Raw genomic sequence first — 57671 nt, 5'->3', positions numbered from 1 at the left:
TGCTCAGCACCCTCGACCTCCTTCAGCAGCAGGGCAAGATCCGGTACACGGGTGTCTCGAACTTTTCAGGGTGGCAACTGATGAAGTCTCTCGGAATTGCTGACCGCCAACGCTATTCGCGGTACGTCGCGCACCAGGTCTACTACTCGCTGGTCGGGCGGGACTACGAATGGGAGCTGATGCCGCTCGCTGCCGAAGAAGGCGTCGGCGCCATCGTGTGGAGCCCACTCGGCTGGGGCAGACTGACCGGCCGTATCCGACGTGGCGAACCGCTACCGGAAGGAAGCCGGTTGCACGCGACCGCCGATGCGGGCCCGCCCATCGACGACGAGCTGCTCTTCGACGTCGTCGATGCGCTCGCTGACATCGCGTCCGAGACCGGGCACACGGTGGCGCAGGTGGCTCTCAACTGGTTGTTGCGCCGACCCACCGTCTCCTCGGTGATCGTCGGCGCCCGCAACGAGCAGCAGCTTCGCGACAACCTGGGTGCCGTGGGTTGGCGCCTCGACGCCGAACAGATCGCCCGGCTCGACGCGGTCAGTGTTCGCCAGGCGCCCTACCCCTACTTTCCCTATCACCGGCAGGAGGGGTTCGCCCGACTCAACCCGCCGATGGTCTGATTGCCGCAAGCTCTCCGATGATGTGGGGTTCTGGCGGTGCTCACCTGGCGGTTTCGTCGCCAGAACCGCACATCATCGGGTTCAGTTGGCGGGGATGAACATCCCGTGGCCCTGAGCTTCCTCGGCTCTGATCACGTGCATCACCGCATTGATCAACGCCAGGTGGGTGAAGGCCTGCGGGAAGTTGCCGAGCTGGCGGCCGGTGGTGGGCTCGATCTCTTCGGCGTAGAGCTTCAGCGGACTCGCAAACGACAACAGGCGCTCGCACAAGGCTTTTGCCCGCGGCAGCTCACCGATCTCCACCAGGGCGGACACCAGCCAGAAGGAACAGATGGTGAACGAGCCCTCTTCGCCGGACAAGCCGTCGTCTGTTTCCTCCACCCGGTACCGGAGCACCAGACCGTTCTCGCTCAGTTCGTCGGCGATCGCGAGCACGGTGTTGCGCACGCGCGGGTCCTCTGCGGGCAGGAACCTCAGCAACGGCACGAGCAGGAGAGATGCGTCCAATGCGTCGCTGCCGTAGCGCTGGGTGAAAACACCTCGATCGTTTACCCCGAACTCCAGGATGTCTTCTTTGATCTCCTGAGCCTTTTCGGCCCACGTCTTGGCGTAGGACGTCTCGCCGTGGATGGCAGCCAACTTCGCCCCCCGGTCGAGTGCGATCCAGCACATCACCTTCGACGAGGTGAAGTGCTGCGGTTCGCCACGTACCTCCCAGATCCCTCGGTCGGGGTGGCGCCAATGTTTGATGGCTTCTTCGACCTGCGCCTTCAACACCGGCCACAGTGTCTCCGAGACGGTTTCGGTGGTCTTGGTGTTCAGGTACACCGAGTCGAGCATCGTGCCCCAGATGTCGTGCTGTGACTGGTTGTAGGCGCCATTGCCGATTCGCACCGGGCGTGCCCCGTCATAACCGGACAGATGATTGAGCTCGGATTCCTCGAGAGTTCGCTCGCCGCCCACCCCGTACATGACCTGGAGGGGATGGTGCTCGCCGTTCGTTGCTCCCGACACATCGGCGATGAACGAGAAGAAATCGCCGGCCTCGCGGTCCAAGCCCAAGGTGTACAGGCCCCACAGGGCGAAGGTGGAGTCTCGAACCCACGCATAGCGGTAGTCCCAATTGCGTTCGCCCTTGGGGGTTTCCGGCAGTGAGGTGGTCGCGGCGGCCAGGAGCGCACCGGTCGGCGAGTAGGTGAGCCCTTTGAGGGTCAAAGCGCTGCGCTGCAGATGATTTCGCCAAGGATGGTCGGGGAAGCTGCCGACGTTGATCCACTGACGCCAGGATTCGGAGGTCTCCCACATCCTCTGGGCCGCATCTTCCCAGGTCTGCGGGGCGGGCGGGCTACCCCAGCTCAGGGCGACGAAGATCTCGCTTCCCTCGGTCATCCGGGTGCGGGCCCGGGCCTCACGACCTTCGAGGCCGATCTTGAGATTGGTGGTGAGTTTGAGTGCCGGGAAGTCACCAGTCACACCGGTCGCGGTGGCGATGGCCTCTCCATAGGCAGGCCCGGAGTACTCCCACTTCGTGCCACCTTTGTGGTAGTCGAATGCCGGCTCGCAGCTCATCGCCAACTCGACGGTGCCGTTCACGCACCGCACGGTTCGCAGCAAGATGTGTTCGGCATCCCAGTCGGTCGGTGTCCGCTTGTGGGTGCGGGAGCGGGCGTCGTTGTCGTGCCACGGTCCCATCACCAGTGCGTCGCGCACGATCAGCCAGCCCGTGTCCGTCTGCCAGGTGGTCTCCACCATCAGGCTTCCCGGGAGGTACCGCCGGTCGACGGGCACGTTGACGCCGTAGGGCGCGAGTTTGAAATGACCGGCACTACGGTCGAGCACCGCCCCGAACACACTGGGGGAGTCCGGCCGCGGAACGCACATCCACTCCACTGATCCGTTCCGCGCGATCAGACAGTTGGTTTCGCAATCGGACAAGAAGGCGTAGTCACCGATGGGTGGGAACGCAGATTGCGCCACTGGTGCGGACTGATGGGGCGCCGCGCCGCTGAGGGCGGAATGGCTCACATGCGGACGTGGGACCGCTGTGTTGCCGGTGAGGTCAGAGATGCTGCTGCCCTCGGTTGGGGTTGTCATCGCTCTATCATGCGGTTGCGCGATGCCCCATGCCACCGATGCAGCGATACTCGTAGGGGCGAGCCGCACAGCGTCCGACTCCACCGAACACCGTCCTGGCCGATTTTGAATCACGGTGAACAAAAGTCGTCGGGCTAGGCTGTTGTGGTGGATGCGATGACAACGTGGTGGGACGGCGTCGAGGAGTGGTTGACGTCGTTGTCGTTCGTCCCCCAGATACTTGTCTGCGCCGCGGTGGTCGTGCCGCTGGCCATCGGCCTGTCCTATCTGATGAATCTGCTGGTAGACACCTCGTTTCGGGTTGTCGACCGGCGCGAGTCCGCCGAATCCGATTCCGGAGAACACTGATGCCTCGCTCGAAGGTCACGATGGCCCTGATCGGTTTGATCCTGTTGGTAGTGGTGGCCTGGTTGTTGCTCGGCTGAGCAGGGGCTCATCCGACCCTCTTTTGGTGAGTTTGCCGACCAATTCATCCTGCTAGTCTTCGGCCTATGTCTGCAGCTGTCGGTTACCGCGTACGCCACACCCTGGCGTTGTTCGCGGTCGATTACCGCTGCGTTTTCGACGCGCTCTGTCGCTGAACACGTTTTCCTGGGCTTCGCCCTGCGCTGATTCGACTCGAACACATCCGACCTGAAACAAGGGGACACAACCGTGCTTTTCCGTCTCTCCCGCCGAACGAGTACGCGAAGGCGCGCTCGGAGATCGTCGGCCGGGATCCTCACCATGCTGACCGTGTCCGCGCTGGTGCTCTCGGCCTGCGGTGGCGGATCCACCGACGAGCCCGGCGGCCAGGACATCTCCAGCGGCTCACGGCACCTCAACCTCTTCGCGTACGCAGTGCCGAAGATCGGTTATGACGCGATCATCCCTGCCTTCCGCGACACCGAGGAGGGCAAGGGCATCGGCTTCTCGCAGTCGTACGGCGCGTCCGGCGACCAGTCACGTAAGGTCGCCCGCCGAGTCCCGGCCGATGTCGTCAACTTCTCCGTCGCACCCGACATCACCCGCCTGGTGAAAGAAGGGGTGGTGGACAAGGACTGGGCCGAGCAGTACCCCAATGGCAGTACACCGTTCGGTTCAGTGGTCGCGCTCGTGGTCCGCGAAGGCAACCCAAAGAACATCCGTACCTGGGACGACCTCCTGAAGCCTGGTGTCCAGGTGGTCACGCCGAACCCCGGTAGTTCGGGATCGGCCAAGTGGAATCTGCTGGCACCGTTCGCCGCGAAGAGCAACGGGGGTGTCAACGAGCAAGCCGGGCTGGACTACGTGGCCGAACTCGTCCGCGACCACACCCGGGTACAGCCCAAGTCCGGACGTGAGGCGACCACCGCATTCGAGCAGGGCCAGGGCGACGTGCTGATCAGCTACGAGAACGAGGCGATCTTCCTCAAGAATCAGAACCCCACCGCCAAGCCAGGGCAGCGTGTCGACTACGTCATCCCACCGGAGACGTTCAAGATCGAGAACCCGGTCGCCGTGGTGAATTTCAGCAAGGAGAAGGAGGCGGCCAACGCCTTCGTCAGCTATCTCTTCACCCCACCGGCGCAACGACTCTGGGCGCAGCAGGGTTTCCGTCCAGTCGACCCGGTAGTCGTCGAGGAGACCAAGGATTTGTTCCCCGGTGTGATCACAAAACTGTGGACGATCAGCGAATTGGGCAAGGTCCTCGGCGAGGGCACTGCCGAGCAGAACAAGGGCAAAGACCTCAAAGGCTGGCCGGCAGTGGACAAAGCGCTGTTCGGCACCTCCGGGGCAATCACGGAGATCTACGACGCGGGAGGCAAGGTATGACCGCCACAGTGACGCCGTTGAAGCCACCCGCTTCATCAGGTCCACCCAAGCGAGGATGGGGCAGCGTCGGGCCGCTCAGCATCGGTATCGCCGGTCTGTGGTTGAGCATCATCGTGCTCCTGCCGCTCGCCGCGATCACCAGTGAGGCATTCGACGACGGTTGGAGTGGATTCTGGGCCGCGGTCAGTGACGACGGCGCGGTCGACGCCCTGAAGGTGACGGTCCTCGTCTCACTGGTCGTGGCGCTGATCAACGTGGTGATGGGCACCATCGTGGCCTGGGTGCTGGTCCGTGACGAGTTCCCGGGTAAGCGAATCGTCAACTCGCTCATCGATCTACCGTTCGCGCTCCCCACCATCGTCGCCAGCCTTGTACTGCTCTCGCTGTACGGACCGAGCAGTCCGATCGACATCGAACTCAACGCGACCCGCCCGGCCCTGGTGATCGCGCTGACCTTCGTCACGTTGCCGTTTGTCGTTCGTCAGGTGCAGCCCGTGCTGATCGAGATCGACAAAGAGGTCGAAGAAGCAGCCGCGTCTCTGGGCGCAGGCAACTGGACCATCTGGTGGCGGATCATCTTCCCGTCACTGGCTCCGGCGGTGCTCTCGGGTGCAGGTCTGGCCTTCACCCGCGCCATCGGCGAGTTCGGTTCGGTTGTGTTGATCGGCGGCAACATCCCCGGCGACACCCAGGTGGCGTCGCAATACATCCAGCAGCAACTCGAGATCGACTCACCGGTTGATGCCGCCGCGGTATCAGTGGCCCTGCTGCTGATCGCCTTCGTCGTGCTGCTCGTCCTGCGAGTCCTCGGTCGCTGGACCTCGCGCCGTGAGGAGGCGAACTGATGAAGATCTCCACATTCCCGCGGCTCACCCTGCGGGTCATCGCGCTTCTGTATCTCTTTGTGCTGCTGGTGGTTCCGGTGGCACTGATCTTCTACCGGTCGTTCGAGCACGGGATCGTCCAGTTCTGGGACTGGATCACCACACCCGCCGCGATCTCCGCTCTGCAGCTGAGTCTGCTGATCGTTCTCATCGTGGTCCCGTTGAACGTGGTCTTCGGTGTCTTCACCGCGATGGCTCTGGTACGAGGACGTTTTCGCGGTCGAGGCGTCGTCGAGGCCATCGTCGACCTGCCGTTTGCCGTCTCGCCCATCGTCGTCGGTGTCGCCCTGATCCTGTTGTGGGGGTACGGCGGCTGGTTCGGCGGTGTCGAGAGCCTCGGCTTCCGGGTGATCTTCGGGCTGCCCGGCATGGTGCTCGCCACCATCTTCGTCACTTTGCCCTTCGTGGTCCGTGAGGTGGAACCGGTGCTGCGTGAGATCGGAACCGAGCAGGAGGAGGCTGCTGCGACGCTGGGGGCCAACGGCTGGCAGACCTTCTGGCGGATCACGTTGCCCGCCATCAGATGGGGACTCTCCTACGGTGTGGTCCTGACGATCGCGCGCTCGCTCGGCGAATACGGCGCGGTGATCATCGTGTCGTCGAATCTGCCCGGCATCTCGCAGACCCTCACGCTGCTGGTGTCGTCGCGGTACACCGACGACTACAACGAATACGGCGCTTACGCGGCGGCGACGCTGCTGATGATCATCGCCATCATCGTGCTGATGCTGATGACACTCGTGCAGCGGCGAACCGGAACCAATCAAATCGAGCGCCGACAGGCGAGCAACGAGTCAGACGCTGCCCCAGACCCGGCCGAGACAGCCCCGAAAACGCAGGAGAGTGAACTGGTATGACGATCTCGGTTATCGACGCGAACAAGCGTTATGGCGACTTCGCCGCCCTCGACAACGTGTCCATCGACATCCCGGTCGGTTCTCTGACAGCATTGCTCGGACCGTCCGGATCGGGCAAGTCGACGCTTCTGCGCGCCATTGCAGGACTCGATCAGCTCGACTCGGGGACCGTGCTCATCAACGGTGACGATGTCACCCGTATCTCCCCACAGCGACGCGACATCGGATTCGTGTTCCAGCACTACGCGGCCTTCAAGCACATGACGGTGCGGGACAACGTGGCGTTCGGGCTCAAGATCCGCAAGCGGCCCAAGAACGAGGTCAAGGCAAAGGTCGACGAGCTGCTCGAGGTGGTGGGCCTGGCTGGGTTCCAGACCCGTTATCCCGCACAGCTGTCGGGCGGACAGCGACAGCGCATGGCGCTGGCGCGCGCTCTGGCGGTGGACCCCAAGGTGTTGTTGCTCGACGAGCCGTTCGGCGCACTCGACGCCAAGGTCCGCGAGGATCTGCGGGCATGGCTGCGCAGGCTTCACGACGAGGTCCAGGTGACCACCGTGCTGGTGACCCACGACCAACAGGAGGCGCTCGACGTCGCCGACCGCATCGCGGTGCTGAACAAGGGACGCATCGAGCAGATCGGCTCACCGGCAGACCTTTACGACCGGCCGGACAACAAGTTCGTGATGTCGTTCCTCGGCTCGGTGGCAAAGCTGAACGGGGTACTCGTCCGGCCGCACGACATCCGCGTCGGCCGAACCCCCGACCTCGCACTGGCGTCCGCAGACAAGAACGCGGCGGAGACCGGGGTGCTCAAGGCGCGGGTCAAGCGCGTGGTGTACCTGGGATTCGAGGTGCGTGTCGAACTCGAGAACGCTGCCACGAACGAGGATTTCCACGCCCAGATCACCCGTGGTGATGCCGCGGCGCTGGGCCTGCGGGATGGCGACGACGTATACGTCAGGGCTACTCGGGTGCCCGACGCCGCGCTCGCCTGACCCTTTGACGTGAAGACGACCCAGCCGGCCGGCTGGGTCGTTTTCACGCGTGTACGGCTCGGGGTGAGAGTCAGGTGCTCACCAGGAACTCACCGATGAGCTCGGCGGTGCGCTGGGGCTGATCGAGCATGATCAGGACGTAGGCGTCGTCGACCTCGGCAAGGGTGCCCTTGGGGAACAGGTCGGTAAGCTGTTGCCCGTGCTCGCGCCGCATCACGTTGGTCTCAGGCGCCCAGATGATCAGCACGGGCCCCGCGAAGTCGCGCAGCTGCTCGGTTGCAGCGATGAGAGCTGCGCTGTCGAATCTCGTTCGGCAGTAGGCGAGTACGTCTCGGCGGACGTCGGCTGATGCCACCCCGGGATCGGTCCATCGCGCGATGATGTCGTCCGGGATGCGTTTTTTGGCCATCAGCCCGAGGACCATCGGAGTCCGGCGTAAGAAGCGGTTGCGAAACTGGCGCAGCGCGAACAGGATTCCGCCCGGTACCGAGACCGCGACCTTCATCACCTTGCCGGGGAACCCTGGTGGGAAGTTGTCGTACGCTTCGGCCGGGCAGACCACCAGGCGGGTGACCCGTTCACCGGACGTGAGCTCGGGCAGGAACAACGGGCCGCCCCAGTCGCTCAGGATCAGCGTCACCTGCTGCAGGTCCAGTGCCGCCAAGAACTCGGACAGGATGCCGACCATTCCGGGCATCGTCAGGTCGGCATCGGGATCCATCGGGATGCGATGACCGCCCAATGGCAGCACCGGCAACAGGTAGCGGAAACCGTCGGGCAGGAGTGGCAGCACCAGATCCCACTGGTGGTCGTTCATCAGCAATCCGTGGGTGAGCACCACGGGCGGGCCTTCCGGATCTCCCACCTCGCGATACTCGATGGTTCCTGCGCTCAGCTGCACTGCCTGCATGGTGACCTCCCCGGTACTAGAGCAATCGTTCTAGAACGATTGCTCTAGTATGGGACGCGGAGGTGCTGATGGCAAGAGGGACGCGCGAAACGATCTTGACCACGGCGGTCGAACTGATGCGGGTGCACGGGTATGCGGCACTGAGCATGAAGCAGATCGTCGCCGGTTCCGGCGCGCCGATCGGGTCCATCTACCATCACTTTCCCGAGGGCAAGGCGCAGATCGCCCGTGAGGCACTGGTGAACGCAGGCGTCGCCTACGCTGCGATCATCCCGGCGGTCTTCGCCGACCAGACCGACCTCGGCGACGGCATCAGAGCCGCGTTCGCCCTGGCTGCCGAGGACATCGAGCAGACCGGCTTTGCGAACATGTGTCCGGTGTCCACCGTTGCCGGTGAGGTCGCAAATGCCGACGAATCGCTTCGGTTGGCCGCAGCATCGGTGTTCGGTGACTGGATCACGTTGGGAACGGCATACTTCGAGAGCCGAGGCGTCCATCCGGACACGGCAAGGGAAGTCATCGTCGCGATCATCTGCGCATTGGAGGGGGCCTTCGTGATGACCCGGACACTGCGCGACACCGCGCCACTACTCGCCGCTGGGGCGGCCTTGGCAGGTACTTATGATGGGGTGCCGCTGACCGAGAAGGCGGCGACCAAGCGTTCTATCTGAACGCTGAGAACGGAGCCGGGGTGGCCCTCGTCGCGTCGCGGAAGCGGTCGCACACGACGTCGATCAGGTCGGGATGAGCCCCGATCGGGCCGGCGATCAACGACCCCGGCGCCAAGTGGTCCACGGCCGCATCGACGCGTTCGGCCAGCAAACCGGCGGACAGGAAGTACGGGCTGACAACAACACGCCGTGCACCGCCGCGACGCAGACTCCGTAGAGCCTGATGCAAATTGCTGTGATCCTGGCCCAGTCGGGTCGCGAAGACCGTCTGCACCAACGGTGTTCGGAGCCGGACGGCGAGTTCTCCGGCGCGGGCCCGAACGGCCTCGTCGGCAATGGGATCGCTGGATCCGACCGCGGTCAACACGACGCCATCGGTGGCGCGGATGCCCGCCTGGTCCAGCCGGCCGATCAGCGCGCTGACGATCCGGGAATCATCGCCGAGTGGCGGCAACTGCCAGACCTCGATGTCGGGGTTGGCGGCGCAGGCGTCGGAGACGATCGCCGGAAGATCGACCTTGCTGTGAAAAGCGTTGGACAGCAGCAGGGGAGCCACCATCACACGGCCAGTGCAGCCCGCGAGGACTTCGGCGACGCTCGGGGAATTGAGGTCGAGGTAGCCGAGGCGCACATCGACCCCGGGGAGCCGGGTGCGGACACCATGGGTGATCCGTTCCATGGTGGCCGCGAACCGGGGGTCGCGGCTGCCATGGGCGGCGAGCACAAGTGTTGTCACACAAGTTCTTTCAGGTGCAGCTGCGACAGGGCGTCGCCCACCAGTCCGGCACCGAGGGTGTTGCCGCCCTGCGGGTCGATCAACAGGAAACTGCCGGTCTCGCGGTTGGTGTTGTAATCATCGGCGCTGATCGGCTGTGCGGTCTGCACGGCGATCCGGCCGATCTGGTTCAGTTCCAGCGATTCGGGCTGATCGCGCAGTACCAGTTCCTGCTCGTCGAACAGCACCTCGAGTTCGCCGACGATGGCCTGGGTGGTGCGGGCGCCGTGCTTGAGCAGCAGTCGAGCACCGGGGCGCAGAGCCTTGTCGCCGAGCCAGCAGACCGTGGCACTGAACTGCGAAATGGGTTCTGGCGCATCGGCGACTGCGGCGATCACGTCACCGCGGGAGACGTCGACGTCGTCTGCGAGGAGCACGGTCACGCTGCGACCGGTGTGTGCGGACTGCAGTGAACCGTCCGCGGTGTCGATGCGTTCGACGGTGGTGCGAGTGCCCGAAGGCAGGACAACCACCTCGTCGCCGACGGTGACCCGCCCGGCGGCGACCTGACCGGCGTATCCCCGGTAGTCGGGGTACTCAGGTGTGCGGGGCCGGATCACGTACTGAACCGGGAAGCGGAAACCGACCGGCTTGCGGTCGTCTTCGACGGGCACGGACTCGAGGTGCTCGATCAGTGTCGGTCCGTCGTAGAAGGGCGTGTTGTCCGAACGCACGGCGACGTTGTCGCCGTGTAGCGCCGACACCGGGATCGAGACGACTCGATCGGCACTCCAACCGAGCGAGGTGGTCATGTCGGTGAACTGGGTCCGGATCTCGCCGAACACCCTTTCCGGGTCGTCGACCAGGTCGATCTTGTTGACTGCCAACACAAGTCGGGGCACACCCAGCAAGGCCATCACCGCGGCATGCCGACGGGTCTGCGAGATGACGCCCTTGCGGGCGTCAACGAGCAGGATGACCAGGCCCGCAGTGGACGCGCCGGACACCGTGTTGCGGGTGTACTGCACATGCCCTGGCGTGTCGGCCAGCACAAACGAACGCGTCGGTGTGGCGAAGTAGCGGTAGGCGACGTCGATGGTGATGCCCTGCTCGCGCTCGGCGCGCAGACCGTCGACGAGCAGCGACAGATCCGGTTGATCGAGGCCCTTGTCGACCGAGGCGCGGGTGACCGCGTCGATCTGGTCGGCCAGTACGGACTTGGTGTCGTACAGCAGCCGGCCGACGAGGGTCGACTTGCCGTCGTCCACACTGCCGGCAGTGGCCAGACGCAGCAGATCAGGTGAAGCACTCATCAGAAATATCCCTCGCGCTTACGGTCTTCCATCGCGGCCTCCGAGACCCGGTCGTCGCCGCGGGTGGCACCGCGTTCGGTCAGGCGCGAAGCCGCGACCTCGGCCAGGACGGCCTCGTTGTCGGACGCGTCGGACAACACGGCCCCGGTGGTCGATCCGTCGCCCACGGTCCGGTACCGGACCGAGAGCTTCTGGATCTGTTCGCCGTCGGCGGGTCCGCCCCAGGGGCCGGGCGTCATCCACATGCCGTCGCGTGAGTAGACCTCGCGCTCATGCGCGTAATAGATCGAGGGGAGGAGCACCTGCTCGCGGGCGATGTACCGCCACACGTCCAGTTCGGTCCAGTTCGACAACGGGAACACACGAACGTGCTCGCCGGGTGCGTGCTTGCCGTTGTAGAGGTTCCACAGTTCGGGCCGCTGGCGCTTGGGGTCCCACTGCCCGAAGGCGTTGCGGAGCGAGAAGATCCGCTCCTTGGCGCGCGAACGCTCCTCGTCCCGGCGGGCACCACCGAACACGGCATCGAACCGGTTCTCGGTGATCGCGTCGAGAAGGGGCACGGTCTGGAGCGGGTTTCGGATGCCGTCGGGGCGTTCGGTCAGCCTGCCATCGGCCAGGTAGTCCTCTACCTTGGCGACGTGCAGGCGCAGGCTGTGCCGCTCTACCACGTCGTCACGGAACTGCAGCACCTCGGGCAGATTGTGCCCGGTGTCGACGTGCAGCAGCGAAAACGGCAGTGGCGCCGGCCAGAACGCCTTGAGTGCGACGTGCAGCAGCACCGTCGAATCCTTGCCGCCGGAGAACAGGATCACCGGACGTTCGAACTCGCCTGCCACCTCCCGGAAGATGTGGATCGCCTCGGACTCGAGGGCGTCGAGAGTGCTGAACTCGTCCGCGGTCTCGACGGGCAGTACATCGGTGTTCTGGTCGATTGTCATGACGCGTGCAACCCGCATTCTGTCTTGGCCAGTCCGGCCCATCGGCCACTTCGGGGATCGGCGCCGTTGATCGGCTTGGTGGTGCAGGGAGCGCATCCGATCGACGGATATCCCTCGTCCACAAGGGGATTGACCAGCACGCCCTTGCGGTCGATGTAGTCCTGGAACTCGTCGTCGGTCCAGGCGGCGATCGGATTGATCTTCACCAATCCGAATGCTTCGTCGAAGGAGATCAGAGGCGCGTTGGCGCGGGTGGGGGACTCCACCCGGCGAATGCCGGTGACCCACGCGCGATAGCCCGACAACTCACGTTTGAGCGGCACAACCTTGCGCAACCGGCAGCACTCGCCGGGATTCGAGGCGAACAGATTGCGTCCCACGGCCGCATCCTGCTGCGCGACGCTCTGCTCGGCTTTGGCGTTCACGATCTCGACGCCGTAGACCTGTTCGACGGCGTCCCGGGTGCCGAGGGTCTCGGCGAAGTGGTAGCCGGTGTCGAGAAACAGCACCTTGAGTTTGCCGCCGTTCAACTGCTCGGGGGTGACGGCAGAGGCCGCAACGTCGACGAGCACCGCATCCTGCATGTTGGATGCGACGATGAAGTCGGTGCCGAAAGTGTCTGCGGTCCAGCGCATCAGGTCTTGTGCTGAGGCGTCCGGGCCCAGCAGTGCAGCACCTTCCGCCGCCAGATCGCGCAACTCCGTCTCACTACGAACTGCGGTACTCATCGCAAATCCTCCTCGTCGGCGCGAACCGCCCACTGGGCGAAACGCTCACCGTCACTGCGTTGCTTCACGAAATTGCGGACCACGCGGTCCATGTAGTCACCGATCTCGCCGGAGAGCACCTTGTGCTGACGGAGTTTGCGGCCGAATGCCGAATCCTGACCGAGGCTGCCGCCGAGGTGAACCTGGAAGCCTTCCACGGTGTTGCCGTCGGCGTCCTCGACGAGCATGCCCTTGAATCCGATGTCGGCGATCTGTGCTCGGGCGCACGAGTTGGGGCAGCCGTTGATGTTCACCGTGATCGGGACGTCGAGCTGGTCGTTGATGTCGGCGAGCCGCGACTCCAACTCGGGCACCAGCACCTGCGACCGTTTACGCGTCTCGGTGAACGACAACTTGCAGAACTCGATGCCCGAGCAGGCCATCAGGTTGCGCCGCCACGGCGACGGCCTGGCGATCAGCCCGAGAGGTGCGAGTTCGGAGATGAGCTGCTCGACCTTGTCGTCGGCGACGTCGAGCACAACCAGCTTCTGGTACGGGGTGAAGCGGATGCGGTCGGAGCCGACCCGGGCTGCGGCATCGGCGACAGCGGTGAGCTTGGAGCCCGACACGCGTCCGGCAATCGCGGCGAACCCGACGGAGTTGAGGCCGTTCTTCAGCTTCTGCACGCCCACGTGGTCGCGCGGTGCGGTGAGCGGGGCAGGCGCCGGTCCGTCGATCAGCTTGCGCCCCAGGTATTCGTCCTCGAGCACCTGGCGGAACTTCTCGATTCCCCAGTCTTTGAGCAGGTACTTCAGCCGGGCTTTGGTACGCAGACGTCGGTATCCGTAGTCGCGGAACAGCGAGACCACGCCCTCCCAGACGTCCGGGACATCGTCGAGTGCGACCCACGCACCGACCCGCTGCGCCAGCATCGGGTTGGTGGAGAGTCCGCCACCGACCCACAGGTCGAGGCCGGGCCCGTGCTCGGGATGGTTGACGCCGATGAAGGCGACGTCGTTGATCTCGTGGGCTACGTCCTGCAGGCCGGAGATTGCCGTCTTGAACTTGCGGGGGAGGTTCGAGTACTTCGGGTCGCCGATGTACCGGCGGACGATCTCGTCGATCGCGGGTGTGGGGTCGAGAATCTCGTCCACGGCCTCACCGGCGAGCGGGGAACCGAGGACCACACGGGGGCAATCCCCGCATGCCTCGGTGGTCTTGAGGCCGACGGCCTCGAGTCGTTGCCAGATCTCGGGGACGTTCTCGATCTCGATCCAGTGGTACTGGACGTTCTCACGATCGGAGAGATCCGCTGTATCGCGGGCGAATTCGGTGGAGATCTGACCGATTGTGCGCAATTGCTCGGCAGTCAGTGCGCCAGCGTCGCAGCGGACCCGCATCATGAAATGGCGGGCCTCGAGGATGTCGATGTTGTCGTCACCGGTCCAGGTACCGTCATAACCCTCGGCGCGCTGGGTGTAGAGACCCCACCAACGCAACCGGCCACGCAGATCCTGCTTGTCGATCGAATCGAAGCCCTGCTTGGAATAGATGTTCTCGACGCGGGCGCGGACGTTGAGCGGATTGTCGTCCTTCTTGGCCTGCTCGTTGGGGTTGAGAGGCTCCCGGTATCCGAGTTTCCATTGGCCCTCGGCGCGGCGCTTCGTCGGACGTGCCCGCCGCGCCGGTTTGCCGGGGGCGTCTGCGGTCGACGTCATTGATTCTCCTGTCTGGCGGACTCCGGGCAGCATGCAGATCAGGGCTCGAGGCACCCGGGAGTCCTGCAAAGGCTTGGTACAAGGGAAGAGCGTGGCGCGGGCTTGTCACCATCTACGGTCCGGGCTGGGGACCGTGGGTTGTGCCGCTTGTCAGTTAAGACAGTAAAGCGCTGCATACGCGCTTGAGATCGATGTGCCGTCGCATCGCGAGCCACACCCCTTGAGAAGTCACGTCGCCCATAGTGCCACGGCCTTCCTTGATGCGTCTACTTGGGCTTACTTTGGCTCACTCTGAGCCGAAGTCCGTCGGCGCGATCGACGCCGACGTATTCAGGTGTCAACACCGGATGGGTCGTGGTCATTCCTCCTCGCCAGATTCTTTCTTCTTTGTCCTGCTCCACTGGACGGCCGCGACGATGACCTTGATGCCCACGCCCACGACGATGAGGTTGAGGACCATCTGCACCGTCACGATCGCGCGGGTCAGATCGACGGCCGCGGTGATGTCTCCGAAGCCCACGGTCGCGAACACCGAGAGGGTGAAGTAGAGCGAGCTCATGCGGGACAGCGGCTCGCTGAACTGCGCAGGGTCACTCGCCGACAGCATGAAATATCCGAGTGCGAAGCCCAGCAGGTAGAGCGGGGCGATGATCGCGAGAGCCTCGATCGCCTGGACCGCGGGCGCTGGTGCCCGCAGGATCCGCCCGATCTGCCAGACGGCTGTCAGCGCCGCGACCACCAGGAACGCCGCCACCAGGATCACCGCCCCAAAGCCGTCGAGCACCGTCCACGGCACCGCGAAGTACGCCGCCAGATAGACCACGACCGTGCCGAAAGATCGCACCATCGCCCAGGCGATCAGGCTTTTCGGCAGATGGATGAAGTCGCCCGACCCACCGGGTCCCGTCATGGATTCGCCCCTCACCAGTTGCGCTGATTCTGATGTTTGCCGCCGGTACTGGGATGATCGAACCACGATGCCGAACACCTTCATCCCGAAGTCGCGATCCGAGACCCCTCTCGGGCTCTACATCCACGTCCCGTTCTGCGCGACGCGGTGTGGCTACTGCGACTTCAACACCTACACACCCGGCGAGCTGGGCAGCAGCTCATCACCGGAACAGTGGCTCTCCGCGCTCGACGGTGAACTGTCGATGGCCGCGGCCCACCTGGATCCATCCAGGCCCGTGTCGACGGTCTTTGTCGGCGGCGGGACCCCGTCCCTGCTGGGCGCGGAGGGTTTGGGGCGCGTCATGGCATCGGTGCGGACCCACTTCGACATCGCGCCGGGGGCCGAGATCACCACCGAATCGAATCCCGAATCGACGTCGCCCGAGTTCTTCGAGGGCATCCTCGCGGCCGGGTTCACCCGCGTGTCACTGGGGATGCAATCGGCGGCCGGTCACGTTCTCGCAGTGCTGGACCGCACGCACACCCCCGGCCGGGCCGTCACCGCCGCGCGTGAGGCCAGAGCAGCCGGGCTTGGACATGTGAACCTCGATCTGATCTACGGCACCCCCGGAGAGCGCGACGAGGATCTGGCCTCGTCCCTCGATGCGGTTCTCGATGCCGGTGTGGACCACGTGTCGGCATACGCGCTGATCGTCGAAGACGGCACCGCGCTGGCCCGCCGGGTACGTCGGGGAGAGCTGCCGGCTCCCGATGACGACGTGCTCGCGAGCCGGTACGAGATGATCGACGAACGCCTCTCGGCCGAGGGACTTCGGTGGTACGAGGTGTCCAACTGGGCGCGAAGCTCGGTGCCCGACGCGTTCTGTCGGCACAATCTCGGCTACTGGGACAGCGCCGACTGGTGGGGTGCCGGGCCCGGGGCGCACTCGCACGTCGCGGGGGTCCGCTGGTGGAACCACAAACACCCGGCCAGGTATGCCGCCGCGGTGGCGGCCGCAGAACTACCGGTCGCCGGCCACGAACAGCTGACTCCGGACGATCAGCACACCGAACGGGTGATGCTGTCGATCCGCCGTTCGGTCGGGCTCGCGTGGTCCGAGCTCCGTCCCGACGAGCAACAGCGGGCCGCGCGAACGATCTCCGACGGGCTCACCGAACGGGTCGGATCGTCCCTGGTTCTGACCAACCGTGGACGTCTGCTGGCTGATGGCGTGGTCCGTGACCTGTTGGCGGGCTGACACTCTCGACACCGGTACTCGGTTCGCGGGCGAGTTCGGACACGTTGTCCAGGTCGAGTAGTCGTGCATGGATGACGTGCCGGTTGCGCAACGCCGACCGGACTGCGCGATGTAGACCGTCTTCGAGGTAGATGTCGCCCTGCCAGCGCACGGCGTGTGCGAACAGGTCTCCGTAGAAGGTCGAGTCCTCCGAGAGCAGCTTGTCCAGCGCGAGCACCGTGGTGACGGTGATGAGCTGATCGAGCCGCAACTGGCGCGGGGGGATCTTGGCCCAATCGCGGATGGACAACTGATGGTCCGGGTACGGCTTCCCGTCGCGGACGCCCTTGAAAATCACCGGTTCACCGTATCGGTTCTCCGTCGCCGTAGACTTGATGAATGCTGTGAAGTGCCCATTGTCCAAAGCCGAGGGCTGGAGGTGAACTGCTCATGTCGAGCACCGATGAACGTCGTTTCGAAGTACTTCGCGCCATCGTCACCGACTATGTCGCGACGCAGGAGCCGATCGGCTCCAAGGCACTGGTCGATCGCCACCACCTCGGTGTGTCCAGCGCCACCGTCCGCAACGACATGGCCGTCCTGGAGGCCGAGGGGTACATCACCCAGCCGCACACCAGCTCCGGCCGCGTTCCGACGGACAAGGGGTACCGCCTGTTCGTCGACCGCATCAGCGAGGTGAAGCCGCTGTCACCGGTGGAGCGGCGCACCATCCTGAGCTTCCTCGATTCCGGGGTCGACCTCGACGACGTACTCCGGCGGTCGGTGCAGTTGCTGGCACAACTCACCCGGCAGGTCGCGGTGATCCAATACCCGGTGCTCTCGTCGTCCTCGGTCCGTCACCTCGAGGTGGTCGCATTGACCCCGGCCCGGTTGCTGCTGGTGGTGATCACCGACACCGGCCGTGTCGAACAGCGCATCGTCGACCTCGGCTCCGACCTGAACGACGACGACATCAGCCGGCTGCGCGACATGTTCGGTGCCGCGTTGAACGGTCAGCGGCTCGAGGTCGCCTCACATGCGGTCGCGGAGCTGGCCAACAAGGCGCCCGAAGACCTGCGTCAGCCGTTCATCCGGGTCGCGACCGTGTTGGTGGAGACACTGGTCGAGCGATCGGCCGATCGGCTGCTGATGGGTGGCACCTCCAATCTGACCCGGGCCGCCGCCGATTTCGCGCCGATGGCCGGCGCCATGGGATCGGTACTCGAAGCGCTCGAAGAGCAGGTGGTGGTCCTCAAACTGTTGGCCGCCACACAGAACACCGGCACCGTCACGGTGCAGATCGGCGAGGAGACCCGAGAAGAGAACCTGCGTGGCACCGCCGTGGTTTCCACCGGGTACGGTGCCTCGGGCACTGTGTTCGGTGGTCTCGGCGTGCTCGGACCGACCCGGATGGACTATCCGGGAACGATTGCGTCCGTCGCCGCCGTTGCCAGATACGTCGGCGAGGTACTCGCCGATCGATGACGTGCAACGCCGCACACTGACCTGAACAACCCATCCGGACGCGCCTGCTCGGTGCTCCCGGAGATGAATCAAAGAACGGAAAATGCATCGCCGTGGCACGTGACTACTACGGGATCCTTGGTGTGGACAGAGGCGCCAGCGACCAGGAAATCAAACGCGCGTACCGCAAGTTGGCGCGCGAATTGCACCCCGACGTCAACCCCGATGAGTCGGCCCAGAACCGCTTCCAGGACGTGACCGCCGCCTACGAGGTGCTGACCGACCCCGAGAAGCGGCGAATCGTGGATGCCGGCGGTGACCCGCTCGAATCGGCAGGCGCCGGCGGCTTCGGGGGCTTCGGCAACGGTGGGTTCACCGGTGGCCTCGGCGACGTCTTCGAGGCGTTCTTCGGTGGCGCGGGAGGCGGCGGCGGACGGGGTCCGCGTGGTCGCGTCCAAGCCGGTTCCGATGCGCTGCTGCGGATGCGACTCGACCTCGACGAGTGCGCGGCAGGTGTCAGCAAAGAGGTGACGGTCGACACAGCGATTCTCTGCGACGTGTGCACGGGGTCGGGCACAAACGGCAACAGCAAGCCGGTCGTGTGTGAAACCTGCCGTGGCGCAGGCGAAGTGCAGTCTGTGCAACGCTCGTTCCTCGGCCAGGTGATGACGTCGCGGCCGTGCCCGACCTGTGGTGGAGCCGGTGAGACCATTCCCGATCCGTGCCACAAATGCGGTGGTGACGGACGAGTGCGCTCGCGCCGCACCCTCACGGTCAAGATCCCTGCCGGTGTCGCCGATGGCATGCGGGTTCGTCTCGTCGGCCAGGGCGAGGTGGGACCCGGTGGCGGTCCTGCCGGCGACCTCTACGTGGAGGTCCAGGAAAAGCAACACAGCGTGTTCGTCCGCGACGGCGACGATCTGCACTGCACCGTTCGCGTCCCGATGGTCGACGCCGCCCTCGGTGGCGAGATCGACATCGACACGATCCTGGGCGGCTCCACCCGCGTGGTGATCGAACCCGGAACGCAGCCAGGGCAGATCGCCAAGATCCGTGGTCAGGGAATGCCGCACCTGCACACCGGGGTGCGCGGCACCCTGCATGTGCATCTCGACGTGGTGGTTCCGACGCGCCTCGATTCGCAACAGACCAAGCGTCTCAAGGAGTTCCGGAAACTGACACTCGAGGACCAGATCGAACTGGTGCACGCCGGGTCGTCGAACACCGGGGGACTGTTCTCTCGGCTGCGTAACGCCTTCGCCGGGCGCTGACGCAGGGCCGTGCCGAGAACGCCGTCATGAGTCCGCCGCTGTTCTGGGTCGGCAGCGTGCCGCCTGCCGGGGAGATCGCCACCGTGGACGGCGACGAGGGTCGCCATGCCGTCACCGTCACCCGGGTTTCGCCGGGCGAACGCATCATCGTGGCCGACGGTCTGGGGACCTCCGGGCTGGCCGAGGTGATCACGACCGAGGGCAAGGCGTCGCTTCAGGCGCGGGTACTCGATCACGTCGCCAGGTCCGCACCGCGACCGCGGGTGACCGTGGTGCAGGCCCTGCCCAAATCTGAACGATCCGAGCTCGCTGTCGACCTCGCCACCGAGGCTGGTGCCGACACGATCGTGCCGTGGCAGAGCGCGCGCTGCGTGGCGAAATGGGTTGGGCCCAAGGCAGACAAGGGTGTGGCGAAGTGGCGATCGGCCGCTCGGGCGGCGGCCAAGCAGAGCCGGCGGCCCTTCATCCCGGAGGTGGAAGACCTGGCGGCGACGCGGGACGTCGTGGTGCGCGCACAACAGGTCGTCGCGGCCGGCGGCATCGTCGCGGTCCTGCACGAGAGTGCCCGGGAAAGCCTTGCCAAGCTGAACCTGTCGAACGCTGCGGAGATCATGCTGATCGTGGGACCCGAAGGCGGACTGGACGATTCGGAAATCGATGCCCTCGTGTCGGTCGGTGCGGTCGCGGTCCTGCTCGGACCCGAGGTGCTGCGCACCTCCAGTGCCGCAGCGGTCGCGCTCGGTGCCATCGGCGCGCTGACCCCGCGTTGGGCGGTGGGCACTCCGTGGAGGTGAGGGTCAAAAGGGTGAAACTTGCCTACGGCGAGCGTAATTCGCAGTTCGGTCACGTCTACCTGCCGACATCGCCCGCCGAGAACGGTGTGCCGGTCATCGTCCTCGTGCACGGCGGCTACTGGAGCACCGAGTTCGGGCTCACCATCGAGACCGCCATCGCCCGCGATCTCGCCGCCCGCGGAGCTGTGGTCTGGAACATCGAGTACCGCCGCGTCGGGGAAGAAGGCGGCGGATGGCCACGCACGGGCAACGACGTCGTCGCCGCGATCTCCGCACTCGACGGCCCGGTCCGATACGCCTTGCCCGAGCACATCGCGTCCGCGGCCGACTGGTCGCGGGTCACCGTCATCGGACACTCGGCGGGCGGCCAGCTCGGGGTGTGGGCCGTGGCCCAGCTGGGCGCCGTGACCAAGAGAGCAGCGATCTCCACGGTGATCGCGCAAGCAGCACCGCTCGATCTGCAGTCGGGTGGACGCGCCGGACGCCCGTCACTGCGTGCGCTGATGGGGGCCTCGATCAAGCAGGCGCCGCAGCTCTACCGCGACGCCTCGCCGGTGGAGCAGGCTCCCTTTCCCGCCCACGTCGTGGCGATCCACGGCGAGCTCGATGAGTCCGTGCCGGTCGAGGTGAGCCGCGACTATGTGCACCGCGTGGTGCACGCCGGTCAGTCGGCGGAACTGATCGTGGTCCCCGGTGAGGGTCACGACGTGTTCGTCAATCCGCGCAGCAGGGGTCATCGGGAGACGGTCCGGGTACTCGGTATCTGACGGCGCGAGGTCCGCCTCCGGCGAGCAGGCGAAATATTGACGTGAAACCGGGCGTTTCATCGACGTAGAATCAATCGAACCCAGCGGCAGAGCAGGAGAAAAGAACTTCGTGAGAGATGACAACAGCGCGACCCGAACCAGCGACAACGCGGACGGGACATCGGCGCGTACAACGGTGACAACAACCCTCGAAGTGTCGCCGGATGTCATCTTCGGACTGCTGGGCGCTGGTGACAAGAATCTGAAGCAGCTCGAGTCCGATCTGACCGCCGACATCCACGTACGTGGCAACGCCGTGAAGTTGACCGGGGAACCCGCCGACGTGGCGATCGCCGAGCGCGTTCTCGCTGAACTGTCCTCGGTGGTGCGGCGCGGAACCCCGTTGACTCCGGACCTCGTCCGGCACAGCGTCGGCATGCTGACCGACGGGTCGGGGGCTTCGCCTGCGGAGGTGCTGAGTCTGGACATCATCTCCAGGCGCGGCAAGACCATCCGGCCCAAGACGCTCAACCAGAAGCACTACGTCGACGCCATCGACAAGAACACCATCGTCTTCGGGATGGGTCCGGCCGGTACGGGCAAGACCTACCTCGCGATGGCCAAGGCAGTGCAGTCGTTGCAGGCCAAAGAGGTGAGCCGGATCATCCTGACCCGTCCGGCGGTCGAAGCCGGCGAGCGTCTGGGGTTCCTGCCGGGCACCTTGCACGAGAAGATCGACCCCTATCTGCGGCCGCTGCACGACGCCCTCCACGACATGATGGATCCCGAGGCGATCCCGAAACTGATGGAAGCCGGGGTCATCGAGGTGGCACCGCTGGCCTACATGCGTGGGCGCACCCTGAACGACGCGTTCATCATTCTCGACGAGGCGCAGAACACCACTGCCGAACAGATGAAGATGTTCCTCACCCGGCTCGGCTTCGGCTCGAAGATCGTGGTGACGGGAGACGTGACCCAGGTGGACCTGCCGGGCAACTCAGAGAGTGGGCTGCGTGCGGCCAGCCGCATCCTCGAGAACATCGATGACATCTACTTCTCGCACCTCACCAGCGCCGACGTCGTACGCCATCGCCTGGTGTCCGACATCGTCGACGCCTATGGCCGAGATGAGGCGGCGGCAGACTTGCACGGCAATCGCGCACAGCGTCGTGCCGCGGCCGGCGGGCGTCACCGATGAACGCGGACTCACCCCGAACGACGGGCGGAGACCTGTGAGTATCGAGGTCTCCAACGAATCCGGCGTCGACGTACCGGAAGAAATGCTCATCGACGTCGCCACCTTCGCGCTCGGCCGCATGGATGTACATCCGGCGGCCGAGTTGTCGATGGTGCTGGTCGACAGCGAGACGATGGCAGAGCTGCACATGCGCTGGATGGACCTGCCCGGTCCCACCGACGTGATGAGTTTCCCGATGGACGAACTGGGTCCGGGCGGGCGCCCCGACACCGCAGGGCCGGGACCTTCGATGCTCGGTGACATCGTGCTGTGTCCGGAGTTCGCGGCGGAGCAGGCCGCGACTGCCCGGCACTCCACCGACCACGAATTGTCCATCCTCACCGTGCACGGCGTGCTGCACCTCCTCGGCTTCGACCACGCCGAGCCCGAGGAAGAGAAGGCGATGTTCGGTCTACAGGGCCAGATCATCGAAGACTGGTACGACGACCGGCGCGCTCGCGCCCGTGCCGCCCGGATGGCCCAGCGAGACGCGAAGCTGCTGCACAGCACCGGTTTCGACGACGACTCACCGACCTCCGAGGGAAGCTGATCACCAGTGCCCGCTGATATAGCCCCGCTGATCGCCGCAGTTGCGCTGGTCTCGATCGGCGGCGTCTTCGCGGCCATCGACAACGCACTCGTGACGGTGTCGCCCGCGCGGGTCGAGGATCTGGTCAAAGACGGCCGGCCTGGCGCTCGGCGACTGCGCGACGTGCTCACCGATCGGGCCAAGTACGTTGCGCTGACCGTGCTGCTGCGCATCGTCTGCGAAACTGCCGCAACGGTTTTCGCTGCCGGTTACGCCGTCGAGGTGCTCGGCACCCCCTGGGGTGTCGTGGTGGCCATCGGCGTGATGGCAGTGGTCAGTTACGTGGTGATCGGAGTGGGGCCACGCACCCTCGGCAGTCAGAACGCCTACTCGTTCGCGGTGAACTCCGCGGCTGTCCTGCAGATCATCGGGGTGCTGCTCACCCCGCTGACCCGGCTGCTGATCGCTCTCGGTAACGCGATCACCCCCGGAAAGGGCTTTCGCAACGGACCGTTCGCCACCGAGGTCGAGTTGCGTGAGGTGGTCGACATGGCCGAGCTCACCGGTGTCGTGGCCGCGGGCGAACGACGCATGATTCAGTCGGTGTTCGACCTCGGCGACACCAGTGCGCGCGAGGTGATGGTTCCCCGCGGTGAGATGGTGTGGATCGAGGCGACGAAGACCGCGGCCCAGGCCACGTCGCTGGCCGTACGCTCGGGACATTCCCGTCTGCCGGTGATCGGCGAGAACCCCGACGACGTGCTCGGGGTGGTGTATCTGAAAGACCTGGTGCAGCGCGGACTCCCACCGGCTCAGCCGACTGCGGTGGAAGTACGCGAACTGATGCGCGAAGCCGAGTTCATCCCCGATTCCAAGCCCTTGGACAAGGTGCTCGCCGACATGCAGCGCAGTCGCAACCACATGGCGCTGTTGGTCGACGAGTACGGCGGTATCGCCGGTCTGGTGACCATCGAGGATGTGCTCGAGGAGATCGTCGGCGAGATCAACGACGAATACGACACCGACGAGACCCCGCCCATCGAGGCTCTCGACGACGGCACGGACGGATATCGGGTGTCGTCGCGACTGCCGGTCCAAGACCTCGCGGAGTTGTTCGACGTGGAGTTCGACGAAGACGACGTGGAGACGGTCGGTGGACTGTTCGGACTTGTCCTCGGCCGGGTGCCGCTGCCCGGAGCGGTCGTGGAACTGCATGGGCTCGAGTTGATCGCCGAGGGTGGGCCGAATCGGCAGGGGCGCGTACGGATCACGTCGGTTGTGGTGCACCGGGTTCCAGAGAAAGAACTCGAGAAGAAGAAGAAGCGGAAAAAGAAGCGCGACGTCGCAGAAGCCGAGACCGTCGACACGGCTGACCACCAGCCGGACACCGCCGAACGCACCACCCAGCTACACGAGGAGGCGTCATGAGCCGACCAGCGGCTTCCGGACTCGATGACGAGGACAGCAAACTGTTGACGTTGGCGCGGGGTGCGATGGCTCGATCCGGCGGCGACACCGGCGCGGCGGTACGGGACACCGATGGCAGGACGTATGCCGCCGGTCCCGTCGCTCTCACCTCGCTCAGGCTGTCTGCGCTACAGGTGGCAGTGGCGATGGCGGTGGCCAGCGGCGCCGAGGGATTCGAGGCGGCGGTCATCGCGTCCGGTGCCGATGTGGGCGATGATCCGGGTCTGGCACCGTTGACCGAGGTCAGCGCCGACGCGTACGCGCTGGCAGTGGACCCCGCGGGCGACGTCCGGCATCTGGCGGTACCAGCGTGAGCGTTTCAGAGAGCGACTCCGACTTCCGGTCGGGTTTTGTCTGTTTTGTCGGCCGGCCGAACACCGGTAAGTCGACGTTGACCAACGCGCTGGTGGGGGAGAAGATCGCCATCACCTCCAGCCGGCCGCAGACCACCCGGCACACCATCCGGGGCATCGTGAACCGCGAGGACACCCAGCTCATCCTGGTGGACACCCCAGGTTTGCACCGGCCCCGCACCCTTCTCGGTAAACGTCTGAACGACCTTGTGCGCGACACTTATTCGGAAGTCGACGCGATCGGATTCTGCGTCCCTGCCGACGAGAAGATCGGGCCAGGCGATCGCTGGATCGCTCAGCAGCTCAAAGAGATGGCCCCGAAGACGCCCGTGGTCGGCCTGGTCACGAAGATCGACAAGGTCAAACCCGACCGCGTCCCTCAGCAGCTGATGGCGTTGTCCGAACTACTCGGACCCGACAGCGAGGTGGTGCCCATCTCCGCTGCCAAGGGCAAACAACTGGACGTGCTCGTAAACGTCCTGCGCGGATTGATGGAGCCGGGCCCGGCGTACTACCCCGACGGCGAATTGACCGACGAACCCGAGACCACGTTGATGGCCGAGTTCATCCGAGAGGCCGCGCTCGAGGGAATCCACGACGAGCTGCCCCATTCCCTCGCCGTGGTGATCGAGGAGATCATCGAACGGGAGGCTCCAGAAGGGCAGATCCCGATGGTCGACGTGCATGCGAATCTGTTCGTGGAGCGCGACAGTCAGAAGGGCATCATCATCGGTAAGAAGGGTGCTCGCCTCAAAGAGGTCGGCACGGTGGCCCGCGTTCAGATCGAGAAAGTGCTGGGTGCCAAGGTGTACTTGGACCTTCATGTGAAGGTGGCCAAGGACTGGCAGCGCGACCCCAAACAGTTGGGACGACTCGGCTTCTGACGGGCGCGCGACAACGACGATCGAGGGAGCAGCCCGATGGATCCGGACGTAGCGCGCAAAATCCGTTCACCGTGGCTCTGGCTCGTTCCCGTCGGCGCGGTGGTGGTGTTGATGTCGTTGCTGGCCGCGACGTACGTGGGTTCGGTTGCGGACCCGCAGAAACACCTCGAGAAGTTCCCGGTGCTCCTGGTGAACGAGGACGATGGGGGTCGATTGCCCGCGCCGGACGGCGGCGAGGGACCGGAGCAGAACTTCGGCGCCCAGATCGTGTCCGGGCTCGAGAAAGGCTCGGACACAGAGAAATTCGATCTCGAGGTGGTCGATTCGGACACGGCGTTCCGTCGTCTGGACAACGCCGAGGCCTATGGGGCGATTGTCATCCCGCGGAACTTCACCTCGGCCTCGATCGAGTTCGCCGGATCGGCTGTGGGTTTCACCCAGGTCGATCGCCCGGTGATCCAGGTGTGGACCAATCCGGGTGCCGGCGCACTCGCGTCCTCGATAGTCACCGCCTACGCGGACACCGCTCTCACCGAGGCCAACACCACGTTCGGCAAGCAGTTGGCGGCCGGGGTCATCGATCAGGCCAAACAGGCCGGATTGACCGTGAGCGGAGCGTCCCTGCTCGGGTTGGCCGCTCCCATCGACGTCCGGATCGACCCTGCTGATCCACTCCCGGGCAACGCCGGGAACGGACTGACAGCGTTCTATTTTGCGTTGCTGCTGGTGCTCGCCGGGTTCACGGGGTCGGTGATCGTGCAGACCCTCGTCGACGGCATGCTCGGCTTCGGTCCGATGGAGGTCGGACCCCTGTATCGACTGATGGCTCCGCTCAAGATCTCGCGGTGGGGAACCCTGGTGATCAAGTGGTGGATCATGTTCGTGATCGCTCTGGTTCTGGCGTCGGTGTATCTGCTGGTGTGCCGAGTGGTCGGGATGGATCTCTCCAATGCCTTCGCTCTCTGGATGTTCGGGGTTCTGGTGATCACGGCGGTCGGGGTGACGTGCATGTCGGTGGCCGCGGCCCTCGGATCCTTCGGTCTGCTGGTGAACATGGTGGTGTTCGTGGTGCTGGGACTGCCGTCCTCGGGAGGCACCGTCCCGCTGGAGGCCACTCCCTCGGTGTTCCATTGGCTCGCGTGGTTCGAACCGATGCATCAGGTGTATCTGGGCACACGAGCGATCCTGTACTTCGACGTCAACTTCTCTGCCGGGCTCGGTCGGGCGCTGGTGATGACCGGCGTGGGCCTGATCATCGGATTGGTTCTGGGCGCCGTGGTGACCCAGGTGTACGACCGCAAGGGATGGGTTCGTGCACCCGGGGGATTCGGCCCTCGTCACCGTGCGGAATCGTCGAACTCAGCCATCTGAATACGCGTGGTATCAAATACCGGCGATTAAATGACGTTTGATCGGTCGCCTTGTGGGGAATAACACGTTCAATCCGTGACGGCGGCGAGTGAGTCGGGGCATGCGCCGCAGCGGTAGGGACATCGGCTGATGCCGGTGACGCGGTGTCCAATCAGCGGCACGGCAATTCCACGTGTTCGAACGCTGAAAGGCCATGCCGCGATGACGAATGACCTGACCCCTTTCTACGACGACGTCCAAGCTCATTACGACTTGTCTGACGAGTTCTTCGAGCTTTTCCTCGACCCGACCAGGACATATAGCTGCGCATATTTTGAACGCGATGACATGACGCTCGAAGAGGCGCAGCGCGCCAAAGTCGATCTTGCGCTGGGAAAATGCGATCTGCAGGCCGGTATGACGCTGCTCGATGTCGGTTGTGGCTGGGGTTCGACGATGCTGCGAGCGCTGGACCAGTACGACGTCAACGTCATCGGCCTGACGTTGAGCCAGAATCAGCATGACCGCGTGGCATCGCTGCTCGAGCAGCGAGAGAACACCGGTCGCAGTGCCGAAGTGCGACTGCAGGGTTGGGAAGATTTCGATCAGCCGGTCGACCGGATCGTCAGTATCGGCGCGTTCGAACATTTTCGGCGTGAGCGCTATGACGCATTCTTCGACAAGTGTCGGAACATTCTTCCCGCGGACGGTCGGATGTTGCTGCACACCATCACGCAATACAATCGTCACGACATACGTGAGCGCGGCCTCCCGATCAACAGGGAAGTGCTGGAGTTCGCTCAATTCATCCAGAACGAGATCTTCCCCGGAGGCCAGTTGCCCGAACCCAAGTGGGTTGTCGACGGCGCCGAGGCCGCAGGTTTCGCCGTCGAACGAATCCACCCTCTGCAGCAGCACTACGCGCGGACATTGGAGATCTGGTCGGCCACGCTGCAAGAGAAGAAAGACCAGGCGATCGCCATCGCTTCACCCGAGGTGTACAACACCTACGTCAAATACCTCAGTGGATGTGTGGACTATTTCCGGAAAGGCTACATCGACGTCATGCAGTTCAGTTTGTCCAAGCAGCAGCCTCATTCAGCGCAGCAATGAGCGTGCAGCAAGAAGCGGTTCCAACCGCAGACGTGGCAACCTCCCTCTTGGGTCGGCCCTACCGCCTGTCCGACACCTATGAGGTCGGGCGGGAGAAGATCCGGGAATTCGCCAGGGCAGTGCAAGACCATCACCTCGCGCACTACGACGTGCGGGTCGCGTGCGCTCTGGGACACGACGGGTTGGTGGCGCCGATCACCTTCACCGCGATCCTGGGCGGCATATCGCAGCGGTGTGTCTTCGAACAGTTCCTGCCCGGCTACGACTTGAGCCAGGTGTTGCAGACCGAACAGCGCATCCGCCAGCATCGGCCGTTGCGCGCGGGCGACGACATCACCTGCCGGATCACTCTCGATGCCTTCCGGGCCGGGCACGGACAGGACTCGTTTGTCCTGAGAACCGACATGTCGGATCAAACCGGCGCCCTTGTCCAGACCGGGTGGACCACTGCGGTCGCCCGCTCGGGCGGAGTTGTCGACGAGAACATCGCCCAGGCCGTGGAGGGTATCTTGATGCGCGCCGCCACCGAGGCCGGCGGCGAGATCGGCTCGTCGATCGTGCATCTCGTGGAGGACGACACGGGCGCGCTGGCAGTCGCCGACGCCGTTGCGCCGCAACCCAAGCGACGGTTCGCCGACGTCTCCGTCGGTGACGAGATCTCGGCCCGCACCGTGCAGGTCGCCCGCGGCGATCTGGTGAACTATGCGGGGGTGTCGGGTGATGAGAACCCGATCCACTGGAGCGAGCAGGTGGTCGATCTCGCCGGCCTCGACAACGTCGTCGCACACGGGATGCTCACCATGGCCTTCGGCGGCGGCTACTTGTCTGAATGGGTGGGCGACCCCGGGGCTGTGATCGAGTACGGCGTGCGTTTCACCCGGCCGGTGTTCGTCGAGGCGCACACGCCGGCAGAAGTGACCTACACCGGGAAGATCAAAGAGCTCGACGAGTCGACCCGGACCGCCACGATCGTGCTCAACGCCACCGCTCACGGAAGCCGCATCTTCGGTAAGGCGACGGCCATCGTGCAACTGGCGTGATCGCCGGACCCGATCGGGTGCCTGCTGAGGCATGTCGGATCGGACGCCGGTCGGTGCCCGGTGGAACAATGTCCGGGTGAGGTTGTATCGAGATGAGGCGGTGGTCGTCCGCCAGCACAAGCTGGGCGAGGCCGACCGCATCATCACGCTGCTCACCAAGGAGCATGGGCTGGTCCGTGCCGTCGCCAAAGGGGTGCGGCGTACCCGCTCGAAGTTCGGTGCCCGGCTCGAACCGTTTGCGCACGTCGATGTGTTGCTCCACCCGGGTCGCAACCTCGACATCGTCACCCAGGTCTACAGTCTCGACACGTTCGCCTCGGCCATCGTCTCCGACTACGGCCGGTACACCACGGCCTGTGCGATCTTGGAGACCGCGGAGCGTCTGGCCGGTGAGGAACGGGCCCCGGCGGCCCGCCTCCAGAGGTTGACGGTGGGTGCGTTGCGAGCGGTCGCGGCGGCGGATCGGCCCAAAGAGCTCGTACTCGACGCATTCCTGTTGCGCGCGATGGATTTCGCCGGCTGGATGCCGGCGCTGGAGAACTGTGCGCGCTGCGGTGATCCCGGGCCTCACCGTGCCTTTCACGTGGCGGCCGGCGGTGCGGTCTGTGTGCACTGTCGCCCACCCGGCTCGGCGACGCCTTCACCCGGGGTACTCGGCCTGATGGATGCGCTCTACCGTGGCCAGTGGGAACACACCACCGAGATCACCGAATCGGCTCGGCGGCAGGCCAGCGGTTTGACCGCAGCGCATCTGCAATGGCATCTCGAACGCCAGCTGCGCACACTGCCGCTGATCGAACGCGAGGCGCCACACCGGGGGCTCATCCCCGCCGGCGTGCCCATCGCCCCTGCCAGAAAGGACATCAGTGATCCAGCGACGACGCAGCGCGGCGCGGCAAGCTGAGGCACAGGCCGCAGCGGATGCGACATCACGGGTGATCCGTCCGCCCGACCCGCATCCGTCGGGCGCTCGGCCTCCCGAGATACCGGCCGAGTTCGTCCCCAAACACGTCGCCCTCGTCATGGACGGGAACGGCCGCTGGGCCACCGACCGCGGCCTTCCGCGCACCGAAGGCCACAAGCGCGGCGAGGCGGTGCTCATGGACACGGTCTGCGGGTGCATCGAGATGGGTGTCGGGTGGCTGTCCGCGTACGCGTTTTCCACCGAGAACTGGAGCCGTAGTCCGGACGAGGTCCGGTTCCTCATGGGTTTCAACCGCGACGTCATCAGGCGTCGGCGCGACGAGATGCACGAGATGGGTGTGCGTGTGCGCTGGGCCGGGCGACGACCACGGCTGTGGCGCAGCGTCATTCGGGAGCTCGAGGTCGCCGAGGAGCTGACCAAGGACAACACCACCATGACCTTGACGATGTGCGTCAACTACGGCGGCCGGGCAGAGATCGCGGATGCCGCCCGCGAGATCGCCCGTCGCGCGGCCGCCGGAACGCTGGACCCCGAACGCATCACCGAGGCCTCCTTCGCCCGTTATCTCGATGAACCCGACATGCCGGACGTGGATCTGTTTCTGCGCCCATCGGGGGAGCAGCGCATCTCCAATTTCCTGCTCTGGCAGTCGGCCTATGCCGAAATGGTGTATCAGCACAAGCTCTTCCCGGATTTCGATCGCCGGGATCTGTGGGATGCGTGCGTCGAATACGCAAGCCGCGACCGACGTTTCGGTGGCGTGCCGGGGTCTTCCGGTGCCTGAGGCCCAGGGCGAGGCCGGACTCATCGCGCGAACCGCCGAGGTGCTGGCGTCGGAGGTCTCGGTGCAGCCGGGCGAGGACGATTCGCTCACCGCGTATTTCCAGGGCACCGTGGTCTCGATGCGTGCCTTGTCTCTCGCGCCCGGACTCGACGTGCTGTCCCTGACCCAGGTGCTCGCGTGGGACCTACCGGTGACCGATCAATTGCGAGCCGACGTGGAGCAGGCGTCGGGATCGTCCAATTTCGGTACCGTCAAACTCGCGGTGCACGAAGTGACCGCAGATGTGTTGTTGCACTACACGTTTCCGGCCGGCACCCTGTCCGACGAAGCGTTGCGCACGATGCTGATGATGGTGCTCGGTGTAGGGGCCGAGGTGGGTGCGCGCATCCGGGGATGATCGGTGTCGCGGCTGTTTCGACGGTCCGGTTCAGGAGCAGGCGCCACAGCGGCCGAACACCTCGACCGTGTGACTGATGTCGACGAACCCGTGTTGTGCCGCGACCTCGGTGGCCCACTGTTCGACTACGTCGGCCTGCACCTCTACGGTGGTGCCGCACTCGCGACAGACCAGGTGGTGATGGTGATCGCCCGACGAGCAATGCCGGTACACCGATTCGCCCGAATCGGTCCGCAGCACGTCGACCTGACCGGCGTCGGCCAAGGCCTGTAGATTGCGGTACACCGTTGTCAGTCCGATGGATTGTCCGGAGGCCTTGAGCTGATCGTGAAGGTCCTGAGCGGACCGGAATTCTTCGCTGCCCGAGAGCAGTTCGGCGATGGCGCTGCGCTGCCTGGTGGATCGGACGCCGGTGACCGGACGCTGTTCGGTACCTGAACTCATGGCCGGGCCTCGCCGTTCGTGGACTCCTCGGTCGCATGCGCGATCGCATCGGTGACGATGTGTGCGAGGTGGTCGTCGACGAGCGTGTACAGCACTTCACGGCCCGAGCGGCGGCCCTCGACGACGCCTGCCGATTTGAGCACCCGGAGGTGTTGGCTGATCAACGGCTGGGGTACCGACAATGCACCCACGAGTTCGTGCACGCATCGTCCGCCTGAGAGCAGTTCGAGCACGATTGAGATCCGGACCGGAGCGGACAGTGCGCGGAGCAATTCGCCGGCCGCGTCGAGGACCTGTTTGTCGACACGATTCTCGGTGGATGGCCTCACTGTTCCCGATGCGGCCATCGCTGACTGGCTGGTACCGGCGGAACGGCCGCTGAGGGGTTGGGTTGTCACGAATACTCCCGGGGTTCGAACGAACGAAAGCTCTTGACAACCATTTTCATATGCGTTGGACGCTATGTCAAACGTGGGCGCGCTCGGCGGGGACGTCCGCGGCCGTGTCCCGCTCGCGCGCTGCCGGGGGACAGAGGCCCCGCGCGCGACCGTTAGGCTAGTCGCGTGGCAGGCAAAACCAATCTCGTGGAAACCGTGGTCAACCTCTGTAAACGACGGGGGCTGGTGTATCCGTGTGGAGAAATCTACGGCGGCACCAAGTCGGCCTGGGACTACGGCCCTCTCGGCGTGGAACTCAAGGACAACATCAAGAAGCAGTGGTGGCGGAACATGGTCACCTCACGCGATGACGTCGTCGGTCTCGACTCGTCGGTGATCCTGCCGCGCCAGGTGTGGGAAGCCTCCGGCCACGTGGAGACCTTCAGTGACCCCCTGGTCGAGTCGCTGCACACGCACAAGCGTTACCGCGCCGACCATCTCATCGAGGCCTACGAGAACAAGCACGGCCACCTTCCGCCCAACGGACTGGCTGACATCAACGACCCGGAAACCGGCCAACCCGGATCGTGGACCGAACCCAGGGCGTTCTCCGGTCTGATGAAGACCTTCCTCGGCCCGGTCGACGACGAGGCCGGCCTCCACTACCTGCGACCGGAAACCGCGCAGGGCATCTTCATCAACTTCAAGAACGTGATGACGACAACACGCAAGAAGCCGCCGTTCGGCATCGGGCAGATCGGCAAGAGCTTCCGCAACGAGATCACTCCGGGAAACTTCATCTTCCGTACCCGTGAGTTCGAGCAGATGGAGATGGAGTTCTTCGTCAAGCCCGGCGAGGACGAGACCTGGCATCAGTACTGGATCGACTACCGGCTCAAGTGGTACACCGACCTCGGTATCGATCGGGACAACCTGCGTCTGTACGACCACCCCAAGGAGAAGCTGTCGCATTACTCCAAGGGAACGGTGGACGTGGAGTACCGCTTCGGATTCGCCGGAGGCGAGTGGGGCGAGCTCGAGGGTGTGGCCAACCGCACGGACTTCGACCTCGGAACCCACATCAAGCATTCGGGCGAGGATCTGTCGTTCTTCGATCAGGCGTCCGGTGAGCGCTACGTGCCGTACGTGATCGAGCCGGCCGCCGGCCTGACCCGCTCGCTGATGGCCTTCCTCTGTGACGCGTACACCGAAGAGCAGGTCCCGAATGCCAAGGGCGGCACCGACACCCGCACGGTTCTCAAGCTCGATCGGCGACTGGCCCCGGTGAAGGTGGCCGTGCTCCCGCTGTCGCGCAACGAGCAGTTGTCACCCAAGGCCAAAGACCTCGCCGCCGAGCTGCGCCAGAACTGGAATGTCGACTTCGATGACGCCCAGGGCATCGGCAAGCGGTACCGCCGCCAGGACGAGATCGGCACACCGTTCTGCGTCACCATCGACTTCGACACCCTCGAGGACAACGCGGTGACCGTGCGCGAGCGCGACACCATGACCCAGGAGCGGGTCGCCCTGGACAAGGTCGTCGAGTATCTTGCCGTCCGCCTGATCGGCTGCTGACCGTAGGCGCTGCTGCCTATGATCGCCGTAGGCAGCGTCGCCGATCAGTCAGGAGCGGGTCATGAAGAAGGTCTTGAAGTCTCTTTCCGAGGACGAGTACCGCTTGGTTCGTCAGACCAAGCGAAAGCAACTGGCCGACTTGGACGAGGACACCCTGATCGAGTTGCACATGCGAACTCGGCGGGCCCGCAACAAACACGTCAAGAATTACCGGCAGGCCGCTGCCCAATCCGTGCGCGCGAAGGGCGGACGCGGTGCCGCCCGGCCCGCCACCAAGCACAACGCGGCCAAGGCAGAGGCCTTCGAGGCCGCTCTGGCGCGGGTGAGCAGGCAGCTGGGTGTTGTCGCGAAACGCAGCGCTGCCGAGCTGAAGAAGGAACGTCTGTCGAATGCGAAGGGCGAGGGCATTTCGTTCAGCGGCCCTGCCGACGGCAAGGGCACAGTGATCTCCGAGGGCACCACCCGCGCTGACAAGACGCGGACGTCGCCCGGCCGCAAGAAGATTGCGGCGTCGTCGAAGGCTGCGGGCAAACGTCGGCAGGCGAAGAAAGACAACCGCTGACGACCGGTGTGGTCGCGCCGTGGACGGATTCGGCAGCTGAACTGTCTGAAATCCGTCTGATCTGGGATACTCGGTTTCTGTAGCAAGCCGTCTGGGCGCGCATGGGGCGCGGCCGAGAGTGACGGCAGGAGAGTGGGTAGTTGTGTCTGTAAGCGGGAAAATCGTTCATTTTGATCCCAACAAGGGATTTGGGTTCTTGGCACCCGACGCCGGTGGCTCGGATGTGTTCCTCCACATCAACGACATCGACATCGACGAGCATTCGCTCAAGCCCGGTGCGGCCGTCGAGTTCGACATCGAAGAGACCGACCGGGGATCCAAAGCGATCAATCTGGTGGTGACCGGTGCGGCACCAGCCGGATCCGCTCCGGAGCGTCCGCGGCGTTCAGAGGGCGGGCGCGACAGCGGACGCCCGGACCGCAAGCACGACAGCCGCGACGACCGCCGCAAGCCGCGTCACAACGATGCGGCCACCCTGGATGCGGGCACCTTCTCGGAGGAGATCACCGAGCTCCTGCTCGACGCGTCAGGAACTCTGACCGCCGCGCAGATCCTGGCGATCCGGCAGCGGGTCACCGACTTCGCCATCGCCCGGGGCTGGGTGTTTGACTGACTCGTCCGCGGGAACGCCCCCGCCGGTCCTACGAGCCGAGTACAACGAGGCCGATGTAGAGCGGCTGGTCCCCGAAGGCTCGAAGGTGGCCGGACTCGCCGGCACCCGCAACGACTATCGCAGTGCCTTCGCCCGGGATCGGGCGCGGGTTCTGCACTGCGCTGCGCTGCGCCGGTTGGCCGACAAGACCCAGGTCGTCGGTCCGCACGAGGGTGACACTCCCCGCACCCGGCTCACCCATTCCCTCGAGGTCGGCCAGATCGGCCGCGGGATCGCGATCGGGGTGGGATGCGATCCCGACCTGGTGGATCTTGCGGGCCTGGCGCACGACATCGGACACCCGCCGTACGGCCACAACGGTGAGCGCGCGTTGGACGAGGTCAGCAGCGAGTACGGCGGCTTCGAGGGCAACGCCCAGAACCTTCGCATCCTGACGCGACTCGAACCGAAAATCCTTGACGCGGAAGGACACAGCGCAGGGCTCAACCTCACCAGGGCGTCGCTGGATGCCACGTTGAAGTACCCCTGGACGCGGCCGTCTCCCGGCGCGAAGTTCGGCGCCTATGGCGATGATTCGGCGATGCTCGACTGGATCCGCAACGGCCGCACCGATACCAGGCAATCGCTCGAATGTCAGGTGATGGACTGGTCGGACGACGTGGCCTACTCGGTGCACGATGTCGAGGACGGCGTGATGGCCGGGCGCATCGACCTGCGGAGCCTCGGCAACCCCACCGATCAGCGCGACCTGGCCGCAGTCGGACTACGTGAGTTCCCCGGCCTCGAAGAGAACGTGCTGATCGAGGCGGCAGCCCGGCTGTGGGGGATGGACATCGTGAACGAGGTGGGGGAGTACGACGGGACACTGGCTCGTTCGGTGGCTCTCAAACGGCTCACCAGCGAACTGGTCGGCCGTTTCGCGTCCGCGGCGATCAGCATGACCCGTCGAGAGGCTCAGGAGCGCGGTGTCAGCCGCTATCAAGCGGATCTGGTCATCCCACCTGCCGTGGCAGCCGAGGTCGCGGTGCTCAAGACCCTGGCTTTGCGGTTCATCTTCTCCGATCCACGCCATCGGGCCCATCAGGCCCGCCAGCGTGACCGGATCCACCGGGTCGCCAACTGGCTGGTGCACGCCGCCCCCGGTGGTCTCGACCCGTTGCTGGTTCCCGCGTGGCACCAGGCAGCCGACGACGCAGGACGCATGCGGGTGATCATCGACCAGATCGCGTCGATGACCGAGGGCCGTCTCGAGCGCATGGACAAGCAGAACCTCGGAGCGTCAGCCCACCTCGGCTAGCCCGGTTCTGGTGGGTTCTGGTGAGCGTTTGCGCAGGTCGGCTTCGCCGAAAGCCACCATTTTCGGGGGGCGGGTACCGACCGCTCGCAGCGGCCTAGACTTGCTGTCGTGGCAGGCCGAATTCCCGATCGCGACATCACCGCTATCCGCGAAAAGGCACACATCGAGGAAGTTGTCGGTGAGTATGTCGCCCTGCGCAAGGCCGGCGCCGATTCGCTGAAGGGGCTATGCCCGTTCCACGACGAGAAGTCACCGTCGTTCCATGTTCGGCCCAATCACGGTCACTTCCACTGCTTCGGATGCGGTGAAGGCGGCGACGTCTACACGTTCCTGCAAAAGGTTGAGCACGTCAGCTTCGTCGAGGCTGTCGAGCAGCTCGCCGACCGGGTCGGGTACCAGATCAGCTTCGAAGGGGGCGGCACCAGCGTCGCCCGTGACCGGGGAACCAGGGCGCGACTGGTGGCGGCCAATGCGGCAGCCCAGAAGTACTACGCGGAGCAACTCAAGACCCCTGAGGCCCAGACTGCTCGCGACTACCTCACCGAGCGGTCGTTCGACGGCGCAGTCGCGCTGAAGTTCGGCCTGGGCTACGCGCCGGCCGGCTGGGACAAGATGACCAAAGCCCTGCTGTCTCAGGGTTTCGAGTTCGCCGAACTCGAGGCCGCGGGGCTCTCGAAGCAGGGGCAGCGCGGCCCCATCGACCGGTTCCATCGCCGTCTGCTCTGGCCCATCCGCAACCTCGGCGGCGACGTCATCGGTTTCGGTGCCCGCAAGTTGTTCGACGACGACAACATGGGCAAGTACATGAACACGCCAGAGACCATGTTGTACAAGAAGTCCCAAGTGCTGTTCGGTCTCGACCACGCGAAGAAATCGATTGCCAAGGGCCATCAAGCCGTTGTGGTCGAGGGCTACACCGACGTGATGGCGATGCATCAGGCCGGCGTCACCACGGCGATCGCCTCGTGTGGCACCGCGTTCGGCGAAGACCACCTCGCGCTGCTGCGTCGATTGATGATGGACGACAGCTACTTCCGTGGCGAGGTGATCTACACCTTCGACGGAGACGAGGCCGGGAAGGCTGCCGCGCTCAAGGCATTCGAGGGTGAACAGAGCATCGCCGGTCAGACGTTTGTCGCCGTGGCGCCCGACGGAATGGATCCCTGCGAGCTGCGCCAGGAACACGGCGACGCCGCCGTCAGGGATCTCATCGCCAGGCGTATCCCGATGTTCGAGTTCGCGGTGAAGGCTCTGCTGGGCAACTACGACCTGGATACGGCCGAGGGGCGGGTTCACGCTCTGCGGGAGGCGGTGCCCGTTGTCGCCCGGATCCGCGACGTGGCGCTGCGGGACGAGTACGCGCGCCAGCTGGCTGGATGGGTCGGCTGGGACGACACCTCACAGGTGTTGCGGCGGGTGCGCGAAGAAGCGGGCAAGCAGGCCAAAGCAGCCCGCTCCGGCACCGCGGACACGTCGAAGAACCGAGACCGCCGGGTCGATGCAGTGCAGGACGCAGATCGGCCGAAGGCCGACTCGAAGACGCCGACCGTGGTTCGCCCACGTCCGTCCGATCCACGGTTGTGGGCGCAACGTGAGGCGCTCAAGGCGGCGCTGCAGTACCCCGCCATCGCCGGGACGGTGTTCGATTCCCTGCCGCCGGAGTGCTTCACCGAGCCCGCGTACCAGGTCATCCGTGAAGCCATCGCCTCCGCTGGGGGCACGGGGACGTCGCATGGGGGAGCGCAGTGGGTGGACAGCATCAGTCAGTACCTGGAGGGTGCTGTCCTGGAGTCGCTGGTGACCGAACTCGCCGTCGAGTCGATGCCGGTGTCGGAGTACATGATCCCGAAGTACGTCGGCAGCGTGCTGGCCCGGTTGCAAGAAGTGTGGGTCGGCGCTCAGATCGCCGACCTCAAGTCGAAGCTACGTCGCATGTCACCCGGCGACGACCCCGACGCCTACAACGCGCTGTTCGGCGATCTGGTGGCCTTGGAGGCCTATCGGCGCAGCCTGCTCGAGCAGGCCGTGGCGCCCACCCAGGACGCCGGCTGACCAGTTGGGTCAGTTGTTGCGGACCTCGTCGGGACCCAACACGGTGGTGGTGTCGTCGATCTCACGCAACTCGGTGAGCTTGGGCTGGGTGCTGAGCTTCTCCGACAACTTCTGCCGGCCCACGTCCACCGCCTTTTTGGTGGCGGGCGATGCGGCGACGGTGCGGTAGGCGCGATTGATCTGCTCGTAGCGCTTGCGACCGGCTTTCGCCCCGAGGACGTAACCGACGCTGACAGCGGCGAGGAATCGAACCATAGGAAGTCTTGCCTCCAGTGCAGGTGACGGGCGAACACGGCGCCGTGTTCGCGATTGCTCGCCCCATCCTGCCTGATGTGGTCGCCGCACGAGGAACTCGCCTGGTCGGACGCCCGGCGAGCAGGCGATTTGGCATGTCCCCGCACCTGTAGGCTAAAGTCATTGTTCGGCGCTCGCGCCAGATATTCCCCCATAGCTCAATTGGCAGAGCTTCCGACTGTTAATCGGACGGTTACTGGTTCGAGTCCAGTTGGGGGAGCAGATAAGCCCAGGTAGACCGGTTCGCCGGACCGCCTGGGCTCTTTTGTGTCCAAGGGCCGCGGCGGTAGGGCTCGCGGCGGGTCGAGTACGACGTGGTGCGCGCGGGTCGGTAGCATCAGCACGTTCGCAGCGTCGTTGACGCAGCCTCGGGGCGGTAGCTCAGTTGGTTAGAGCCGTGGACTCATAATCCATTGGTCGCGGGTTCGAGCCCCGCCCGCCCCACCACCGCGAACACAGAAATGCCCCTTGGCGCGAGCCAAGGGGCATTTGTGCCGGAAGGGTCGGGGGATCTCCCAGCACCAGTGGTTCGACTCATCTACACAACTGGATGGGTCGATTGCGAATCAATTTCGCAACTCACCGGAAATCCCACTCCAACCGATCAAGCGCGCCGCGGAACCTCGAGTCCACGCTGCTCGGCGATTTTGTTTGCATTGTCCAATTGAGCGATTCTCTCGTCGTACGATGTGCGATCACCGTCTGCTTGAAGTGAATCGAACTCCATTTGCACAAGCTTTGTCTGGTCGTGGATGAATGCGATGAGCTCGTCGTTGTTCAGGTCATCCGGTGCGCGGTTCGAGGTGTCGTCCATCGCACCATCATGGACCAAGCTGCAGCTGTCCAACGGTGGAATCGGCTGCGAGATAGCCCGCGAACTCAGCCTTCTCGACGAATCCGAACCAGCTGCAGTGCGCCGGAGATCGCAACGATCGGCCAGCAGACGATCCCGACCCACAAGCTGACGTTGCGTTCGCCGTCGATGAGGTCGTAGATCGCAAGAGCGGTCAGCAGTACGCCGGCGAGGACGCAGAACCACGCGAGGGTGGAGCGTGCTGACGAGCCCAAGGGCGATTTGTTCGCAGAGGTCACCGAATGAAAGTACATCCGCGCACGCGGTAATGCAGGGTGTATCGAACTGTCAGCCGTGTGCGCGGATCTCTTGGTGAACTATCGCAACAGGAGTTCGCGAATCGCTCCGGAGATTTCTGCCGGTGATTCCTCCGCCATGAAATGCCCGCTGTCGATGGTGCGGTGCTGCACATCGATTGCCCACTTCTGCCATAGTGCCTCGGCATCGAATCCCAGAGCTGAGCCCCAGTCCTGAGCAATGACCGTCACCGGCATCGACAACCGCCTGGATGAGTTCAGATCCTCGAGATCGTGCTGAACATCGATGCCGGCCGAGGCGCGATAGTCGGCAACGATCGAGGGCACCGCATTCGCGCTTGCGGTGAGGTATTCACCACGCACGTCGTCGGGAATGGCTTGTGGATCCCGCGTCCAGATGTCGAGGAAGTAGCCGAAGAAGACGTCGGCGCTCGCCGCGATCATGGTCTCTGCCAGGCCGGGCGGCTGCGCCATCAGATAGAGGTGGAAACCCACTGCCGCCGAGGTTCCGTGCATGACGTCCCACATGTCGAGCGTGGGAAGCACATCGAGCGACGCCAGATGGGACACGACGCCCGGATGATCCAGGGCGGCCCGGAACGCGACCAGTGCGCCGCGGTCATGTCCGATCAGGGCGAACCGCTCATGACCGAGCGCCGCGGCGGCCGCCACGATGTCTGCGGCCATGGTTCGTTTGGAATACGTGGAGGCATCGGTGTCGAAGGGTTTGTCGCTGTCGCCGTATCCCCTCAGATCGGGACAGATCACGGTGTGGTCCGCGGCCAGATCCGCCGCAACGTGACGCCACATCAGGTGGGTCTGCGGGAATCCGTGCAGCAGCACGATCGGGCTACCCGTGCCTGCGGTCGCGACATTCAGTGCGACGCCGTCTGCGACGGGGATCTTCTGGTACCGGAAGTCGGGAATGGACGGTTTCATCGGAGGCCTCTCTGGCGAACGTTGGATGTACCTCGTCACCGTGCCGCGTCCCGATGAGCATCCAGTCAGCACGAAGCCCCGCTCGCGACGCCCCTCGCCACCGAAGAGCCGACTCGGCGGGGACAATGGTCACGTGTCGATCGAGTTCAGCGTCCTGGGGTCGGTCACAGCCCACGACGGCGAAGGCAACACGATCGCCCTCAAAGGCCCCCGCCATCGAGCCGTACTCGCCCGGTTGCTCATCGCCCGGGGCAGGAGCGTGCCTCTGGCAACGCTCATCGACGACCTGTGGGAGGACCCGCCGCCGGACGCCGTCGGCGCGATGAGGACGTTTATCAGCGCCTTGCGACGAGCGATCGAACCCGAACGGGCACCACGGTCGCCGGCCCGGCTGCTCGTGACCGAGGGAACCGGATATGCGCTGCGTGCACGCGCATCGGAGGTGGACGCATGGCGATTCGGCCAGGCCGTCGAGTCGGTACGAGACCTCAGCCCACAGGACGCGCTGACCACACTGCTCGACGCGCTGGCACTCTGGCGTGGCCCTGCCTACGCGGACTTTCTCGACGAACACTGGAGCCGCTCTGAACGATCCCGCCTCACCGAGGTCCGCCTGCACGCGGTGGAACTCCTGGCGGAGGCCCGCCTCGACCTGGGTCTCGATGCCGAGGCGATTCCCGATCTCGATTCCCATGTCGCAGAACATCCTTGGCGCGAGGAAGGCTGGCGGTTGCTGGCCCTCGCGTTGTATCGGACGGGCCGGCAGGGGGATGCGCTCACTGTTCTCCGGCGGGCTCGTGGACTGTTGGGCGATCAGCTGGGCGTCGAGCCGGGACCCGCCCTCGCCGACTTGTACACCGACATCTTGCGTCAGTCGCCGAATCTGGGATCCACCTCGCCGATCCGGCAGAGCGCGCAAGGAGTGTGGGCGCAGACCACCGCGGCGTACGACAGGGCTGTGGCGGCCGGCTCCCGTGCTCGGCTGCGTTCCACCGTCGACCTGCTGCGCAGTCTCGCCACCACCGGGGGCGAAGGGCTGCGGGTGGCGCAGCAACAGCGCCTCGCCACGATTGCCGCTGCCGAGGAACTGGGTGATCTTGGTCTGACGGCCAAGGTGATCGGGTCATACGACGTACCGGCGATCTGGTCACGGTCAGACGATCCGGACAACGCGGCAGCAGTTGTCGCTGCAGCCGAGAAGGCGCTGACGACCTTACCTTCCGAGCCCGGGGCTTCGATTCGTGCCAGATTGCTGGCGACGATTGCTCTGGAGACCAGAGGATCATCGGATCCGCGGGCAGCGGCCGCCGCCCGAGAAGCCGAACAGATCGCGCGTCGCGTCGATGATCCGGGCCTGCTGGCCTTCGCGCTCAACGGAGCGTTCATGCAGTCCTTCTCGCGCGCGGGTCTGGCCGGTAGACGCGCCGCCATCGCCAGTGAACTGATCACCCTCTCCACCCGGCACGACCTCGTCACGTACGAGGTGTTGGGGCATCTGATCGCGATGCAGAGTTGCTGTGCCATCGGTGATCTGACGGGCGCCGACCATCATGCCGCTGCGGCGGATCGGCTCGCCGAAGGTTACGAATCACCGCTGGTGGCCGTCTTCACGCAGTGGTTCCGAGCGCTGCGGCTCGCGTTGACCGGCGCGCCGTTCGACGACGTCGCTGTGGCGTACCGTGCGGCAGCCTCCGGCTCGGAGAACGCGGGTATGCCCGGACTGCATCAAGGCCTGCTTGCTCTGGCTCTCCTGTCGTTGCGCCTTCAGCGGGCGCATCCGCCGCAGGCCGCAGACGGAGGCGACACGGACTGGGGGCCCTACGAACCCTGGGTGCGCCCGCTCCTCCTGGCCACTCATCACCGGAAAGACGAAGCGACGGAAGCCCTTCGGCAGCTCGCCGATCCGCCGCCTGACCATCTGCAGGAGGCGCTGTGGTGTCTCACCGCGCGGGCCGCCATCGCTGTGGATGTCCGCGGGATGATGACTCGTGCGCATCGGGCGCTCTTACCGGCCGAGGGCGAGATCGCCGGAGCGGGAAGCGGATTGCTGACACTTGGACCCGTATCGAACTACCTGCACGAACTCGCAGGTGCGCTGGGGCGCTGATCACAGACGCATCCGACGTCCGGTCAGGTGGGCGTCATCCCGGCGCCCCGATCCATCCGGAACCGAGGTGCCGGCTGTGCCTGGCCGGTCACCAGATCGGCGATCATGCTTCCGATCAACGGCGCGAATTTTGCCCCGTGTCCCGAACAGGGGAGGCAACCACAAGGGGACCACTGCGGTCGAGGATGAAGTCTTCATCGCTGGTCATCGTGAACAGGCAACTCGACTCGGCGATAGGTTCGGGATGCACGGCAGGCAGCCATTCACTGACGTAGTCGACGACGTCCTGTCTTTGCTCATCGGTGATGCGGCCGTCCCGACTGTCGGCAGTGGTGGTGACGCCGTCGTCGAATCGGGCCACCTTCATCGCCGGTACCGGAACGTCCTCGCCCGAGGCCAGTCCGTACATCTGACGGCCGTCCATATGGACAAAAGTGGGGAGGGTGGGGTGGCCGGGCCGCATCGGGAAGTGGAACACCTGTTGTTGACGAATGGTCAAGGGCGGCAACAACTTATCGTCAGGCCGTCCGAACTCGAGAAGTGCGCCGGCAAAGTCGGGTAACCAGGCGCCCGCGGTGAGAACCGTCACGTCGGCGATGATCTGATCATCGTCTGCCGTGCGCAGGGTGACCTCGCCCGCCGGTGTCGGATTCGCGTCGACGACTCGGGTCCGGGGCAGGATCTGCGCGCCCGCGGCAGCTGCGAGCGACGCGGCCGCGAATACGGTGCTCTCCGCGTCGATCACACCCGAACACGGGTGGAACATCACGTCGGTGTCGAATCGCATGCCCGGCCATCGCCGGGCGGCCTCGGTGGGGGAGAGCAACTCGTGCTCGACGCCGTGTAGGGCCATCTGCTCGGCCAGGTTCGCCGGCATGCGCTCGAGTCCGTGGTCGAGGCCACCGGTACCGGTGATCAGGGTCGTGCTGGATTCCTGTTGCAGTGCCTGCCACTTCTCCAGTGCCAAGCCGGTCATCGCGACGTACAGGGGATCGGGGTATGCGCGGCGGAAGATCCGGGAGCGCCCGTGCGAACTGCCATGGACATGACCGAGATCAAATGCCTCGATCAACGCGACCGAGAGCCCGCGTCCGGTGAGCTGCCACGCGGCGCATGCCCCCATCAGTCCTGCGCCGACGATGGCCACGTCCACCCGCTGCGCCGTCATGGCTCGCCGGTCGAACCCGGCAGGCGTCGACCGGTGACCGAAAGGGGTAGCCGAGGGTCGTGCTGGATGCTGAACCTCCTGGTGGAGACCATGGTTGACCAGTATGGAACCGGCTGCGGGGCCTGTCCACTCGAGCCGGAGAATGGCCAGGGAAGGCCTCGTCACCTGACGTCGGGTATGCCGACCCACTGGTACACGAGGTCGCGGACGCCGGCCAGACCCAGGGTGCGTCCGACAGCGGATTCCACCGCGAACACATCCGGGTCTATCTCGTCGCGCATGGTGGCCCCGAATGCCGCGAGCTCCACCACATCCATCCGCTCGGGTGAGAACCCGGTGAGTTCGGTCAGGTCATCCACGGCTCCGATGAGCTGTGCGGCCGCGGCCGGCTCAGAGCGGCGGAACAGGATGTAGGCGAGTGTGAACAGGCCCACCATCGCCGAGGTGAGGTCATCGGCCCGCTCGCAGTACGCAAGCATGTGTCCGAGTTTTCGTTCGGCGGGGCCGTTCCAGTTCTCTTGTGCAATATCGCTTTTGGCATGGATCCAGAGGATCGAGGCAGCGCACCAGTCGTAACCGCAACCGCGGGCGGTCTCCAGCGCCGTGGTGAAATGCGCAGCAGCGGCCGCGTGGTCGCCGGCCCGGAAATCTGCGGTGCCCAGCGACATCAACGATTCGGCTGCAGTCCAGGGGTAGTTGTGTCGCCGCGCGATCTCGAGCGCGATGGCGGCATGCTCCCGGCCGGCATCCACCAGCCCCGACCCGGATTCGAAAAAGGCGAGGGTGACCGCAGCGTCGCCGCGGGCAACCTGTTCGACTGCGTCCGGGGAGTCCACATCGAACGTTGCAAACACCTCGCCGAGAGTGCCGAGGGCCGCGAACAACGCCGGGAGATCGGCAGCCAGGTAGCTCATGATGGTTCGGCCGGCAATGGCTCTGACCCTGGTCGCGATCGGGATGTCGGTGGAGGCGGTCAGGGCGGGTGCGAGCATCCGCATACCTTCGTCGGTGTGCCCGCGGCGGTACCAGAACCAGTACACGTTCCCGACCACTTCGAGGTACGTCTCCGGTGAGGTGCTGTCCCGAGAGAGCGCGGCACGGATGTTGTCCATGTCGGCACCGAGCCTGCGCGTCCACGCCAGGCATTGCGGGCCGCGCAGTCCGAGGTAGGCGTCGGTGGCCACCGCAACCACCCATGCGGTGTGGGCCTTTTCGAGTCTCGCCGCTCGGTCCGGATCTTGTTGCACGCGAGCGTAACTGCGCAGTGTCTCGAGCATGAGGTACCGCCGTGGATCTCCGCCGACGGCCTTGAGCATCGATTTGTCGATCAGGGCGTTGAGGTCGGTGAGCAGATGCCGGTGCCGGGTGACCTGTCTGGCCGCGTCCAGATCGAATCCGCCACTGAACACCGCCAGATCGCAGAACAGTTGCTGCTGACTGTCGGTGAGGGAGAAGTACGAGCCGTCGATGGCCGCCTGCATGGTGGCGTGCCGCTTGTTGGTACGGGGTCCGCCGCGCAACACATCGAAGCGGTCGTCGAGCATGTCGATGATCTGACGAACGGAGAGGGTCGAGGACTGGCCGGCGGCGAGCTCGATGGCCAGGGGCATGTGATCGAGTGCGGCACAGAGGTGTTCGACATCAGCATGCTCGGCATCGGCCGCGGCCGAGCCCGCCCGCTCGAGAAAGAGGTCCGCCGAATCGTCCAGCGGCGGCATCTCGTAGACGGTCTCCCCGGCGACACCGATTGCTTCTCGACTCGTGGCCAGGATCTGGATCTTCGGACACGTCTGGAGCACCGTGGTGGCGAGTGCGGCGACCTCGTCGAGCAGGTGCTCGCAATTGTCAAGAACGAGAAGGAAATCGCGGTCGTGCAGGAGTGAGGTGAGTACGCCGATGCCGCCGGACACGGTCAGTCCGAGCGTCGCGATGACGGTGTCCAGCGTGTCACCAGGACGGGTGACCCCGGCGAGCTCGATCAGCCAGGGCCCGTCGGCGTCCTTGCGTTCACGGGCCACCTCGAGGGCAGCGCGGGTCTTGCCCATCCCACCCGGGCCGGTGAGCGTGACCATCCGATGTGAATCCAGCAGCTCACCGATCTGCTCGATTTGTTCTTCGCGACCGACCAGAGAGGTCAGCGCCAGCGGAATGTTGCCGGTCGGACGTTCCGGATTACCGACTGGCCCGGGCGCGGTGACCGTTACCGCATGTCGCTCGCGTGGCATCAGGGCCGGGTCGTGCCGCAGGATGGCGTCCTGCAGTTCGAGCAGACTCTGCCGGGGATCGGCGCCCAGCTCTTCGGCGATACGTTCGCGCGCTTCGCGCAGTGTCTGGAGGGCATCGCCCTGGTTGCCGGCTCGATAGTGGGCCAGGGCGAGTAGCTCCCAGGCACGTTCGCGCAGGGGATCGGTCGCGATGATCGACTCGAGCTGCGCTGTGACGGCAGCGAACTCGCCGCAATCAGATCGCGCGGCAAGAAGGTCTTCGGTGGCATCTGCTCGCAGACGTTCGAGCCGCACCGTCTCGATGGCGGCGAAGTCCCAATTCGCCGCATCTGCATATGCCGGACCCCACCACAATTCGAGTGCCTCGGAGATGGTGCGCCGCGCGGACTCGCTGTCCCCGGCAGCCAACTGGTCGCGGCCCGCGGTGGAAAGGGTCTCGAATCGGGCGGCGTCGACCTGGCCGGGGTCGACCACCAGCGCATATCCGGTGCCCCGCCGGACCAGAATCTCCGGTGCAGCGCGTCCGCGCTCGGGTTCGAGGGCTTTGCGCAGAGCTGCCACGTAAGTCTGGAGCGTCAGCTGGGCCGAACGAGGTGGGTTGTCGCGCCAGAGATCCTGAATCAGGGTGGCGTCGGGGACCATGTGGCCATTCGACATGATCAGTCTCGCCAGCAAGGCGCGGGGAAGAGGACCACCCAGGGTCACCGGTTCACCGTCGCGAATGACGGTGAGTGCGCCGAGAACTCGCACCGAGATGTCAGACATAGATACCGACGATAGAGACATCGGTGCACCTTCGACACCCGAGCGGGTAGATCACCCAACGAACTCCGCGGTCCTGTCGGGCGGTTCAGCCCGGGGCAGCCGCGTCATCCGCGCCGTCGGACCACAACCCGATGCTCTCGAGGTGGCGCATCAGCCGCTCGGCACCGTCGGTGAACTGCCGGCGAGTCTGTTCGACAACCTCGTCGCGGTCGCCACGCCGGTACGCGTCGATGAGCTTGAGGTGACTGTCGTAGGCGACCTGCCCCCACTGTGGGTCGTTCGCGTAGAGCTCTTGCGGGGTGTACCGGGTGGCGTTGAGCAGGAACCACGCCAACTTGTCGCCGTTGGCGATTCGGTTGTGCACCCGATGGAACTCGAACTCGGCCGACACGATCTCGGATACTCGGCCGGCGGCCAGCGCGTCCTGCAGGGCCTCGTTCAATTCGGCGAGGCGGTCGAGCTCGGCAGAGGTGATGGTCGAAGCAGTCCGCACCGCCAGCTCCACGGCCAGCACACTCTGCAGCCAGAAGATATCGGCCACGTCCTGGCGGGTGAGGTCGGCGACCACGTAACCCCGATGCGGAACCAGGTTGACCATGCCCTCGCCCCGCAATATCAGCAGGGCTTCTCGCACGGGGGTGACGCTGACCTCCAGTTCCACCGCGGTCTCGTCCATCCTGATGAACTGGCCGGGCCGAATCGCCCCGGACATGATCAGGTGACGCAGATGACCGGCGACCTCCTCGGAGAGGCCAGGTCGCCGGCGCATCGTCGCTCGCGGTGGGGTCGTCAAGACGTCAGAGACCGTACGTCTTGCCGATGATGTCGCGCTGGATCTCGTTGGTTCCGCCATACACGGTCGATATGATCGCACCCCGCATCAGACGCTCTGCATCGAACTCCGTCGCGTAGCCGTAACCACCCATCATCTGCATGCCGTCGATGGTCATCGCCTTCGACACCTCGGTGGCCTTGAGCTTGGCCATCGATGCCTCCCGCGGCAGCATCTTCTGGGGATTGGCGTCGGATTTCTGGGCCACGCTGTAGACGAGCAGTTTGGTGCACTCGATCTCGGTTGCGTGGTCGGCCAGCCGATGACGCAGCGACTGGAATGTGCCGACCGGGCGGCCGAACTGCTTGCGCTCGGTGACGAACTCAAGGGTGTTGGCGAAGGACCGTTCTGCAACACCGAGCTGCATGGCAGCCAGGATCAGGCGTTCGGTGTTGAGGCCACTCATGAGCTGCATCCAACCGCCTCCGACCTCGCCGACCACTGCGCTGTCAGGAACGCGGACGTTGGTGAAGTAGAGGTCGTTGACCTCTCGGCCGCCGAGCGTGTCGATGCCCTTGATCTCCAGTCCCTCGGTGCCGGCAGGGATGTGGAAGAAGGTCAGTCCCTCGTGCTTCTTGCCGGTGCGGTCGGTTCGTGCCACCAGGAGAATGCTCTTGGCGAAGTGCGCGTTGGAGCACCAGGTCTTCTGGCCGTTGATGACCCAGCCGCCGTCGACCTTCTCGGCACGGCAGGTCAGTGCGGCGACATCGGAACCGGCCTCGGGCTCCGACATCGAGATGGAAAGTGATTCACCCGCAACGACATCGGCGAGAACTTCCTTCTTGAGCTGGTCGTCGGCGAACTTCTGGTAAGCGCCGGCGGCGATCAAGGTGGGGCCGATGCCGCCGATGGGGGCGTTGCCGCGCATGGCCTCTTCGAGGAGGATGCACATCTCGACATTGCCGGCGCCGGCTCCGCCGAACTCCTCGGGAACGAGGATGCCTGCCCAGCCGAGGTCGGCCATCTTTTTGTACAGCTCCACCGAGTGCAGTTCGGCACCGGCGGCGGTGAGGGCGTCGCGCTGCTCGCGGGTCCCGGCTTCGCGTTGACAGAAATCGGCGACCGACTTGGCGAAGTCGGTCTGCTCGGGGGTGAGAATCGACATGAAAATGGCTCCTAGATCAGTTCGTGGCCTGCTGTCGCGAAGGTATCACATCAAATATATTTGATGGCCAGTTGCTGTGTCGGCTGCCACAGGGCCTACATTGTCGGCATGAGCCCGAAAGCCAAGCTGGGGGGAACCGGCGATCGTGGTGCCGATTCGACGCCGCCCGACGCTTCAGACGTCCCCGCGACCGACGCGACTTCGTCGAACCCCGGCCGAGAGGCCGCGGCCGGAAACGATCCTTCTCCTTTCGATTCTGCGGAGTTCCTCGAGGCCAACCGCCGGAACCGCGACAAGATGCGGGCCGCCGCCCAAGCGCGCCGTGCCAAGGAGGAGGCTCGCGCGCGCAGACGGTCGGGCCGGTGGTGGCGGCGGTCGGCCGCCGCCGCACCGGGCACGGCCGTCGAATCGAAGTCCGCCGATGCTGAACTCGAGCGATTCGGTGATGGCCGTTGGACGGTTCGGGTGCTGTCGGTACTGCTTGTTGTCGCACTGGCTGCCGCAGGTGTCTTCGTCTACCTCTACCGAGATGCGGACAGCCGCGCCGATTCGGCAGACCAGGTCAACCAGTTGCGCCCCGGCGCAGTCCAGCTCGCCGGCGAGTACGCGACCACGCTCTTGACCTACGACTCGGCAGACTTTGCCGCGCTCGACGAGCGCATCACCGAGATCTCCACACCGGCATTCGCCCGCGACTTCATCGAAGGGTCGCGTCAGGCCCGCGAAGGGTCGGCCAACGCGCAGGCGGTCGCCAAGGCAGAGGTGGTCTCTGCCGGTGTGATCTCGGTGTCGTCCACCGAGGCAGTTGTCCTTCTGGCCATCGACCAGACCGTGACGGCGCCTGGGACCGCGGAGCAGTTCCCGGACGGCGTGCCCTACCAGTCGCGCGTCGAGGTGACACTCCAGTGGATGCCCGATGGCTGGAAGTTGGCCGACTTCAAGGTGATCTGAAGCAGGTCAGGTGATGTTCTGCCCGTTGCCGAGAAGGATCGCCGACATGACCGCTTCGATGCGTCTGCGGGTGGAGGGACGTGCGTCGTAGCGTTCCCAGTTCCCAAGGTCCAGAACGGTGTTGGTGGCGGCATGCACGAGATACCGTGCCTCGACGGGGTTGAGATCTGGCCTGATCTGGACAACGAGTTGCGCCCATTCTTCGACATTGCGGCGTTGCTGGTCGCGTAGCTCGGCGCGTAGTGGGTCGGGCACGCTACCGATTTCCGAGAGGTAGAGGTTCAGCAGGTCACTGTTGACAAAAGACATCTCGACGTACCGCGACACGAGGTTGTCGAGGGCCTCTCGCGGAGTGGCCGATTCCGCGAGGGCGTCGCTGATCCCGGCCGTGAGGCGCTCGCTGGCACGCTGGAATGCGGCGGTCAGCATCGCGACCTTGGTGTCGAAGTGCCGATAGACGCCGGATTGGTTCATGCCGACGGCTGCGCCGATCTCTTCCATCGTGACATCGTGGAAACCGCGCCCGCGCATCAGCCGAATGGCCTCGGTCAGAAGGGCTTCGCGTTTGGACGCCATCGCCATTCCGACCGGGCCGGCGGCGGCGTCCCCGACAGGGGCCTGCACGGGCGGGAGTTCGGTGCAAGCCACCGTCATCGCCGCGGACATGAGGATCGCTTCGATGCGCTTGCGCGGCAGCGACGCCCGGTGCGTGGTGATCGAACCGATGACACTCAGCAACGATCCGCTGAGGTATCGGGCATCGGTGTTGAGCCGGCCGGCGACGGTCGGATTGGTCTCGGTCAGTTCTGGTCTCATCCTGCCGAGCGGCGTGGCGAAACGGGTGTGCATGCGACCGACCATCGCGCCCAGCGCCTGCCGATCAGGCTGAGTCAGGTATCGCGCCTCCCACCGGTACAGCGCCCCCCGCGACCGGTTGTCGATCGTGGTGCGGGTCAATTCGGTGATCAACAAGCGCAGTTCCTGTTCGGGGTCTTCCGGTAACTCGGGGACGACCTCGATGGCACGTTCCAGATCGGCGCCGAGCGTCCGCACCGTCTCTGAGAAGAGCGCGTACTTGTTGGGGAAGTGGCGATACAGGGCGGGTCCACTGATCCCGACCTCGCCGGCGATCTGGTCCACGCCCGTCGCGAAATATCCTCGTTGGCTGAACGACTCGGCAGCGACGCGAATGATCTGATCGCGTCGATCCTTCGGTCGCTGCCGAGGTTTCGGCGTGTCGCCGGTGGTTGTCTGGGCCGTCTTCAATCGGCCGTTGGCAGATGCCATCCGATCATGCTAGCTGCAGGTACCGCGTGGGCGCAGCGGTGGTCCGCCTGTGTTGTGCATCGCCACGGGCGACGTGCGACGTCACTTGACGCCCCCACCACGATCTGAGAAGTTAATGTGGATTCACGTGATCTGTGTCGCAGCTGCCAGATCTGAGCCGAGGGTGGCATACATGCAAGGGCAAGACGGCCTGACAACGTCGATCGACGAACGTGGAGTGGCTCGGCTGGTGATCAACAGGCCTGAGCGAAAGAACTCCATGGCCTCCGAGACCAGTGCGGCATTCATCAAGGTGATGACCGCGTGGGCGAATGACGACTCCGTGCGACTGGTTGTCCTGGGCGCACCGGGTCGCGACTTCTGCACCGGGGCAGACATCGTGGCGATGGCGACAGCAGAGCCGCCGCAGTCGCCGGAAGAAGCCAGAGCCCGTGCCGAGCAGACCATCGACACCGGGTCAGACGTGGTCCGCGCCATTCGCGCAATCAAGGTTCCCGTGGTCGCCGTGGTCGGTGGGGCGGCTGTCGGTATCGGGGCCTCGATCGCGTTTGCCTCGGACCTCGTCTACGCCGCGTCCGACGCCTACTTCCTGCTCGCCTTTGTGAACATCGGGCTGATGCCGGACGGCGCCGCCACCGCCACTGTCGCTGCCGCGGTCGGCAGGGCCCGGGCGAACGCGATGGCGCTCCTCGGAGAGAAGCTGCCGGCCGCGCAGGCCTGGGCAGACGGTCTGGTGACGGCGGTGGTGGAACCGGATGCGCTGCAGGCCAAGGTCGACAAGGTCATCGACAAACTGCTGGCCGCATCGCCACGGGCGTTGGAGCTGACCAAGCAGGCCGTCGACGCTCAGACGCTGGCGGGGTTCGACCTCGCACTCGACCTCGAACGTGAGGGTCAGATCGAACTGCTGCAGTCGCCCGAGTTCGCGGCGCTCATCGAAGCATTCGCCTCCCGCGGCAAGGCACGCACGCCCGTATCGGCGTCCAACCAGTAATTGACAACAACGGCCCGTTCGACGCGAACGGGCGGTCCCACGACAGGAAGCAGAACATGACGAGCACCACGTTGGCCCAATCAGACCACTTGGTAGAAGAGCCATTCCGGTCGCGCCGGAACAACTGGAACACCCACGTGCGGCGGCACGCGACGATGAAACCGAACGACGTGGCGTTGCGTTTCCAGGGTCAGGACACCACGTGGAAAGAACTCAACGACCGCTCGGTCGCGTTCGCTGCAGCGCTGTACCGACGCGGTGTGCGTTTCGGCGACCGTGTGCTGATCCTGATGCTGAACCGCAGTGAGTATGTCGAGGCGATCTTCGGCGCCAACCTCATCGGTGCGATCGCGGTGCCGGTCAACATCCGGATGACGCCTCCCGAGGTCGGATTCCTCGTGGCCGACAGCGGTGCGAAGGTTGTCATCACCGAGTCGCTGCTGGCGCCGCTGGCCGATGCGGTCCGCAAGGGCACCGATGGCATCGAGAACCTGATCATCGTCGGCCCGTCCGACGTCGCCGACGCGCTCGACTACGAACACCTTCTTGCCGAGGACCCCTCCGATCTGCCGGCGATCGACGTGCCGGAGAACTCGATCGCGATGATCATGTACACCTCGGGAACCACGGGTAACCCCAAGGGCGCCATGCTTTCTCACGCGAACATGCAGGCGCAGGCGGTCACCTGTATCTCGGCTCTGCACATCCGCAACGATGATGTGGGCTCCTGTGTGGCTCCGATGTTCCACATCGCCGCGATGGGTGCGATGGCCCCGCTGTTCTACATGGGCATCCGCACGGTGATCCATCCCCTCGGGGCCTTCGACCCGGAATCGCTGCTCGACGTGCTGGAGAAGGAAGGGATCACCTCGATCTTCCTGGTCCCGGCTCAGTGGCAGGTGGTGTGCGCGGTGCAGCAGGCCAAGCCCCGAAACCTCAAGTTGCGAGTGATCTCGTGGGGTGCGGCTCCCGCGTCGGACACGGTCTTGCAGGCCATGGCCGACACCTTCCCCGAAGCGATCAACGTCGCGGTGTTCGGTCAGACCGAGATGTCGCCGATCACCTGTGTGCTCGAGGGCAAGGATGCGCTCCGGAAGCTGGGGTCGGTGGGCCAGGTGATCCCGGCGGTTCAGGCTCGTGTGGTGGACGCCGAGATGAACGATGTGGCTCCAGGCGAAGTGGGCGAGATCGTCTACCGCGGTCCCACGATGATGGAGGGCTACTGGCAGAACCCTCAGGGCACCGCCGACGCATTCGCCGGCGGCTGGTTCCATTCCGGCGACCTGGTCCGCATGGACGACGAGGGTTTCATCTACGTCGTGGACCGCAAAAAGGACATGATCATCTCCGGCGGCGAGAACATCTACTGCGCCGAGGTGGAGAACGCGCTGTTCGCCCATCCGAAGATCCTCGAGGCAGCGGTGGTCGGCAAGGCCGATGACCGCTGGGGTGAGGTACCTGTTGCGATCGTGGTGCTCAAGCCCGGCGAAGAGCTGACCTTCGACGAACTGATCGAGTTCTTGAACGAACATCTCGCGCGCTTCAAGCAGCCCAAGGAAATGATCGTCATCGACGAATTGCCACGCAACGCGTCGGGCAAGGTCGTCAAGCCGTCGCTGCGCAAGGAGTACGGCGGCAAGGACGCCGGTCTCAAGCACTGACACCCAGGAAACACCGGGCCCCCCGATCGACTCTTCGACGAGACGGTCGGGGGTCCTCGTGATTCACCGCCGTTTGCCGGGTTTTCGGAAAGTCTTCTGACACAGGTCAAGACCCGTTCTGGCCCTGAAAACTGAAACACGTTACACTTCTCGAAGACCAGTGACCGTCGTCACTGCAGTGGTCGAACCGTGGTGACGTGGTCACCTTCAATGCAGAAGAGCGGTGCCGCGTCGGGCGCCGCGAGTGGAGGGTTTGAATGAAGACCAAAGGCGCTTTGCTCCGGAACTTCAACGAGAAGTGGGCGATCGAAGAGATCGAGATCGGTGACCCCCGCAAGGGCGAGGTCAAGATCCGGATGGAAGCCGCCGGGATGTGCCACTCCGATCACCACTTGGTGACCGGCGGCATCCCGATGGCTGGGTTCCCGGTGCTCGGCGGCCATGAGGGCGCCGGAGTCGTGGACGAGATCGGCGAAGGCGTCACCGACTTCCAGGTCGGCGACCATGTGGTCCTCTCGTTCATTCCCTCCTGCGGCAAATGTCCGTCGTGCCGTTCCGGGCTGAGCAACCTCTGCGACATGGGGGCCATGCTCCTGCAGGGAGAAGCGGTGTCCGACCACACCTTCCGCGTGCAGACCGCAGACGGCGAGAACGTCTACCCGATGACCTTGCTCGGTACGTTCGCGCCATACATGGTGGTCCACGAGACCTCGGTGGTGAAGATCGATCCAGAGATCCCGTTCGAGGTCGCCTGCCTGGTGGGTTGCGGTGTTCCCACCGGTTACGGCTCGGCCACCCACAGTGCGAACGTGCAGGCGGGTGAAGATGTCGCGATCGTCGGCATCGGTGGTGTCGGTATCTCCGCTCTCCAGGGAGCTGTGCTCTCGGGTGCACGGTACGTCTTCGCCATCGACCCGGTGGAGTGGAAGCGCGAGCAGGCCATGAAGTTCGGCGCCACGCACGCATTCGCCAGTGTCGAAGAGGCAGCCATGACCATCGCCGAGGTGACCGCCGGGCAGATGGCAAAGAAAGTGATCGTCACCGTCGGTGAAGTGCACGGCAAAGATGTTGATCTCTGGATGGGCATCACGGCCAAGGCCGGTACCTGCGTGCTCACCGGCATGGGCAACATGATGGAGTCCGACGTCACCCTCAACCTCGCGATGCTGACCCTGCTCCAGAAGAACCTGCAGGGAACGATCTTCGGTGGCGCCAGCCCCAAGCTCGACATCCCGCAGCTGCTCTCGCTGTACAAGATGGGCAAGTTGAACCTCGACGACATGGTCACCCGCCAGTACCGTCTCGACCAGATCAACGAGGGTTACCAGGACATGCTGGACGGCAAGAACATTCGTGGAGTCATCCGCTTCACCGAAGAAGACCACGCGGTCTGATCAACCCGAAACCCTCTCACCGGGGCCGGCGAGCGCACACTCGCCGGCCCCATTTTTGTTTCCCTTGTGTGGTCGGGCACCTCGCACGGGAGGGGCCAAACGCTGCGCCGCAACGATTTCCAAAGGTGTGTAGCTGCGGCGTGTTGCTCGTGCCGCCCCGGTCGTGATGGCATGAACCCATGCTCAAGCAACTCGAGGAATGGCCGGTCGACACGGTGGCGGCCGCGGTGGTCGCCGGTGGAGAGGTCGTCGAACGCCATGGCGACCAGCAGCGGGTGTTCCTGCTCGCGTCGGTCACCAAGCTGCTCACCGCACATGCAGCTCTGGTTGCGGTCGAAGAAGGGGCGATCGAGCTCGATCAGCCGGCCGGGCCGGATGGCTCCACCGTTCGCCACCTGTTGGCGCACGCATCGGGCCTGCCGTTCGAAGGCCGTGCCCCGGCTGCGGGTGTGGGGGAGCAGCGCATCTACTCCAGTGCAGGATTCGAGGTACTCGCTGATCTGATCAGGGCGGAGACGGGCATCGAGTTCACGGACTATCTGCATCAAGGCGTGTGCGAGCCACTCGGCATGGGGTCCACATCATTGCAGGGGTCGGCGGGGCACATGGCGCACTCGTCGGTCGAGGACCTTGCGGCATTTGCGGTCGAGCTGCTCAACCCGAAGTTGGTGTCGCCTTCGTTGTTCGCAGATGCGACGTCGGTTCAGTTCCCCGGGCTCGACGGATTCGTGCCGGGGTACGGAAAGCACCGTCCGTGCGATTGGGGTCTGGGGTTCGAATTGCGCTCGAACAAGGATCCGCACTGGACCGGCACGGCCAACAGCCCGGGAACCTTTGGGCACTTCGGTCAGTCGGGCACGTTCTTGTGGGTCGACCCGGTGTTGTCGGCAGCGTGCGTCGTGTTGACCGACCGAGCTTTCGGGCCGTGGGCGAAGCCGTTGTGGAGCGAGTTCAACAATTCAATTGTCGAGTCGCTGAAACATTGAAATCACCATGCACTAGCGCAACACGGGTCACTTAAGGCACAATAAACACCAAAGGTGTGATATCCGCCGCTGGAGCGACAGACGTTGGGGAAGACGTTCTCGTCGAAACCGGAGGTGGAAAGTGCGCAATCTGAATCAGTTTGCGGACGTGACATCGGGTGTTGTGTACATACACTCCGCACCCGTCGCGTTGTGCCCACATGTCGAGTGGGCTCTTTCGTCGACCCTAGACGCCCGCGCCAACCTGAAGTGGTCGGCGCAGGACGCAGGGCCGGGGTTGCAGCGTGCCACGGTGGACTGGGTGGGGCCCGTGGGTACGGGTGCCCGACTGGCCAATGCTCTCCGTGAATGGACGGTCCTGCGGTTCGAGGTCACCGAGAACGCCAGTGAAGGTGTGGACGGTGAACGCTTCAGCCATGTACCCGGTCTCGGATTGTGGCGCGGTTCGATGAGCGCCAACGGCGACGTGATCGTGGGCGAGATGCAATTGCGCGCCCTCATCGAATCGCACACCGACGGAATGGAATTGGCCGGCGCGCTCGATGCCGCGCTCGGCACCGCGTGGGACGAGGCACTCGAGTCATTCCGCATGGGCGGCGATGGCGCAGAGGTCACCTGGCTGCATCAGCGCGTGGGCTGAACGCGTAGAACAAGACAACAGAACCGGCCCGGGCGAAAAGCCCGGGCCGGTTTTGTTTGTTATGGCTACGCAGCCCGTGAGCGAAGCAATGGGCCGCGCGTGAGCGCAGGCGTAGGCCGCGCGTGATGCAGTGAGGAACGCGGCGCGAAGCGCCACGTGACGAGCGAAGAACGCGCAACAAGGCCTACGCCGAAGCGAACAATCACAAAGGTATGTTCTTGTGGCGTCCGCGACGTGCCGGTGCCGATGCGAGTGCTTCGGCGATGATGCTGCGAGTTTTGGCGGGATCGATGATCTCGTCGACCACGCCGATCGACTGTGCGCGACCCACGCCGCCGGCGATGGCTTCGTGCTCGACGGCGAGGCGCTCGTGGAGTGCTTCGCGCTCGTCGTCGGGCGCTGCTGCGAGGGCTTTCTTGTGCAGGATGCCGACTGCGGCCTTGGCGCCCATGACGGCGACCTCGGATCCCGGCCATGCGAATACGGCGGTGGCGCCGAGGGCACGCGAGTTCATCGCGATGTAGGCGCCGCCGTAGATCTTGCGGGTGACCAGGGTGACGCGGGGAACCGAGCATTCGGCGAATGCGTGGAGCAGTTTGGCTCCACGTCGGACGACGCCGTCCCATTCCTGGCCGACTCCGGGGAGGTAGCCCGGGACGTCGGTCATCACGATCAGCGGGATGCCGAATGCGTCGCAGAGACGCACAAAACGTGCGGCCTTCTCGGCGCTTTCGGAGTTGAGACAGCCGCCCATGCGCAGCGGGTTGTTGGCGATGACACCGACACTTCGGCCGGACAGTCGGCCGAACCCGATGGTGATGTTCGGAGCCCATTTTGCTTGCAGCTCTTCGAAACTCGAGATCTCGGTTTCGCCGTCGGCCGCGATGTCGGTGTCGAGCAGGGCCCGCACGATCGGGTGAACGTCGTATGCGCGACGGTTCGACTCGGGCAGCAGCGCCCGCAGGTCGGTGTCGCCGGCTTCGGCCTTCTGACGGCTGAAGTGTCCTTGCTGGCTGAAGGTGGCGATGAGCCGGCGTGCTCGCCAGTAGGCGTCGGGCTCAGAGTCTGCGGTGATGTGCGAGACGCCTGACTTCTTGCCGTGGGTGAGTGGGCCGCCGAGCGACTCCATGTCCACGACCTCGCCGGTGACGCTCTTGACCACGTCGGGTCCGGTGACGAACACGCGTCCGGCCGGGGCCATGATCACGATGTCGGTGAGAGCCGGTCCGTATGCGGCGCCGCCGGCTGCGAAGCCGACGACCACGGAGATCTGCGGGACGTAACCCGACGCGCGGACCATCGCCTCGAACACCTCGCCGACGGCGTGCAATGCTTCGACGCCTTCGGCCAACCGCGCTCCGCCGGAATGCCAGATACCGATGACCGGTGCCTGCTCGGCGATGGCGGTGTCGATGGCGTTGACGATGTGCTTACATCCCACCACCCCCATGGCCCCACCCATCACGGTGCCGTCGGTGCAGTAGGCGACGGTGCGAACACCGTTGACTCGCCCGACTGCAGCCTGCACTCCCGACTTGTCGCGGGGGTGCAGCAACGACATCGACGCTTCGTCGAAGAAATTGGTCAAGCGCAG

Annotated in this window: 57 protein-coding genes and 2 tRNA genes (2 of these 59 cut by a window edge); 38 read left to right on the top strand and 21 right to left on the bottom strand. The window is 64.9% G+C overall.

From position 1 onward, the window contains the following. Window positions 1–620, top strand: the 3' portion of a protein-coding gene (locus MVA47_RS20215; RefSeq protein WP_247209595.1) for an aldo/keto reductase. The gene continues 415 nt to the left of window position 1, outside the view; 620 of the gene's 1035 nt are visible here — the last part of the coding sequence; its start codon lies beyond the left edge, outside the window; its stop codon occupies window positions 618–620. An 81-nt stretch (window positions 621–701) separates the two neighbouring features. Here the strand turns inward: MVA47_RS20215 and MVA47_RS20210 are convergent, their stop codons facing one another. Then, entirely contained in the window at window positions 702–2714 is a 2013-nt protein-coding gene (locus MVA47_RS20210; protein ID WP_247209594.1) for a glycoside hydrolase family 15 protein, read from the bottom strand. Between the two features lie 147 nt (window positions 2715–2861). Between MVA47_RS20210 and MVA47_RS20205 the strand changes: the two genes are divergently transcribed. From MVA47_RS20205 to MVA47_RS20185, 6 genes are all read left to right on the top strand, one after another. Continuing rightward, window positions 2862–3062: a hypothetical protein gene (locus tag MVA47_RS20205; RefSeq protein ID WP_374474281.1), complete on the top strand. Its 201-nt coding sequence runs from the start codon at window positions 2862–2864 to the stop codon at window positions 3060–3062. A 143-nt stretch (window positions 3063–3205) separates the two neighbouring features. After that, window positions 3206–3295 (top strand): Ms4533A family Cys-rich leader peptide, encoded by a 90-nt coding sequence (locus MVA47_RS27315; protein WP_317615613.1) that lies wholly within the window; start codon window positions 3206–3208, stop codon window positions 3293–3295. Window positions 3296–3440: 145 nt separating this feature from the next. Next, entirely contained in the window at window positions 3441–4508 is a 1068-nt protein-coding gene (locus MVA47_RS20200; RefSeq protein ID WP_247209593.1) for a sulfate ABC transporter substrate-binding protein, read from the top strand. After that, window positions 4505–5353, top strand: a complete 849-nt coding sequence (gene cysT / locus MVA47_RS20195) for a sulfate ABC transporter permease subunit CysT (RefSeq protein ID WP_023953996.1) — start codon at window positions 4505–4507, stop codon at window positions 5351–5353. Before MVA47_RS20200 ends, cysT begins: the two co-directional genes overlap by 4 nt. Then, on the top strand, window positions 5353–6249 hold the full coding sequence (gene cysW, locus MVA47_RS20190) for a sulfate ABC transporter permease subunit CysW (RefSeq protein WP_247209591.1): 897 nt from the start codon (window positions 5353–5355) through the stop codon (window positions 6247–6249). Before cysT ends, cysW begins: the two co-directional genes overlap by 1 nt. After that, complete coding sequence (locus tag MVA47_RS20185) at window positions 6246–7244, top strand: sulfate/molybdate ABC transporter ATP-binding protein (RefSeq protein WP_247209589.1); 999 nt, start codon at window positions 6246–6248, stop codon at window positions 7242–7244. Before cysW ends, MVA47_RS20185 begins: the two co-directional genes overlap by 4 nt. Window positions 7245–7314: 70 nt before the next feature. Here MVA47_RS20185 and MVA47_RS20180 read toward each other — a convergent pair whose 3' ends face one another. After that, entirely contained in the window at window positions 7315–8154 is an 840-nt protein-coding gene (locus tag MVA47_RS20180; RefSeq protein WP_247209587.1) for an alpha/beta fold hydrolase, read from the bottom strand. Between the two features lie 68 nt (window positions 8155–8222). Between MVA47_RS20180 and MVA47_RS20175 the strand changes: the two genes are divergently transcribed. Then, window positions 8223–8825, top strand: coding sequence for a TetR/AcrR family transcriptional regulator (locus MVA47_RS20175; RefSeq protein WP_247209586.1), 603 nt, complete (start codon window positions 8223–8225; stop codon window positions 8823–8825). On the opposite strand, the gene MVA47_RS20170 is transcribed toward MVA47_RS20175, so the two are convergent. The 6 genes from MVA47_RS20170 to MVA47_RS20145 all read right to left on the bottom strand — a co-directional run bounded on the left by MVA47_RS20170 (window position 8818) and on the right by MVA47_RS20145 (window position 15126). Next, a complete protein-coding gene (locus MVA47_RS20170; protein WP_247209585.1) occupies window positions 8818–9561 on the bottom strand; it encodes a sirohydrochlorin chelatase in 744 nt (247 codons plus the stop codon). The two genes, MVA47_RS20175 and MVA47_RS20170, sit on opposite strands and share 8 nt — an antisense overlap. Further along, window positions 9558–10853, bottom strand: coding sequence for a sulfate adenylyltransferase subunit 1 (locus MVA47_RS20165; protein WP_247209574.1), 1296 nt, complete (start codon window positions 10851–10853; stop codon window positions 9558–9560). The genes MVA47_RS20170 and MVA47_RS20165 overlap by 4 nt, the downstream gene beginning before the upstream one ends. Then, window positions 10853–11791: a sulfate adenylyltransferase subunit CysD gene (cysD, locus tag MVA47_RS20160; RefSeq protein WP_033335932.1), complete on the bottom strand. Its 939-nt coding sequence runs from the start codon at window positions 11789–11791 to the stop codon at window positions 10853–10855. Before cysD ends, MVA47_RS20165 begins: the two co-directional genes overlap by 1 nt. Continuing rightward, window positions 11788–12519, bottom strand: coding sequence for a phosphoadenylyl-sulfate reductase (locus MVA47_RS20155; RefSeq protein WP_247209572.1), 732 nt, complete (start codon window positions 12517–12519; stop codon window positions 11788–11790). The genes cysD and MVA47_RS20155 overlap by 4 nt, the downstream gene beginning before the upstream one ends. Beyond that, window positions 12516–14216 (bottom strand): nitrite/sulfite reductase, encoded by a 1701-nt coding sequence (locus MVA47_RS20150; RefSeq protein ID WP_247209571.1) that lies wholly within the window; start codon window positions 14214–14216, stop codon window positions 12516–12518. Before MVA47_RS20150 ends, MVA47_RS20155 begins: the two co-directional genes overlap by 4 nt. A gap of 358 nt (window positions 14217–14574) precedes the next feature. Continuing rightward, window positions 14575–15126 (bottom strand): ion channel, encoded by a 552-nt coding sequence (locus MVA47_RS20145; RefSeq protein WP_247209569.1) that lies wholly within the window; start codon window positions 15124–15126, stop codon window positions 14575–14577. Between the two features lie 67 nt (window positions 15127–15193). Between MVA47_RS20145 and hemW the strand changes: the two genes are divergently transcribed. Beyond that, window positions 15194–16366, top strand: coding sequence for a radical SAM family heme chaperone HemW (hemW, locus tag MVA47_RS20140; protein ID WP_247209567.1), 1173 nt, complete (start codon window positions 15194–15196; stop codon window positions 16364–16366). On the opposite strand, the gene MVA47_RS20135 is transcribed toward hemW, so the two are convergent. Next, window positions 16278–16703 (bottom strand): type II toxin-antitoxin system VapB family antitoxin, encoded by a 426-nt coding sequence (locus MVA47_RS20135; protein ID WP_247209566.1) that lies wholly within the window; start codon window positions 16701–16703, stop codon window positions 16278–16280. The genes hemW and MVA47_RS20135 overlap by 89 nt on opposite strands. A gap of 92 nt (window positions 16704–16795) precedes the next feature. Between MVA47_RS20135 and hrcA the strand changes: the two genes are divergently transcribed. From hrcA to MVA47_RS20060, 15 genes are all read left to right on the top strand, one after another. After that, window positions 16796–17830: a heat-inducible transcriptional repressor HrcA gene (gene hrcA, locus MVA47_RS20130; protein ID WP_247209564.1), complete on the top strand. Its 1035-nt coding sequence runs from the start codon at window positions 16796–16798 to the stop codon at window positions 17828–17830. A gap of 92 nt (window positions 17831–17922) precedes the next feature. Further along, on the top strand, window positions 17923–19080 hold the full coding sequence (dnaJ, locus tag MVA47_RS20125) for a molecular chaperone DnaJ (RefSeq protein ID WP_023953972.1): 1158 nt from the start codon (window positions 17923–17925) through the stop codon (window positions 19078–19080). A 26-nt stretch (window positions 19081–19106) separates the two neighbouring features. Continuing rightward, window positions 19107–19874, top strand: a complete 768-nt coding sequence (locus MVA47_RS20120) for a 16S rRNA (uracil(1498)-N(3))-methyltransferase (RefSeq protein WP_247209562.1) — start codon at window positions 19107–19109, stop codon at window positions 19872–19874. Between the two features lie 11 nt (window positions 19875–19885). Next, window positions 19886–20641, top strand: a complete 756-nt coding sequence (locus MVA47_RS20115; protein ID WP_247209559.1) for a S9 family peptidase — start codon at window positions 19886–19888, stop codon at window positions 20639–20641. Window positions 20642–20816: 175 nt separating this feature from the next. After that, window positions 20817–21818 carry a PhoH family protein gene (locus tag MVA47_RS20110; protein ID WP_247210942.1) on the top strand — a complete coding sequence of 334 codons (1002 nt, stop codon included), beginning with the start codon at window positions 20817–20819 and terminating at the stop codon, window positions 21816–21818. 34 nt (window positions 21819–21852) lie between these two features. After that, the gene (ybeY, locus tag MVA47_RS20105) at window positions 21853–22407 is read left to right on the top strand and encodes an rRNA maturation RNase YbeY (protein WP_247209558.1); all 555 of its coding nucleotides are present in this window, start codon (window positions 21853–21855) and stop codon (window positions 22405–22407) included. A gap of 6 nt (window positions 22408–22413) precedes the next feature. Beyond that, entirely contained in the window at window positions 22414–23814 is a 1401-nt protein-coding gene (locus MVA47_RS20100) for a hemolysin family protein (protein ID WP_247209552.1), read from the top strand. Continuing rightward, entirely contained in the window at window positions 23811–24167 is a 357-nt protein-coding gene (locus tag MVA47_RS20095) for a cytidine deaminase (RefSeq protein ID WP_099384228.1), read from the top strand. The genes MVA47_RS20100 and MVA47_RS20095 overlap by 4 nt, the downstream gene beginning before the upstream one ends. Continuing rightward, window positions 24164–25090, top strand: a complete 927-nt coding sequence (era, locus tag MVA47_RS20090; protein WP_247209550.1) for a GTPase Era — start codon at window positions 24164–24166, stop codon at window positions 25088–25090. Before MVA47_RS20095 ends, era begins: the two co-directional genes overlap by 4 nt. Before the next feature lie 36 nt (window positions 25091–25126). Then, entirely contained in the window at window positions 25127–26461 is a 1335-nt protein-coding gene (locus MVA47_RS20085) for a YhgE/Pip domain-containing protein (RefSeq protein ID WP_247209548.1), read from the top strand. A 201-nt stretch (window positions 26462–26662) separates the two neighbouring features. Continuing rightward, complete coding sequence (locus tag MVA47_RS20080; protein ID WP_247209546.1) at window positions 26663–27553, top strand: cyclopropane mycolic acid synthase family methyltransferase; 891 nt, start codon at window positions 26663–26665, stop codon at window positions 27551–27553. Window positions 27554–27585: 32 nt separating this feature from the next. Continuing rightward, on the top strand, window positions 27586–28593 hold the full coding sequence (locus MVA47_RS20075) for a fused (3R)-hydroxyacyl-ACP dehydratase subunits HadA/HadB (protein WP_247209544.1): 1008 nt from the start codon (window positions 27586–27588) through the stop codon (window positions 28591–28593). Window positions 28594–28669: 76 nt separating this feature from the next. Beyond that, the gene (gene recO / locus MVA47_RS20070; RefSeq protein ID WP_247209535.1) at window positions 28670–29497 is read left to right on the top strand and encodes a DNA repair protein RecO; all 828 of its coding nucleotides are present in this window, start codon (window positions 28670–28672) and stop codon (window positions 29495–29497) included. A gap of 31 nt (window positions 29498–29528) precedes the next feature. After that, window positions 29529–30302 (top strand): isoprenyl transferase, encoded by a 774-nt coding sequence (locus tag MVA47_RS20065; RefSeq protein WP_120802956.1) that lies wholly within the window; start codon window positions 29529–29531, stop codon window positions 30300–30302. Continuing rightward, window positions 30295–30699 carry a hypothetical protein gene (locus MVA47_RS20060; protein ID WP_243404229.1) on the top strand — a complete coding sequence of 135 codons (405 nt, stop codon included), beginning with the start codon at window positions 30295–30297 and terminating at the stop codon, window positions 30697–30699. Before MVA47_RS20065 ends, MVA47_RS20060 begins: the two co-directional genes overlap by 8 nt. A 30-nt stretch (window positions 30700–30729) precedes the next feature. Here MVA47_RS20060 and MVA47_RS20055 read toward each other — a convergent pair whose 3' ends face one another. Continuing rightward, window positions 30730–31143 (bottom strand): Fur family transcriptional regulator, encoded by a 414-nt coding sequence (locus MVA47_RS20055; RefSeq protein ID WP_247209533.1) that lies wholly within the window; start codon window positions 31141–31143, stop codon window positions 30730–30732. Then, entirely contained in the window at window positions 31140–31490 is a 351-nt protein-coding gene (locus MVA47_RS20050; RefSeq protein ID WP_247210940.1) for a helix-turn-helix transcriptional regulator, read from the bottom strand. The genes MVA47_RS20055 and MVA47_RS20050 overlap by 4 nt, the downstream gene beginning before the upstream one ends. 216 nt (window positions 31491–31706) lie before the next feature. Here MVA47_RS20050 and MVA47_RS20045 point away from each other — a divergent pair, with 216 nt between their 5' ends. The 5 genes from MVA47_RS20045 to dnaG all read left to right on the top strand — a co-directional run bounded on the left by MVA47_RS20045 (window position 31707) and on the right by dnaG (window position 37619). Next, window positions 31707–33095, top strand: coding sequence for a glycine--tRNA ligase (locus MVA47_RS20045; protein ID WP_023953943.1), 1389 nt, complete (start codon window positions 31707–31709; stop codon window positions 33093–33095). A 61-nt stretch (window positions 33096–33156) separates the two neighbouring features. Beyond that, a complete protein-coding gene (locus tag MVA47_RS20040; RefSeq protein ID WP_247209532.1) occupies window positions 33157–33657 on the top strand; it encodes a hypothetical protein in 501 nt (166 codons plus the stop codon). A gap of 142 nt (window positions 33658–33799) precedes the next feature. Continuing rightward, window positions 33800–34270, top strand: a complete 471-nt coding sequence (locus MVA47_RS20035) for a cold-shock protein (RefSeq protein WP_023953939.1) — start codon at window positions 33800–33802, stop codon at window positions 34268–34270. Then, window positions 34263–35567, top strand: coding sequence for a deoxyguanosinetriphosphate triphosphohydrolase (locus MVA47_RS20030; protein ID WP_281504827.1), 1305 nt, complete (start codon window positions 34263–34265; stop codon window positions 35565–35567). Before MVA47_RS20035 ends, MVA47_RS20030 begins: the two co-directional genes overlap by 8 nt. A gap of 108 nt (window positions 35568–35675) precedes the next feature. Further along, window positions 35676–37619, top strand: coding sequence for a DNA primase (dnaG, locus tag MVA47_RS20025; RefSeq protein ID WP_247209530.1), 1944 nt, complete (start codon window positions 35676–35678; stop codon window positions 37617–37619). A 9-nt stretch (window positions 37620–37628) separates the two neighbouring features. On the opposite strand, the gene MVA47_RS20020 is transcribed toward dnaG, so the two are convergent. Next, window positions 37629–37874 (bottom strand): hypothetical protein, encoded by a 246-nt coding sequence (locus MVA47_RS20020; RefSeq protein ID WP_023953933.1) that lies wholly within the window; start codon window positions 37872–37874, stop codon window positions 37629–37631. Between the two features lie 186 nt (window positions 37875–38060). Between MVA47_RS20020 and MVA47_RS20015 the strand changes: the two genes are divergently transcribed. Then, window positions 38061–38133, top strand: a tRNA-Asn gene (locus MVA47_RS20015). Window positions 38134–38283: 150 nt separating this feature from the next. Beyond that, a tRNA-Ile gene (locus tag MVA47_RS20010) sits at window positions 38284–38360 on the top strand. Between the two features lie 157 nt (window positions 38361–38517). Here the strand turns inward: MVA47_RS20010 and MVA47_RS20005 are convergent. From MVA47_RS20005 to MVA47_RS19995, 3 genes are all read right to left on the bottom strand, one after another. Then, on the bottom strand, window positions 38518–38727 hold the full coding sequence (locus MVA47_RS20005; RefSeq protein WP_247209528.1) for a hypothetical protein: 210 nt from the start codon (window positions 38725–38727) through the stop codon (window positions 38518–38520). Between the two features lie 65 nt (window positions 38728–38792). Beyond that, a complete protein-coding gene (locus MVA47_RS20000) occupies window positions 38793–39005 on the bottom strand; it encodes a hypothetical protein (protein WP_247209526.1) in 213 nt (70 codons plus the stop codon). A 78-nt stretch (window positions 39006–39083) separates the two neighbouring features. Beyond that, window positions 39084–39962, bottom strand: coding sequence for an alpha/beta fold hydrolase (locus MVA47_RS19995; RefSeq protein ID WP_247209525.1), 879 nt, complete (start codon window positions 39960–39962; stop codon window positions 39084–39086). Window positions 39963–40095: 133 nt separating this feature from the next. On the opposite strand from MVA47_RS19995, the gene MVA47_RS19990 reads away from it, so the two are divergent. Continuing rightward, entirely contained in the window at window positions 40096–42069 is a 1974-nt protein-coding gene (locus MVA47_RS19990) for a BTAD domain-containing putative transcriptional regulator (RefSeq protein ID WP_247209523.1), read from the top strand. A 115-nt stretch (window positions 42070–42184) separates the two neighbouring features. Here the strand turns inward: MVA47_RS19990 and MVA47_RS19985 are convergent, their stop codons facing one another. From MVA47_RS19985 to MVA47_RS19970, 4 genes are all read right to left on the bottom strand, one after another. After that, window positions 42185–43237 carry an FAD-dependent oxidoreductase gene (locus tag MVA47_RS19985; protein WP_247209522.1) on the bottom strand — a complete coding sequence of 351 codons (1053 nt, stop codon included), beginning with the start codon at window positions 43235–43237 and terminating at the stop codon, window positions 42185–42187. Between the two features lie 161 nt (window positions 43238–43398). After that, window positions 43399–46227, bottom strand: coding sequence for a BTAD domain-containing putative transcriptional regulator (locus tag MVA47_RS19980; RefSeq protein ID WP_247209521.1), 2829 nt, complete (start codon window positions 46225–46227; stop codon window positions 43399–43401). Between the two features lie 85 nt (window positions 46228–46312). Then, window positions 46313–46996: a GntR family transcriptional regulator gene (locus MVA47_RS19975; protein ID WP_247209519.1), complete on the bottom strand. Its 684-nt coding sequence runs from the start codon at window positions 46994–46996 to the stop codon at window positions 46313–46315. A 28-nt stretch (window positions 46997–47024) separates the two neighbouring features. After that, on the bottom strand, window positions 47025–48164 hold the full coding sequence (locus MVA47_RS19970; RefSeq protein WP_247209518.1) for an acyl-CoA dehydrogenase family protein: 1140 nt from the start codon (window positions 48162–48164) through the stop codon (window positions 47025–47027). Window positions 48165–48272: 108 nt separating this feature from the next. Between MVA47_RS19970 and MVA47_RS19965 the strand changes: the two genes are divergently transcribed. Next, window positions 48273–49115 (top strand): hypothetical protein, encoded by an 843-nt coding sequence (locus tag MVA47_RS19965; RefSeq protein ID WP_247209512.1) that lies wholly within the window; start codon window positions 48273–48275, stop codon window positions 49113–49115. Between the two features lie 6 nt (window positions 49116–49121). On the opposite strand, the gene MVA47_RS19960 is transcribed toward MVA47_RS19965, so the two are convergent. Beyond that, entirely contained in the window at window positions 49122–50402 is a 1281-nt protein-coding gene (locus MVA47_RS19960) for a TetR/AcrR family transcriptional regulator (protein ID WP_247209511.1), read from the bottom strand. Between the two features lie 172 nt (window positions 50403–50574). On the opposite strand from MVA47_RS19960, the gene MVA47_RS19955 reads away from it, so the two are divergent. The 5 genes from MVA47_RS19955 (at window position 50575) to MVA47_RS19935 (ending at window position 56077) form a co-directional block, all read left to right on the top strand. Beyond that, window positions 50575–51396 carry an enoyl-CoA hydratase-related protein gene (locus tag MVA47_RS19955; RefSeq protein WP_247209509.1) on the top strand — a complete coding sequence of 274 codons (822 nt, stop codon included), beginning with the start codon at window positions 50575–50577 and terminating at the stop codon, window positions 51394–51396. A gap of 56 nt (window positions 51397–51452) precedes the next feature. Continuing rightward, the gene (fadD5, locus tag MVA47_RS19950; RefSeq protein WP_062799663.1) at window positions 51453–53057 is read left to right on the top strand and encodes a fatty-acid--CoA ligase FadD5; all 1605 of its coding nucleotides are present in this window, start codon (window positions 51453–51455) and stop codon (window positions 53055–53057) included. A gap of 257 nt (window positions 53058–53314) precedes the next feature. Then, entirely contained in the window at window positions 53315–54451 is a 1137-nt protein-coding gene (locus tag MVA47_RS19945) for an NDMA-dependent alcohol dehydrogenase (protein ID WP_023953907.1), read from the top strand. A 179-nt stretch (window positions 54452–54630) separates the two neighbouring features. After that, complete coding sequence (locus MVA47_RS19940; RefSeq protein ID WP_247209507.1) at window positions 54631–55437, top strand: serine hydrolase; 807 nt, start codon at window positions 54631–54633, stop codon at window positions 55435–55437. A 121-nt stretch (window positions 55438–55558) separates the two neighbouring features. After that, entirely contained in the window at window positions 55559–56077 is a 519-nt protein-coding gene (locus MVA47_RS19935) for a DUF3145 domain-containing protein (RefSeq protein ID WP_023953903.1), read from the top strand. 202 nt (window positions 56078–56279) lie between these two features. On the opposite strand, the gene MVA47_RS19930 is transcribed toward MVA47_RS19935, so the two are convergent. After that, on the bottom strand, window positions 56280–57671 hold the 3' portion of the coding sequence (locus tag MVA47_RS19930; protein WP_023953901.1) for an acyl-CoA carboxylase subunit beta. Its footprint extends 60 nt past the window's final position; the window shows 1392 of its 1452 coding nt (coding positions 61–1452); its start codon lies off the right edge, out of view — the gene reads right to left on this strand; it ends in the stop codon at window positions 56280–56282.

Source organism: Williamsia sp. DF01-3 (genome assembly GCF_023051145.1).
Classification (GTDB): domain Bacteria; phylum Actinomycetota; class Actinomycetes; order Mycobacteriales; family Mycobacteriaceae; genus Williamsia.
This window is presented reverse-complemented; position numbering and strand designations above follow the sequence as displayed.

Coding starts and splice junctions, on each gene's coding strand:
- MVA47_RS20210 (WP_247209594.1), bottom strand. CDS start 2,714: ATGACAACCCCAACCGAGGGCAGCAGCATCTCTGACCTCACCGGCAAC.
- MVA47_RS27315 (WP_317615613.1), top strand. CDS start 3,206: ATGTCTGCAGCTGTCGGTTACCGCGTACGCCACACCCTGGCGTTGTTC.
- MVA47_RS20200 (WP_247209593.1), top strand. CDS start 3,441: ATGCTGACCGTGTCCGCGCTGGTGCTCTCGGCCTGCGGTGGCGGATCC.
- cysT (WP_023953996.1), top strand. CDS start 4,505: ATGACCGCCACAGTGACGCCGTTGAAGCCACCCGCTTCATCAGGTCCA.
- cysW (WP_247209591.1), top strand. CDS start 5,353: ATGAAGATCTCCACATTCCCGCGGCTCACCCTGCGGGTCATCGCGCTT.
- MVA47_RS20185 (WP_247209589.1), top strand. CDS start 6,246: ATGACGATCTCGGTTATCGACGCGAACAAGCGTTATGGCGACTTCGCC.
- MVA47_RS20180 (WP_247209587.1), bottom strand. CDS start 8,154: ATGCAGGCAGTGCAGCTGAGCGCAGGAACCATCGAGTATCGCGAGGTG.
- MVA47_RS20175 (WP_247209586.1), top strand. CDS start 8,223: ATGGCAAGAGGGACGCGCGAAACGATCTTGACCACGGCGGTCGAACTG.
- MVA47_RS20165 (WP_247209574.1), bottom strand. CDS start 10,853: ATGAGTGCTTCACCTGATCTGCTGCGTCTGGCCACTGCCGGCAGTGTG.
- cysD (WP_033335932.1), bottom strand. CDS start 11,791: ATGACAATCGACCAGAACACCGATGTACTGCCCGTCGAGACCGCGGAC.
- MVA47_RS20155 (WP_247209572.1), bottom strand. CDS start 12,519: ATGAGTACCGCAGTTCGTAGTGAGACGGAGTTGCGCGATCTGGCGGCG.
- MVA47_RS20150 (WP_247209571.1), bottom strand. CDS start 14,216: ATGACGTCGACCGCAGACGCCCCCGGCAAACCGGCGCGGCGGGCACGT.
- MVA47_RS20145 (WP_247209569.1), bottom strand. CDS start 15,126: ATGACGGGACCCGGTGGGTCGGGCGACTTCATCCATCTGCCGAAAAGC.
- hemW (WP_247209567.1), top strand. CDS start 15,194: ATGCCGAACACCTTCATCCCGAAGTCGCGATCCGAGACCCCTCTCGGG.
- hrcA (WP_247209564.1), top strand. CDS start 16,796: ATGTCGAGCACCGATGAACGTCGTTTCGAAGTACTTCGCGCCATCGTC.
- MVA47_RS20120 (WP_247209562.1), top strand. CDS start 19,107: ATGAGTCCGCCGCTGTTCTGGGTCGGCAGCGTGCCGCCTGCCGGGGAG.
- MVA47_RS20095 (WP_099384228.1), top strand. CDS start 23,811: ATGAGCCGACCAGCGGCTTCCGGACTCGATGACGAGGACAGCAAACTG.
- MVA47_RS20085 (WP_247209548.1), top strand. CDS start 25,127: ATGGATCCGGACGTAGCGCGCAAAATCCGTTCACCGTGGCTCTGGCTC.
- MVA47_RS20080 (WP_247209546.1), top strand. CDS start 26,663: ATGACGAATGACCTGACCCCTTTCTACGACGACGTCCAAGCTCATTAC.
- MVA47_RS20055 (WP_247209533.1), bottom strand. CDS start 31,143: ATGAGTTCAGGTACCGAACAGCGTCCGGTCACCGGCGTCCGATCCACC.
- MVA47_RS20050 (WP_247210940.1), bottom strand. CDS start 31,490: ATGGCCGCATCGGGAACAGTGAGGCCATCCACCGAGAATCGTGTCGAC.
- MVA47_RS20040 (WP_247209532.1), top strand. CDS start 33,157: ATGAAGAAGGTCTTGAAGTCTCTTTCCGAGGACGAGTACCGCTTGGTT.
- MVA47_RS20020 (WP_023953933.1), bottom strand. CDS start 37,874: ATGGTTCGATTCCTCGCCGCTGTCAGCGTCGGTTACGTCCTCGGGGCG.
- MVA47_RS20005 (WP_247209528.1), bottom strand. CDS start 38,727: ATGGACGACACCTCGAACCGCGCACCGGATGACCTGAACAACGACGAG.
- MVA47_RS19995 (WP_247209525.1), bottom strand. CDS start 39,962: ATGAAACCGTCCATTCCCGACTTCCGGTACCAGAAGATCCCCGTCGCA.
- MVA47_RS19985 (WP_247209522.1), bottom strand. CDS start 43,237: ATGACGGCGCAGCGGGTGGACGTGGCCATCGTCGGCGCAGGACTGATG.
- MVA47_RS19980 (WP_247209521.1), bottom strand. CDS start 46,227: ATGTCTGACATCTCGGTGCGAGTTCTCGGCGCACTCACCGTCATTCGC.
- MVA47_RS19975 (WP_247209519.1), bottom strand. CDS start 46,996: ATGCGCCGGCGACCTGGCCTCTCCGAGGAGGTCGCCGGTCATCTGCGT.
- MVA47_RS19970 (WP_247209518.1), bottom strand. CDS start 48,164: ATGTCGATTCTCACCCCCGAGCAGACCGACTTCGCCAAGTCGGTCGCC.
- MVA47_RS19965 (WP_247209512.1), top strand. CDS start 48,273: ATGAGCCCGAAAGCCAAGCTGGGGGGAACCGGCGATCGTGGTGCCGAT.
- MVA47_RS19960 (WP_247209511.1), bottom strand. CDS start 50,402: ATGGCATCTGCCAACGGCCGATTGAAGACGGCCCAGACAACCACCGGC.
- MVA47_RS19955 (WP_247209509.1), top strand. CDS start 50,575: ATGCAAGGGCAAGACGGCCTGACAACGTCGATCGACGAACGTGGAGTG.
- fadD5 (WP_062799663.1), top strand. CDS start 51,453: ATGACGAGCACCACGTTGGCCCAATCAGACCACTTGGTAGAAGAGCCA.
- MVA47_RS19945 (WP_023953907.1), top strand. CDS start 53,315: ATGAAGACCAAAGGCGCTTTGCTCCGGAACTTCAACGAGAAGTGGGCG.
- MVA47_RS19940 (WP_247209507.1), top strand. CDS start 54,631: ATGCTCAAGCAACTCGAGGAATGGCCGGTCGACACGGTGGCGGCCGCG.